The 55,169-nt window shown below is 61.7% G+C and carries 64 protein-coding genes and 1 tRNA gene (2 of these 65 only partly in view); 3 read left to right on the forward strand and 62 right to left on the reverse strand.

Going from position 1 to position 55,169, the window contains the following annotated elements:
- From H7C19_RS25895 to H7C19_RS26175, 57 genes are all read right to left on the reverse strand, one after another.
- On the reverse strand, window positions 1-225 hold the 5' portion of the coding sequence (locus H7C19_RS25895) for an alpha/beta fold hydrolase (protein ID WP_185671983.1). Its footprint begins 744 nt before the window's first position; the window shows 225 of its 969 coding nt (coding positions 1-225); it begins with the start codon at window positions 223-225; its stop codon lies beyond the left edge, outside the window.
- A 124-nt stretch (window positions 226-349) separates the two neighbouring features.
- A complete protein-coding gene (locus H7C19_RS25900; RefSeq protein ID WP_185671984.1) occupies window positions 350-529 on the reverse strand; it encodes an IDEAL domain-containing protein in 180 nt (59 codons plus the stop codon).
- A 36-nt stretch (window positions 530-565) separates the two neighbouring features.
- Window positions 566-1,081 (reverse strand): gamma carbonic anhydrase family protein, encoded by a 516-nt coding sequence (locus H7C19_RS25905; RefSeq protein ID WP_185671985.1) that lies wholly within the window; start codon window positions 1,079-1,081, stop codon window positions 566-568.
- 81 nt (window positions 1,082-1,162) lie between these two features.
- A complete protein-coding gene (locus H7C19_RS25910) occupies window positions 1,163-2,428 on the reverse strand; it encodes a hypothetical protein (RefSeq protein WP_185671986.1) in 1,266 nt (421 codons plus the stop codon).
- Window positions 2,429-2,698: 270 nt separating this feature from the next.
- Window positions 2,699-3,286 (reverse strand): histidine phosphatase family protein, encoded by a 588-nt coding sequence (locus tag H7C19_RS25915; protein WP_246469805.1) that lies wholly within the window; start codon window positions 3,284-3,286, stop codon window positions 2,699-2,701.
- Window positions 3,283-3,885, reverse strand: coding sequence for an anti-sigma factor family protein (locus tag H7C19_RS25920; RefSeq protein WP_185671987.1), 603 nt, complete (start codon window positions 3,883-3,885; stop codon window positions 3,283-3,285). Before H7C19_RS25920 ends, H7C19_RS25915 begins: the two co-directional genes overlap by 4 nt.
- A complete protein-coding gene (locus H7C19_RS25925) occupies window positions 3,882-4,484 on the reverse strand; it encodes an RNA polymerase sigma factor (RefSeq protein WP_185672089.1) in 603 nt (200 codons plus the stop codon). The genes H7C19_RS25920 and H7C19_RS25925 overlap by 4 nt, the downstream gene beginning before the upstream one ends.
- 979 nt (window positions 4,485-5,463) lie before the next feature.
- Window positions 5,464-6,609, reverse strand: a complete 1,146-nt coding sequence (locus H7C19_RS25930; RefSeq protein WP_185671988.1) for a prephenate dehydrogenase — start codon at window positions 6,607-6,609, stop codon at window positions 5,464-5,466.
- A 1-nt stretch (window position 6,610) separates the two neighbouring features.
- Window positions 6,611-7,708: a histidinol-phosphate transaminase gene (gene hisC, locus H7C19_RS25935; RefSeq protein ID WP_185671989.1), complete on the reverse strand. Its 1,098-nt coding sequence runs from the start codon at window positions 7,706-7,708 to the stop codon at window positions 6,611-6,613.
- 224 nt (window positions 7,709-7,932) lie between these two features.
- The gene (gene trpA, locus H7C19_RS25940; RefSeq protein WP_185671990.1) at window positions 7,933-8,772 is read right to left on the reverse strand and encodes a tryptophan synthase subunit alpha; all 840 of its coding nucleotides are present in this window, start codon (window positions 8,770-8,772) and stop codon (window positions 7,933-7,935) included.
- Window positions 8,769-9,974 (reverse strand): tryptophan synthase subunit beta, encoded by a 1,206-nt coding sequence (gene trpB / locus H7C19_RS25945; protein ID WP_185671991.1) that lies wholly within the window; start codon window positions 9,972-9,974, stop codon window positions 8,769-8,771. Before trpB ends, trpA begins: the two co-directional genes overlap by 4 nt.
- A complete protein-coding gene (locus H7C19_RS25950; RefSeq protein ID WP_185671992.1) occupies window positions 9,971-10,663 on the reverse strand; it encodes a phosphoribosylanthranilate isomerase in 693 nt (230 codons plus the stop codon). The genes trpB and H7C19_RS25950 overlap by 4 nt, the downstream gene beginning before the upstream one ends.
- Complete coding sequence (trpC, locus tag H7C19_RS25955) at window positions 10,660-11,472, reverse strand: indole-3-glycerol phosphate synthase TrpC (protein ID WP_185671993.1); 813 nt, start codon at window positions 11,470-11,472, stop codon at window positions 10,660-10,662. The genes H7C19_RS25950 and trpC overlap by 4 nt, the downstream gene beginning before the upstream one ends.
- Complete coding sequence (gene trpD / locus H7C19_RS25960) at window positions 11,462-12,514, reverse strand: anthranilate phosphoribosyltransferase (protein WP_185671994.1); 1,053 nt, start codon at window positions 12,512-12,514, stop codon at window positions 11,462-11,464. The genes trpC and trpD overlap by 11 nt, the downstream gene beginning before the upstream one ends.
- 19 nt (window positions 12,515-12,533) lie before the next feature.
- Window positions 12,534-14,111, reverse strand: a complete 1,578-nt coding sequence (gene trpE / locus H7C19_RS25965; protein ID WP_185671995.1) for an anthranilate synthase component I — start codon at window positions 14,109-14,111, stop codon at window positions 12,534-12,536.
- 357 nt (window positions 14,112-14,468) lie between these two features.
- Window positions 14,469-14,840, reverse strand: a complete 372-nt coding sequence (aroH, locus tag H7C19_RS25970; RefSeq protein ID WP_185671996.1) for a chorismate mutase — start codon at window positions 14,838-14,840, stop codon at window positions 14,469-14,471.
- On the reverse strand, window positions 14,837-15,958 hold the full coding sequence (gene aroB, locus H7C19_RS25975; protein ID WP_185671997.1) for a 3-dehydroquinate synthase: 1,122 nt from the start codon (window positions 15,956-15,958) through the stop codon (window positions 14,837-14,839). The genes aroH and aroB overlap by 4 nt, the downstream gene beginning before the upstream one ends.
- A complete protein-coding gene (gene aroC, locus H7C19_RS25980; protein ID WP_185671998.1) occupies window positions 15,958-17,127 on the reverse strand; it encodes a chorismate synthase in 1,170 nt (389 codons plus the stop codon). Before aroC ends, aroB begins: the two co-directional genes overlap by 1 nt.
- A 251-nt stretch (window positions 17,128-17,378) precedes the next feature.
- Complete coding sequence (locus tag H7C19_RS25985; RefSeq protein ID WP_185672100.1) at window positions 17,379-17,603, reverse strand: hypothetical protein; 225 nt, start codon at window positions 17,601-17,603, stop codon at window positions 17,379-17,381.
- Window positions 17,604-17,654: 51 nt separating this feature from the next.
- A complete protein-coding gene (locus H7C19_RS25990) occupies window positions 17,655-18,467 on the reverse strand; it encodes a CheR family methyltransferase (RefSeq protein ID WP_185671999.1) in 813 nt (270 codons plus the stop codon).
- Window positions 18,468-18,505: 38 nt separating this feature from the next.
- On the reverse strand, window positions 18,506-18,949 hold the full coding sequence (ndk, locus tag H7C19_RS25995) for a nucleoside-diphosphate kinase (protein WP_185672000.1): 444 nt from the start codon (window positions 18,947-18,949) through the stop codon (window positions 18,506-18,508).
- A gap of 71 nt (window positions 18,950-19,020) precedes the next feature.
- Window positions 19,021-19,995, reverse strand: coding sequence for a polyprenyl synthetase family protein (locus tag H7C19_RS26000; protein ID WP_185672001.1), 975 nt, complete (start codon window positions 19,993-19,995; stop codon window positions 19,021-19,023).
- Entirely contained in the window at window positions 19,992-20,900 is a 909-nt protein-coding gene (locus H7C19_RS26005; RefSeq protein ID WP_185672002.1) for a menaquinone biosynthesis protein, read from the reverse strand. Before H7C19_RS26005 ends, H7C19_RS26000 begins: the two co-directional genes overlap by 4 nt.
- Window positions 20,890-21,507, reverse strand: coding sequence for a UbiX family flavin prenyltransferase (locus H7C19_RS26010; RefSeq protein WP_185672091.1), 618 nt, complete (start codon window positions 21,505-21,507; stop codon window positions 20,890-20,892). The genes H7C19_RS26005 and H7C19_RS26010 overlap by 11 nt, the downstream gene beginning before the upstream one ends.
- The gene (locus tag H7C19_RS26015) at window positions 21,504-22,379 is read right to left on the reverse strand and encodes a UbiA-like polyprenyltransferase (RefSeq protein WP_185672003.1); all 876 of its coding nucleotides are present in this window, start codon (window positions 22,377-22,379) and stop codon (window positions 21,504-21,506) included. The genes H7C19_RS26010 and H7C19_RS26015 overlap by 4 nt, the downstream gene beginning before the upstream one ends.
- Window positions 22,376-23,092 carry a demethylmenaquinone methyltransferase gene (locus tag H7C19_RS26020; RefSeq protein WP_185672090.1) on the reverse strand — a complete coding sequence of 239 codons (717 nt, stop codon included), beginning with the start codon at window positions 23,090-23,092 and terminating at the stop codon, window positions 22,376-22,378. The genes H7C19_RS26015 and H7C19_RS26020 overlap by 4 nt, the downstream gene beginning before the upstream one ends.
- A 5-nt stretch (window positions 23,093-23,097) precedes the next feature.
- The gene (locus tag H7C19_RS26025; protein ID WP_185672004.1) at window positions 23,098-23,976 is read right to left on the reverse strand and encodes a heptaprenyl diphosphate synthase component 1; all 879 of its coding nucleotides are present in this window, start codon (window positions 23,974-23,976) and stop codon (window positions 23,098-23,100) included.
- A 191-nt stretch (window positions 23,977-24,167) separates the two neighbouring features.
- The gene (locus H7C19_RS26030) at window positions 24,168-24,707 is read right to left on the reverse strand and encodes a hypothetical protein (protein ID WP_185672005.1); all 540 of its coding nucleotides are present in this window, start codon (window positions 24,705-24,707) and stop codon (window positions 24,168-24,170) included.
- A gap of 130 nt (window positions 24,708-24,837) precedes the next feature.
- Window positions 24,838-25,068: a trp RNA-binding attenuation protein MtrB gene (gene mtrB, locus H7C19_RS26035; protein ID WP_185672006.1), complete on the reverse strand. Its 231-nt coding sequence runs from the start codon at window positions 25,066-25,068 to the stop codon at window positions 24,838-24,840.
- A 114-nt stretch (window positions 25,069-25,182) separates the two neighbouring features.
- A tRNA-Pro gene (locus H7C19_RS26040) sits at window positions 25,183-25,259 on the reverse strand.
- Between the two features lie 181 nt (window positions 25,260-25,440).
- A complete protein-coding gene (gene hbs, locus H7C19_RS26045) occupies window positions 25,441-25,713 on the reverse strand; it encodes a non-specific DNA-binding protein Hbs (protein ID WP_185672007.1) in 273 nt (90 codons plus the stop codon).
- 115 nt (window positions 25,714-25,828) lie between these two features.
- Window positions 25,829-26,815 carry an ABC transporter permease gene (locus tag H7C19_RS26050; protein ID WP_185672008.1) on the reverse strand — a complete coding sequence of 329 codons (987 nt, stop codon included), beginning with the start codon at window positions 26,813-26,815 and terminating at the stop codon, window positions 25,829-25,831.
- Window positions 26,812-28,326, reverse strand: coding sequence for a sugar ABC transporter ATP-binding protein (locus H7C19_RS26055; RefSeq protein WP_246469807.1), 1,515 nt, complete (start codon window positions 28,324-28,326; stop codon window positions 26,812-26,814). Before H7C19_RS26055 ends, H7C19_RS26050 begins: the two co-directional genes overlap by 4 nt.
- 91 nt (window positions 28,327-28,417) lie before the next feature.
- Window positions 28,418-29,551, reverse strand: coding sequence for a sugar ABC transporter substrate-binding protein (locus H7C19_RS26060; RefSeq protein ID WP_185672009.1), 1,134 nt, complete (start codon window positions 29,549-29,551; stop codon window positions 28,418-28,420).
- Window positions 29,552-30,116: 565 nt separating this feature from the next.
- Window positions 30,117-31,595 carry a stage IV sporulation protein A gene (spoIVA, locus tag H7C19_RS26065; protein ID WP_185672010.1) on the reverse strand — a complete coding sequence of 493 codons (1,479 nt, stop codon included), beginning with the start codon at window positions 31,593-31,595 and terminating at the stop codon, window positions 30,117-30,119.
- A gap of 263 nt (window positions 31,596-31,858) precedes the next feature.
- Window positions 31,859-32,623: a YphF family lipoprotein gene (locus H7C19_RS26070; protein WP_185672011.1), complete on the reverse strand. Its 765-nt coding sequence runs from the start codon at window positions 32,621-32,623 to the stop codon at window positions 31,859-31,861.
- A gap of 9 nt (window positions 32,624-32,632) precedes the next feature.
- Entirely contained in the window at window positions 32,633-32,995 is a 363-nt protein-coding gene (locus tag H7C19_RS26075; protein WP_185672012.1) for a 2Fe-2S iron-sulfur cluster-binding protein, read from the reverse strand.
- A complete protein-coding gene (locus tag H7C19_RS26080) occupies window positions 32,992-33,603 on the reverse strand; it encodes a nucleotidyltransferase family protein (protein WP_185672013.1) in 612 nt (203 codons plus the stop codon). The genes H7C19_RS26075 and H7C19_RS26080 overlap by 4 nt, the downstream gene beginning before the upstream one ends.
- Before the next feature lie 19 nt (window positions 33,604-33,622).
- Window positions 33,623-33,916 (reverse strand): 2Fe-2S iron-sulfur cluster-binding protein, encoded by a 294-nt coding sequence (locus H7C19_RS26085; protein WP_185672014.1) that lies wholly within the window; start codon window positions 33,914-33,916, stop codon window positions 33,623-33,625.
- A 23-nt stretch (window positions 33,917-33,939) separates the two neighbouring features.
- Complete coding sequence (locus tag H7C19_RS26090) at window positions 33,940-34,119, reverse strand: DUF2768 family protein (RefSeq protein WP_185672015.1); 180 nt, start codon at window positions 34,117-34,119, stop codon at window positions 33,940-33,942.
- A 167-nt stretch (window positions 34,120-34,286) separates the two neighbouring features.
- A complete protein-coding gene (locus H7C19_RS26095; protein WP_185672016.1) occupies window positions 34,287-34,562 on the reverse strand; it encodes a stage VI sporulation protein F in 276 nt (91 codons plus the stop codon).
- A gap of 111 nt (window positions 34,563-34,673) precedes the next feature.
- Entirely contained in the window at window positions 34,674-35,708 is a 1,035-nt protein-coding gene (locus H7C19_RS26100) for an NAD(P)H-dependent glycerol-3-phosphate dehydrogenase (protein WP_185672017.1), read from the reverse strand.
- A complete protein-coding gene (gene plsY, locus H7C19_RS26105; RefSeq protein WP_185672018.1) occupies window positions 35,698-36,315 on the reverse strand; it encodes a glycerol-3-phosphate 1-O-acyltransferase PlsY in 618 nt (205 codons plus the stop codon). Before plsY ends, H7C19_RS26100 begins: the two co-directional genes overlap by 11 nt.
- A gap of 12 nt (window positions 36,316-36,327) precedes the next feature.
- Entirely contained in the window at window positions 36,328-37,650 is a 1,323-nt protein-coding gene (gene der, locus H7C19_RS26110) for a ribosome biogenesis GTPase Der (RefSeq protein WP_185672019.1), read from the reverse strand.
- Between the two features lie 110 nt (window positions 37,651-37,760).
- Window positions 37,761-37,949, reverse strand: coding sequence for a capping complex subunit for YIEGIA (locus H7C19_RS26115; protein WP_185672020.1), 189 nt, complete (start codon window positions 37,947-37,949; stop codon window positions 37,761-37,763).
- Window positions 37,942-38,853, reverse strand: a complete 912-nt coding sequence (locus tag H7C19_RS26120; RefSeq protein WP_376775443.1) for a YIEGIA family protein — start codon at window positions 38,851-38,853, stop codon at window positions 37,942-37,944. The genes H7C19_RS26115 and H7C19_RS26120 overlap by 8 nt, the downstream gene beginning before the upstream one ends.
- Before the next feature lie 2 nt (window positions 38,854-38,855).
- Window positions 38,856-39,380 carry a hypothetical protein gene (locus H7C19_RS26125; RefSeq protein ID WP_185672022.1) on the reverse strand — a complete coding sequence of 175 codons (525 nt, stop codon included), beginning with the start codon at window positions 39,378-39,380 and terminating at the stop codon, window positions 38,856-38,858.
- Window positions 39,381-39,676: 296 nt separating this feature from the next.
- On the reverse strand, window positions 39,677-40,891 hold the full coding sequence (rpsA, locus tag H7C19_RS26130) for a 30S ribosomal protein S1 (protein ID WP_185672023.1): 1,215 nt from the start codon (window positions 40,889-40,891) through the stop codon (window positions 39,677-39,679).
- A 115-nt stretch (window positions 40,892-41,006) separates the two neighbouring features.
- A complete protein-coding gene (locus H7C19_RS26135) occupies window positions 41,007-41,594 on the reverse strand; it encodes a lysophospholipid acyltransferase family protein (protein WP_185672024.1) in 588 nt (195 codons plus the stop codon).
- A gap of 3 nt (window positions 41,595-41,597) precedes the next feature.
- Window positions 41,598-42,302, reverse strand: a complete 705-nt coding sequence (gene cmk, locus H7C19_RS26140) for a (d)CMP kinase (RefSeq protein ID WP_185672025.1) — start codon at window positions 42,300-42,302, stop codon at window positions 41,598-41,600.
- Between the two features lie 131 nt (window positions 42,303-42,433).
- Window positions 42,434-42,628 carry a hypothetical protein gene (locus tag H7C19_RS26145; protein ID WP_185672026.1) on the reverse strand — a complete coding sequence of 65 codons (195 nt, stop codon included), beginning with the start codon at window positions 42,626-42,628 and terminating at the stop codon, window positions 42,434-42,436.
- A 48-nt stretch (window positions 42,629-42,676) separates the two neighbouring features.
- Window positions 42,677-43,333 (reverse strand): flagellar brake protein, encoded by a 657-nt coding sequence (locus H7C19_RS26150; RefSeq protein ID WP_185672027.1) that lies wholly within the window; start codon window positions 43,331-43,333, stop codon window positions 42,677-42,679.
- 187 nt (window positions 43,334-43,520) lie between these two features.
- The gene (ypeB, locus tag H7C19_RS26155; protein ID WP_185672028.1) at window positions 43,521-44,885 is read right to left on the reverse strand and encodes a germination protein YpeB; all 1,365 of its coding nucleotides are present in this window, start codon (window positions 44,883-44,885) and stop codon (window positions 43,521-43,523) included.
- 118 nt (window positions 44,886-45,003) lie between these two features.
- Window positions 45,004-45,153, reverse strand: a complete 150-nt coding sequence (locus tag H7C19_RS26160) for a hypothetical protein (protein ID WP_185672029.1) — start codon at window positions 45,151-45,153, stop codon at window positions 45,004-45,006.
- Window positions 45,154-45,213: 60 nt separating this feature from the next.
- A complete protein-coding gene (gene prsW / locus H7C19_RS26165) occupies window positions 45,214-45,909 on the reverse strand; it encodes a glutamic-type intramembrane protease PrsW (protein ID WP_185672030.1) in 696 nt (231 codons plus the stop codon).
- A 181-nt stretch (window positions 45,910-46,090) separates the two neighbouring features.
- The gene (locus H7C19_RS26170; RefSeq protein ID WP_185672031.1) at window positions 46,091-46,696 is read right to left on the reverse strand and encodes a genetic competence negative regulator; all 606 of its coding nucleotides are present in this window, start codon (window positions 46,694-46,696) and stop codon (window positions 46,091-46,093) included.
- Window positions 46,697-46,893: 197 nt separating this feature from the next.
- Complete coding sequence (locus H7C19_RS26175) at window positions 46,894-47,244, reverse strand: hypothetical protein (protein ID WP_185672032.1); 351 nt, start codon at window positions 47,242-47,244, stop codon at window positions 46,894-46,896.
- 167 nt (window positions 47,245-47,411) lie between these two features.
- On the opposite strand from H7C19_RS26175, the gene H7C19_RS26180 reads away from it, so the two are divergent.
- Window positions 47,412-48,266, forward strand: a complete 855-nt coding sequence (locus tag H7C19_RS26180) for a polysaccharide deacetylase family protein (RefSeq protein WP_185672033.1) — start codon at window positions 47,412-47,414, stop codon at window positions 48,264-48,266.
- Between the two features lie 85 nt (window positions 48,267-48,351).
- Here the strand turns inward: H7C19_RS26180 and H7C19_RS26185 are convergent, their stop codons facing one another.
- The gene (locus H7C19_RS26185; RefSeq protein WP_185672034.1) at window positions 48,352-48,654 is read right to left on the reverse strand and encodes a hypothetical protein; all 303 of its coding nucleotides are present in this window, start codon (window positions 48,652-48,654) and stop codon (window positions 48,352-48,354) included.
- Window positions 48,651-49,250: a CPBP family intramembrane glutamic endopeptidase gene (locus H7C19_RS26190; RefSeq protein WP_185672035.1), complete on the reverse strand. Its 600-nt coding sequence runs from the start codon at window positions 49,248-49,250 to the stop codon at window positions 48,651-48,653. Before H7C19_RS26190 ends, H7C19_RS26185 begins: the two co-directional genes overlap by 4 nt.
- A gap of 107 nt (window positions 49,251-49,357) precedes the next feature.
- On the opposite strand from H7C19_RS26190, the gene H7C19_RS26195 reads away from it, so the two are divergent.
- A complete protein-coding gene (locus H7C19_RS26195) occupies window positions 49,358-50,278 on the forward strand; it encodes a hypothetical protein (RefSeq protein ID WP_185672036.1) in 921 nt (306 codons plus the stop codon).
- Window positions 50,279-50,452: 174 nt separating this feature from the next.
- The gene (gene serA / locus H7C19_RS26200; protein WP_185672037.1) at window positions 50,453-52,045 is read left to right on the forward strand and encodes a phosphoglycerate dehydrogenase; all 1,593 of its coding nucleotides are present in this window, start codon (window positions 50,453-50,455) and stop codon (window positions 52,043-52,045) included.
- 123 nt (window positions 52,046-52,168) lie between these two features.
- On the opposite strand, the gene H7C19_RS26205 is transcribed toward serA, so the two are convergent.
- The 3 genes from H7C19_RS26205 to H7C19_RS26215 all read right to left on the reverse strand — a co-directional run.
- Window positions 52,169-53,014 (reverse strand): SDR family NAD(P)-dependent oxidoreductase, encoded by an 846-nt coding sequence (locus tag H7C19_RS26205; RefSeq protein ID WP_185672038.1) that lies wholly within the window; start codon window positions 53,012-53,014, stop codon window positions 52,169-52,171.
- Window positions 53,015-53,099: 85 nt separating this feature from the next.
- Entirely contained in the window at window positions 53,100-53,687 is a 588-nt protein-coding gene (locus tag H7C19_RS26210; protein ID WP_185672039.1) for a TetR/AcrR family transcriptional regulator, read from the reverse strand.
- 200 nt (window positions 53,688-53,887) lie between these two features.
- Window positions 53,888-55,169: the 3' portion of a sensor histidine kinase gene (locus H7C19_RS26215; RefSeq protein ID WP_185672040.1), read on the reverse strand. 146 nt of this gene lie beyond the right edge of the window; only the last 1,282 of its 1,428 coding nucleotides appear in the window; the start codon falls outside the window, past its right edge; its stop codon occupies window positions 53,888-53,890.

Below are 55,169 nucleotides of genomic sequence, written 5' to 3' on the forward strand. Positions count from 1 at the left end.
TTTCACGTACTTGGCGTAGACGCGGGCGCCGCGCACGCCCGTGAAGTAGAGATCGTAGCATTCCGCGTAAGGCACTTGGAACGAGGACGGCTCGATCGTAAGCTGCGGATCGACCGCCCTCATCTCGTCCAGCGCGCGCTCCCAGTAGGCGTCGAAGTCCGCCGGCTTGGGGCTGCGCCCCTCGTAAGCTTGAAGCTCCTCCAAAGGCATGTCCACCAATGGCATCTGATATCCCTCGTTTCATTATGTAGGTTGCCAACTCGCAATCTCTATCCTACTCCATCTGAGCCTGCCTGCAAACCGTTCCCGCGCAAAAAAAAAGAGCTGCCGCGATAACGGCAGCCCCTGCTTAGTGTTGCATCGCTTTTAATTCCTCAGTCAGACGATGGAACGCATCGGCGTCCCCCAGTGCCAGCGCATGATCGATCGCCTCGTAAATTTTCTCCGTCCGGTATTTGCGCAGCGCTTCGTCCAGGGCCATTTCCGCCGCCAGCCCCAACATCGTCTCATAGGCGACTTTCATGTCCATCGGTTGCACCTCCAAAGTTCCCGGCGTTCAGGGCGCCTACAACGGGGTCGGGTTCGCGTATTGCTTCCCTTTGCTCACGTAGCTGTCCGCCGTACGTTGCATGCGCTGCAGATCTTGTTCGTTTAACTCCCGGACGACCTTGGCGGGCGTCCCCAAGCATAGCGTATAAGGCGGAATGACCTGCCGCTCGGTTACGAGCGCGCCGGCTCCCACTAAAGCATATTCACCGATCTCGGCCCCGTTCAGGACGATCGCCCCCATGCCGATCAATGTACCCTTGCCTATCTTGCATCCATGCACGATCGCCGCATGCCCGACCGACACGCCGTCTTCCAGAAGCAGCGGCTGATCCGTATTCACGTGCCCGACGACGCCGTCCTGCACGTTGCAGCGCTCGCCGATGACGATCGGCGCCAAATCGCCGCGCAGCACGGCGTTGAACCAGACTGTGCTGTTTTGCCCGATCGTCACGTCGCCGACGATCTTGGCCCCTTCGGCCACGTAGATTCCCGAAGCCAGTCTCGGATAATGCGTCTCGTAACGTATCAACATGCGATGTCCCTCCATCAGCCGGAGATCGGCGCTCCATTCGCTCGCCGAACCCGCCGTTTGGGAAGGATTGTAACAACCCCGCTATCCGCTGTCAACGGACGCGAACGTCCACGGCAGGGCGTCTTCGAACTTCACTTCGTTGCCCGAGACGAGCGCTCTGCCTTGCGGCGTCATCGTGACGACCGCCTCGCCGTCCGCCGTCTCTCCGTAGCGCAGCAGGCCCAGGTGCAGCATCATCGCCAAGAGGCGCCGATCCAGGATGTCCCGCTCCGAATCGTAATAGTACGGCCGGATGAGCGGCAACAGAATCTCGCTCAGCGACGACACCGTCACCCATGCGCCGCCCGACAACCGCATGACCCATTGCACGAGCGCTTGCAGATTCGGGATCGGACTCTTGTACAGCCGCATCCAGAAGCGATACAGCTCCGAGGGGTCGCTGCGGAGCTCGCCGTCGGCCGCCTGCCGCCCCTTCTCGGTCAAGACGAGCCTCTCCGGCAGCTCCTCGATATACTCGGCGAAGTAGCAGTAGTCGTAGAGCAAGGAGAAGCGGTCCGGATACTCCCGGTAGCGCCTCCCGTAGCCGAAGCGGAAAGCGCTCTTGCCGGGAAGCGGCTCGACGACGGACAATAGGTCGAGCAGCTGCTGGAGCTGACGTTTGTAAATGTAGCCGTCGGAAGTGAGCGGGACGTCGTGATCCCGGACGAACCGCGCCAGGATCGCGGCGTCGTCGCTGAGCAGGCTGCGCTCGTCCCGATAGGCGGGCGGCTCGGACCTCGCCTGCAGGCCGTCGCGGAACTTGCGGTCCAGCGCTTCGCAGAGCCGCTTTTTCACGTCTTCCGGTACGTGGTACAAGTACTTGGTCTGCTGCGAGAAACCGTTGAAGAGCCAGCCGAACCGCTTGAATCTCGCGATCGCCCCGCGCGCCGGATCGCTCGGGACAGGCGGCGCCGGCGGCGCGGCCGATTCGCGTTTGCGCGAGGATCGCGGCTTCGCGTTCCCGGCGCGTCCCTTGCGGGGATCCGCCCCCGCCGCCTCCGTTACCGCGGATCCCGCGCCTTCCGCCGTCGACCCATCCCGGGGAGCGGCCGACGAAGCGGCGCGGGCCGTCAAATCTTCCAAGCTGTAGGCGGCGCGTTTCTCGAAGAGAAGAGAGTTTAAGAACCTCAGGTCGTCCAGGCTCATCTCCCCTACTCTCGTCTCCAGCGCCTCTCGTCTGCCCAGGACCGTCAATATCGATTGGATCAGCTCGTGCTTGGAATGGCTGCTGCATTCGCAGTCGTACGTGTCGGCGATATTCGATAGCTGTGCAATATCGGCGTAGCTGAGCATATCCGCCAGGTTCATCGGCAACCCTCGTTTCCGGCGCGTTTACATGCATTATCGGTCGGAACATCCGGCTTTAAACGTGGTCCTGCGCGATTGGCCTGCGAATCGTTCGCTAGAATTCGATAAACGCTGCATTCAGGCATCCTATTCGTATGCGCGCGAGCAGGAACGTCCGGCGCCCCGTCTGCGCTCCGAGCGCTTTTTCCTGCTGCCGGATGCTCGAGCGCCGACCGCCTCCGTACGCGCGCAACGAAAAAAAACGCCTGCCGGACGAACCGGCAAGCGCTCCTATTCTCTTAAATGCGCGGTGCAATTGTGCAGCACCGGCACCCACTCGGTATCTTCGCGCTCCAGGATCGTCAGCGACAGATTCGAGATATGGCGATCGTCTACGCCGGTTCGCAGCGCCTGCAGCATCTGGGCAAGGAAGCTCCCGTGGGTGACGACGAGCCAACGACCGCCCGCATGGCTATCGGAGAACGCTTCGACGAAAGCCATGCCTCTCGCCCGGACGGCCGCATCCGTCTCCTGGTCGGGCACCCGCCGGCGCCAGTCGGCGCCCCATCGGGCCAGACGCTCGGCTTCGGTCGTCCCTTCGGCCGATCCGAAGCTCCTCTCCCGCAGCCGGTCGTCGACGAGCAGCGGGATCCGCAGCCGGTCCGCCAGGATGGAGGCGGTCTTGCTCGCCCGCATCAGGTCGCTGCTGACGACGCCGTCCCAGGTCGCGGGCTCCCGCGAGAGCCGGTCCGCCAACAGTCTAGCCTGACGCTCTCCTTCGACGTTCAGCGGAATGTCCGTCGTGCCTTGAATTTTGCCTGCCTGATTCCATGCCGTAAGGCCGTGTCGAATCCATCCGAGCCGCATCCTTCCGCTCATGCGCGCACCCGGGAGAACCAGTTCAAGATCAGCAGCGTCATGATCACGCCCAGCAAGGAGAGCGCGATCCAATACTCAGGCATGACTGGAGACACGTGGAGCACGATCGGATCGCTGAGGCTGGCTACCGGCACGTCGACGAACAGCTGGCTGCCCGATCGGTCCGTCAACGCGTTCGCGGTCTCCATGACGCCGGTCATCGCGGCTCCTTCGCCGGAGGAACGGTCGTACAGCGTGTAGAGGAATCCGCAGCCGAAAACCGCGAGGAGCGCCGTAAGCATGCTCGCCACGCGAATCCGGAATGCGCCGGTGAAGGCGTACGTGCGTCGGGAAGCGGGCAGCAGCCAGTCCTCCTCCGCATAGATACGGTTCATGACGTTCCGGTTCATCTCGGCGGCCGCGATCGTCTCTTCCTCCGGCTCGTAGGCGTCGGGAATCTCCCGGATAAGCGCGAAGCTCTCCTCCCACAGGCGGAACTGCTCGGCGCAAACGGCGCAATGCGTCAGGTGGTCATCCACCTCTAGACGCTCCGACGCCTCCTCGGGCCAATCCCAATAGTCGGCGAGCCGGTCCTGAACCTCATCGCATTCTGATCTCATCGCGACTTCAACTCCTCGTACTCCTTCATCAGCATCCGTTCGGGCTCTAGGAAATACACCTCAAGCTGACTCTTCACGCTCGCCCGCGCGCGGAACAGCAGCGACTTGACGGCGCTGACCGTCTGTCCGAGGATGTTCGCGATCTCTTGGTAGTCCAAACCGTCGTACTCCCTTAAGATGAGAGCGGATCGCTGCTTCTCCGGCAAGTTGTTGATCGCTTCCCGGACCATCGAGACTTTCTCGTTGCGAAGCAGCATCTGCTCGGGTGCCGCCTCCGCGGGCGCTGCCGGTATGTAGGTCATGTCGTCGAGCGACAGGTGCGCGGTCTTCTGCTTGCGCAGCTCGCTGAGCACGGTGTTGCGGGCGATGGTATACAACCAAGTCGAAAACGACGCATCGACTTCGCGGAACGAATGAAGACTCCGGTAGGCCTTGTAGAACGTCTCCGAGCACAAGTCCTCGGCGAGCAGCTCCAGCTTGGCGCTGCGAAGCATATGATAAATGAAGGATAATATCTTCTTCTGATATCTGCTCATCAACGTGGAATACATCTCCACGTTGCCGTCTTTGATTTCCCGAATCAGTTGAGAATCGGTCATCATGATAACGCGACCTCCACCTTCCAGGGTGAACGTTCGCGGCCGGTCTTTTCCTTATACCGGCCCTAAACGAAAAAGTTGCGCATGCGCGCAGAATATGTAATGGCGTACCCCAAGATTTTACATAAACTATTGATATTGTATCATATCGCCGGTATGTGAAAGGTTAAATCTCGCTTAAAATTTTCTCAAAATGAAACGGTAAAACGATCCAGTTCCAAATGCGCGCGAAATAAAAAACACGTATGACCTTACCAGGTCACAGGCTATAATGAAAATTGCTATAACCTATAAAAGGATAGTTCAGCGGAGAATCCGGCCTTTACGAGCTGCAACGATAATATCTACATGGCCTATCTGATTCTTATTTGGTGGTAAGCGGACATTCCGACATTCTAAGCACCTATTGTTCCGTCATCATAGATTTGTCGGACCTCCAGACCTCCNNGCCATTTTTTGATTGTTTTTTCGATTTTCTACTGAATAAGTTGTACTTTTGCAAGTAAATGCCTCTTCTCCGCCGACGGGAGCCAAATAAGTTGTATGAATGCAACTTATTGGGGAGCAGCCACCACGAGAAAGAACCACGAGAAAGCACCACCAGCGAGCACCGCCGACAAGCACCACCGACAAGCACCACCAGCTAGCATCACCGACAATCACCACCGGACAAGCCCCAGCCCATGAAGTCCGGGCGACCTTTGCCCAATCGAAGACGAATATTCCGTACGATTATCAGGTGTTTAAGCCCCTGAAAGCGATAATGGCCAAGCCCCATTTTCATAAAAAAAAAACCACCCGCGAGGGTGGCAGCACGCAAGGTGCTCAATTGGATAGGAGTGGAGAGAAACCATACTGTACTTTTATTATATGTATCCGTTTACATTTTGTCAATAAGCGTTTTCATTTTTTTTGAAACCGAATTTTTTACGAAAAAAAGGCCGCGCCCACCCTTGGAGCTGCGGCCGATCCATATCGATTAAAAATAGACCGAGTATTGCAAGGACTGCAGCAGCGCGACCGCCCGCTCCAGATCCTCCGCGTGGCGGAACGAGAGCCGCAGCACGCCCGGCACGTCTTCCCTGCTCTCGATGATGTGCAGGTTGCTCAGGTTGATCCTCGCTTGGCCGAGCTCGGTCGCGATACGGCCGACGATGCCGGGCTGATCGGGAACGTCGACGTAGCATTCGTGCAGCGACGTGATCATGCCCTTCCGGCGTTCGGGCAGATGGCTGCGGAATTCGCCGGCTTGCCGGAACCGCGACTCGATGCCTTCGCCGTCCTCCTCGCGCAGGAGCTGCTCGAACCGCTCGATCTCGCCCCTCCAGTCGCCCAACAACTTGAGCAGCACGTTCCGGTTGTTCAGCAGAATATCGCGCCAGATGAACGGATCGCTCGACGCGATGCGGGTGATATCGCGGAAGCCGCCGGCCGCCAAGCTCCGGTACAGTCCGTTCGTCTCGTTGTAGCGGGCGATCTGGTTCACCAGCGCAACGGCGATGACGTGCGGCAGATGGCTGATGGCGCCCACGATGTCGTCATGCAGGATCGCGTCGGTCTTCACGACGTTCGCGCGCGTCCATCGAAGCAGCTCTTCGAGTCGCGTCAACGCCGCGACCGGCGTATCGCCGGTGGGCGTCAGCACGTAATAAGCGTTCTCGAACAGGTCCGGCGTAGCCGCTTCGACGCCGGAGCGCTCCGAACCGGCCATCGGATGGCCGCCGATGAAGGTGGCGCCCCGCAGCTTCAGCCGCTCGGCGTATCGGACGACGGACGCTTTGGTGCTGCCGACGTCGGTGATGATGCAGCCCGGCTTCAGCGGCAGCGCCGCGATCCGGTCCAGGTATTCGTCCAGGTTGCCCACCGGCACGCACAGCACGATGAGGTCTGCGTCCGCCGCGGCCGCCTCGAGGGACGTGGTCGCTTCGTCTACGACGCCGAGGCTCAGGTACTTGTCCACGGACGATTGCCGGATGGAATGCCCGACGACGTGGAGGCCGGGCTTGCCTTTCCAGCAGAGCGCGAGCGAGCCGCCGATCAATCCCACGCCGAAGATGGCGATGCGGATCGGTTCGCTCGGACCCGTGGCGGAACTGCGGTTAAAGTCTATCGACTCTGCGCCCATCCTATACCTGCACCGCGACTTCCTGCAGCGCGGATTCGAGCGCGGCGATGACCTTGGCGTTCTGCTCGGCGCTGCCCACGGTGATGCGAATGGAGGTCGGGTAATGACGATGGCCGGCGCGGACGATGACCCCTCTGCGCAGCAGCGCTTGGAAGACGTCCTGGGACGGCCGTTGAACGTCGACCATGATGAAGTTGCCGTAAGCCGGGAAGGCGAACAGTCCAAGGCGCTCGAAGGCGGCTCTCAGCGTCGCCAGCCCTTCCCGGTTCGCCAGGCGGCAGCTGTCGATGAACGCGTCGTCCCCGATGGCCGCCAGCGCGGCCGCTTGGCCGAAGCGGGACGTGTTGAACGGCTCCCTCACCTGGTTGATCGAGCGGATGACTTCCGGCCGGCCGATGCCGTAGCCGATGCGCAGCGAGGCGAGCCCGTAGATTTTGGAGAACGTGCGCAGCAGCACGACGTTCGGGTATTTCTTCAGCAGCTCGAGCCCGTTCGGGAACGAGGGGTCGTCGATATATTCGCAGTAGGCTTCGTCGAGCACGACCATGACGCGCTGCGGCACCTTGGCGAGGAACCATTCGAGCTCGTCGGCCGTCACGATCGTGCCTGTCGGATTGTTCGGGTTGCAGATCCAGACGATCTTCGTCTTCTCGCCCACCTTCTCCAGCATGCCGTAGAGATCGTGGGTGCCGTCCTTGAGCGGCACTTCGACGCAGACGCCGTTCTCGATCTCGACGTTGTGCCTGTACTGCGGGAACGTCTGGTCGGCCATGATCGTCTCGTCGCCCGGCTGCAGGAACGCTCGCGCGATCATGAGGATGACCTCGTCGGAGCCCGCGCCGAAGATGATCTGGTCCGACTGAACGCCGAAACGCTCGGCCAGCGCGTTCGTCAGGTCGACGGCCGCGCCGTCCGGATAGATGCTGATGTTCGCGAGCTCGCGGTTGATCGCTTCGATCGCGCGCGGGGAGCTGCCGAACGGATTCTCATTGGAAGCGAGCTTGATGACTTCGGTCAATCCCAGCTCGCGCTTGACTTCTTCGATCGGCTTGCCCGGCTGGTAGACCGGCAGATGGACGATATTCGGTTTGGGTTGCATGATCCAACGACCTCCTGGTGAATAGGGGACTCACTACTGCGGCGTCTCCCGGCAGCGGGCCGACGCTTCTCACACGGGCGATCCGGCCGAAGGACGGGCGAATCACGCTCCTCCGCCGGATCAAGAAAAACGGAGCGTCGCCGCTCCGTTCAAGAACCACATATTCCTATTGTGACACATCCGTTAGACGCTGTACAGAGTCAAAGGACGAAAGCGCCCAGGAATTATCCCCCTGCGCGAGGCTTCAGATCCGCGATGAACGCCCGGACCGCGTCGACGCCTTGCCGCTTCCGCGCCTCGTCGCCGCTCGTCAGCGCCGGCAGCACTTCTTCCACCTTGCGGACGATGGCGCTGCCGACGATGACGCCGTCGGTCACCCCGGCGAACCGCTCGGCATGCTCGCGGGTCGAGATGCCGAAGCCGACGCAGATCGGCACGCTCGCCGCCTTGCGGACGGTGGACAGGAACGAATCGATCCCGTCGTGGAACGAGGAGCGAACCCCCGTCACGCCAAGCGACGACACGCAATAGACGAACCCTTTGGCCTTCGATGCGATCCGCTCGACGCGCGCCTCCGAAGTCGGCGCGACCAGCGGAATGAGATGGATGCCGGTCCGCTCCGCGATCTCGCGGACTTCGCCGTCCTCCTCCAGCGGCAGATCGGGGATGATCACGCCGCTGAAGCCGTGCTCCTGCAGCAGCGCGAAGAACCGTTCCAGGCCGAGCTGCAGCGCAGGATTGAAATAGGTGAACAGAATGAACGGCATCCGAACGCCGCGCTTGCGGGCTTCGGAAGCGACGCCCATGCAGTCGATCAAGCGGATGCGGTTCTTCAAAGCGCGTTCGGACGCGCGTTGAATGACGGGCCCGTCCGCGAGCGGGTCCGAATACGGCACGCCCAGCTCGATCATGCTCGCTCCCGCTTCCTCGGCCGCCTGCACGAGGGCGATCGACGTCTCGAGGTCGGGATCGCCGGTCGTCAGGAACGGGATGAGCGCGCTCTCTCCGCGGGCCCGGAGCGCCGCGAAGGTCTCATCGATGGCGTTGACGGTCGTCGTGCTCACAGCTCATTCCTCCCCAGATATCCCATGATCGACTCGACGTCCTTGTCTCCGCGCCCGGACAGGCTGATGACGACGATCGCGTCCTTCGGCAGCGTCGGCGCCAGCTTCAGCGTATGCGCGACGGCGTGCGCCGACTCCAGCGCCGGGATGATCCCTTCCTGCCGCGACAGCAGCTGGAGCGCCTCCAGCGCTTCCGCATCCGTGATCGGCACGTATTCGGCGCGCTTCGCGTCCTTCAGGAAGGCATGCTCCGGGCCGATGCCGGGATAGTCCAGGCCGGCGGAGATCGAGTGCGCCTCCTGCACTTGACCGACTTCGTCCTGCAGCACGTAGCTCATCGAACCTTGGAACACGCCGGGCCGCCCTTTGGTCATGGTCGCGGCGTGCTTGTCGGTCTCCACCCCGCGTCCCGCAGCTTCGACGCCGATCAACCGCACGGCTGTATCGTCTACGAACGGATGGAAGATACCCATGGCGTTGCTGCCGCCTCCGACCGCGGCCACGATCGCGTCGGGCAGACGGCCTTCGGCCTCGAGAATCTGATCCTTCGTCTCGAGCCCGATGACGCGCTGAAAGTCGCGGACCATCATCGGATACGGGTGCGGACCCGTGACGGAGCCGAGAATGTAGTACGTATCGTCGACGTGGGAGACCCAGTAGCGCAGCGTCTCGTTGCAGGCGTCCTTCAGCGTGCGGGTGCCGGACAGCACCGGGATCACTTCGGAGCCGAGCAGCTTCATGCGGAAGACGTTCAGCTGCTGGCGCTTCGTGTCCTCTTCGCCCATGAACACTTTGCATTCGAGCCCGAGCAGCGCCGCGACGGTCGCCGATGCGACGCCGTGCTGGCCTGCGCCCGTCTCGGCGATGATCTTCTTCTTACCCATCCGCTTGGCGAGCACCGCTTGTCCGATCGTGTTGTTGATCTTGTGCGCGCCGGTATGGTTCAGGTCTTCGCGCTTCAGATAGATCTTGGCGCCCCCGAGATGGGCGGTCAGCCGTTCGGCATAGTAGAGCGGGGTCGGACGTCCGGAATACTGCTTCAGCAGGTAGCGGACTTCCGCGAGAAAGTCCGGATCGTCCTTGTAGCGGTTGTAGGCTTCTTCAAGCTCATGAAGCGCGTTCATAAGCGTCTCGGGCACGTACTTGCCCCCGAACGCGCCGAATCGCCCGTTCGCGTCCGGTACTTGCGTTACCTGTGTCATGGCTGTCTCTTCACCCTTTCCGTAAATGCGGCGATCTTGGCGTTGTCCTTCGCGCCATCGGTCTCCACGCCGCTAGAAATATCAACGCCGTGAGGCGCATAGTCGTCGATCAGTTCCCGCACGTTGCCGGGATGCAGTCCTCCGGCGACGAACAGCTTCAGGCCGAGCGCTTCGGCCGCCTTCCGGTAGACCGGAATCCGATCCCAGCGGAACGCGCGGCCCGTGCCGCCGCCCGCCGTATCGAGCAGGACGGCGGACGCCGCGCCGCGGTAATCCGCCAGACGCGCCGGTCCGCCGGCGTCGCCGGATGCGGACGCTTCGTCCGGTTCTTGAACGGGCAGCGCCCGCCATACCTCCGCGCCGAACCGTTCCCCGACCTCCCGGGCGAACGCCGGCGTCTCTTCCCCGTGCAGCTGGATCACGTCGAGCGGCACCCGGGACAGCGTGTCGGCCAGCGTCTCCAAGGTCGGATTCACGAATACGCCGACCGTACGCGGCGGCATGCCGCCCGCCATGTTCGTCCGCCGGGCGAAAGCGAGCAGCTGCGCGGCCCGCTCCGGCGACACTTGGCGGCGGCTCTTCGCGAAAACGAACCCGATATAGTCGACCGGGAGGCCGTTCATGCCCTGCAGCGTCGCTTCCTCTTGAATCCCGCAGATCTTGACGAGCGGGGCGCCGGCGTCCGTCATCGGCTCGCGCCTTCCTTCTCCGCCGGACCGAGCAAGGCCCGGATCGCCTCGCCCACGTCGGGCTGCCGCATGAAGTGCTCGCCGATGAGCACCGCCTGGGCGCCGGCCCGGCGCACGAAGTCGATGTCCGCCGGCGTGCCGAGCGCGCTCTCGCTGACCGCCGTCACGCCGGCGGGCAGGAGCGAGATGAGCTGCTCCGTCACGTTCAGATCGGTGACGAACGTGTGCAGGTTGCGGTTGTTGACGCCGATCAGCGTCGCCGTGCCGATCTCGAGCACCGTCTCCAGCTCGGGACGGTTGTGCACTTCGACGAGCACGTCCAAGCCGATGTCGCGCGCCAGCCGGTGATACGCGTCCAGTTGTCCCTTGCTCAAGATCGCGGCGATCAGCAGGATCGCATCGGCGCCGATCAGGCGCGCTTCGTAGATCTGGCGCTCGTCGATCGTGAAGTCCTTGCGCAGCAGCGGCACCTTCACGCCCGCCTTCACCCGGGTTAGGAAGTCGTTGCTGCCTTGAAAGTAGTCTGCGTCGGTCAGCACCGAGATGCAATCGGTCCCCGCCGCTTCATAGGCCTGCGCCAATTGAACGGGATGGAAATCCGGCCGGATCAGCCCTTTGGACGGACTCGCCTTCTTCACCTCGGCGATGAGACCGACCGGACGGTTCCGATGTCCGGCGGTCAATGCCCGCTCGAAGCCGCGGCAAAGCGCCAGGGCGGCGATCTCCTTCTCCGCTTGATCGAGGTTCAGCGTTTGCTTCAGTCGTTCCACTTCTTCGCGCTTGGTAGCGACGATGCGATCAAGAAACATGGCCCACTTCTCCTGTCGTTGCGATCCATTGCTGAAGTTTGTCTTGCGCCGCGCCGGAATCGATCGTCTCCGCCGCCCGCTTCACGCCGTCGGCCAGCGTCTCCGCGCGGCCGGCTACGTAGATGCAGGCGCCGGCGTTCGCTAGCACCACATCGCGGTAGGCGCTCTTCTCGCCGCTCAGCACGCGCCGGATAATCGCCGCGTTCTCCGCCGCGTCCCCGCCCTGCACTTCGCCGAGCGCTACGGTCGCCAGACCCAGCGCTTCCGGCGTAACGTCGTACGTCGTCACGACGCCGTCCCTCAACTCCGAGATCTGCGTCGGCGCGGAGATGCTGATCTCGTCCAGGCCGTCGTGGCTGCCCACGACCATCGCGCGGCGCAAGCCTAGCCGGCTCAGCACCTGGGCGACGGTCGCGGTGCGCGTCCGGTCGTACAGGCCCATGAGCTGCCGGTCGGCGTTGGCCGGATTCGCGAGCGGCCCGAGCATATTGAAGATCGTCCGCACGCCGAGCTCCTTGCGCGGGGCGGCGGCGTGCTTCAGCGCCGGATGGTACAGCTGCGCGAACATGAAGCAGATGCCGGTGCGGTCGAGGCATTCGGACGCCTGATCCGCGGTCAGCTGAATATTGACGCCGAGCGCTTCGAGCACATCCGCGCTGCCGGCCTTGCCGGACATGGCCCGGTTGCCGTGCTTGGCCACGCGGACGCCCGCCGCGGCGGCGATAATCGCCGAGGAGGTGGAGATGTTGAATTTGTGGATGCCCGATCCGCCCGTACCGCACGTATCGAGCAGGTCCTCGTTCGCGGTCCGCACCTGGCTGCTGGAAAAGGAGCGCATCGCTTCCGCGAAGCCGGTGATCTCGTCGACGGTCTCGCCCTTGAGCCGCAGCGCGACGACGATGCCGCCGATCTGCGCCGGCGTCGCTTCCCCTTTCATGATCAGACTCATGACGGCAAAGGCTTCTTCCCGCAGCAGGTCGTGTCCGCCCATCAGCTTCGACAATGCTTGCGGCATCGTCATGCTTGCTTCCATTACGCTCATCGCCGATCCTCCCTTTCCCTTAGTCGTAATCCAGGTTCGTCCGGCGGTCTCCCGCCACGACCAGCCGGTCCGCTTGACGTCCGCCCGGCGAGCCGAACACCGCCTCGGCCGCGCGAATCGCCTTCAGGCACCCTTTGGCCTTGTTGACGGTCTCCTCGTACTCGCTCTCGGGTACCGAATCCCAGACGATGCCGGCGCCCGCTTGCACGTAGGCTTTGCCGTTCTTGAAGACGATCGTCCGGATCGTGATGCACGTGTCCATGTTCCCCGAGAAGCCGAAGTAGCCGATCGCGCCCGCATAGGCGCCGCGCGCTTCGTTCTCCAGTTCGGCGATGATCTCCATCGCCCGCAGCTTCGGCGCGCCGGAGACGGTGCCGGCCGGCAGGCAAGACAGGAAGGCGTCGAAGAACGTCTTGTCCTTGGCCAGCGTCCCCGTCACGTTCGAGACGATATGCATAACGTGCGAGTAGCGCTCGATCTCCATGTAGGAATCGCACTTCACCGTCCCGTACTCGGAGACGCGCCCCAAGTCGTTGCGGCCGAGATCGACGAGCATGACGTGCTCGGCGCGCTCCTTCTCGTCGGCCAGCAGCTCGCGCTCGTACGCCAAGTCTTCTTCGGGCGTCCGTCCGCGAGGCCGCGTGCCGGCGATCGGCCGCGTCTCCACGCGGTCTCCGTCGACCTTGACGAGCAGCTCCGGCGAAGCGCCGACGATGACTTCGTCTTCGAACTTCAGCACGTACATGTACGGCGAAGGATTCATCGTGCGCAGCATCCGGTAGACTTGAAGCGGATCCACCTCGGTCTCGATGTGGAACCGCTGCGAGAGCACCACCTGGAAGATGTCGCCCGCGCGAATGTATTCCTTGGCTTGGTGCACGTTACCGATGAACTGCTCGCGCGTCAGATTGGAATGCACTTCGCCGAGGTCGGGATCGGACGGCGGCGCGCCGTTCGCGACCGGCGGGAGCGGCAGCGGCTGGCGCATCCGGCGGATCGTGTCTTCGATGCCTTCGCAGGCGCGATCGTATGCCGAGGCGATGTCCTCGTCCGTCGCGCCTTCGGGAACGTGCGCGTTGCCGATGACGAGTACCTGCTGCTTGAAGTGGTCGAACACGACGACGCGGTCGCAGAACATGAACTGCATATCGTCCATGGCCAAGTCGTCTTGGGCATGGGCGGGGAGCTTCCGCTCATAGTACTGCAGCAGATCGTATCCGAAGAATCCGATGGCTCCGCCGGTGAAGGGCGGCAGTTCCGGCAGCGCGGGGGAGCGGTATTGCCGCAGCCGCTCCCGCAGGAGCTTCAGGGGATCGTTCGTGACGAACGATTCCTCCTCTCCGCCCTCCTCAACCGTCACTTTATTTTTCTTCAGCTTCAACAGGAGGAACGGGTCGGTTCCGATGAACGAATACCGAGCCCACTTGATGCCGCCCTCCACGCTCTCCAGCAAGAAGGCGCGCCCCTCGCGGCTGAGCTGTTGGAAGACGCGGATCGGCGTCTCGGTATCGGCCAGCAGTCTCCGTACGACGGGAATGACGTTATATTGTCCGGCCAAGCGGATGACTTCCTGAAGCTCCTTCTCGCGCTGTTCCATTTTTCGTAATCTCCCCTCTCCAAGCCGCACCGGGATACGGTCTTGCCGATGCCGGCCGCGGCACGCCGCGGCGGACTGTCGATGTCATTCGAGCTTGGCGCAAATAAAAAAGCATCTCTGCTCCGCAGAGATGCCCGATGGATAAGGGAATGGCCAAGCCCAGCCTTTGCGACTGCAACGTCGCCGGCCCGCTTGCCGAATGCCGTCTCCGCCTTCCGCGCATCCCTGCGCTTCCGCGTACGGCTCCTCCGCTCATCTACGCTCTGCTCGACTCACTCGCGCGTAAGTCGTCGTCCCTCCGGCCGACGGTTCCGCGCCAAGTAATAACTCTACTATAGCACCGTCCCGCGGACACCGTCAACGGGAAGCCGACAGGTCCGGCCGTAGTTTGCGGGCGTCGCCCAGATAGACGTGCCGGATCTCGGCTTGCGCGGCCTCCGTGTTCACGAGCACCATCAGCCGGATGCACTTCTCCAGGCCGCCCTTAACCGGGATCTCGACGGAGCACATGAGCGGCACGAGCTCCCAGCCCGGCATTTGGCGGATCGCCCGCGCCGGGAAGGTCGCGTCCAGGTCCTGCGTGACCGTGATGAACAAGCTGCAGATCTCTTCGGGATCGACTTGGTTCTCTTCGACGATCGCGCGCAATACTTCCAGCGTCGCGTCCAGAATCGATTGTTCTTCATTGGCGCTCACCGTGATGGCGCCTCGGATTCCCCTTACCTTCACCGTACCCCGGCCTCCTCTTTGAGCCCTTCGACGATCTCCCGCACCCATGCGGCGGGGACGTCGCTGCGAATCTCGACCGTCCCGATCGCCGTCGGCACGACGAATACCATCTGGCCTTCCATGAACTTCTTGTCGTGCAGCATGGCCTTCATGATCGCTTCCGTATCGTAGCCGGCCGGAATGCGGACCGGCAGCCCGATCTTGCGGAACAGCCGCTCCGTCGTCTCGGCGATCTCCCCGGCATAACCGAAGCGCGCGGCGAGCCGCGCGGAGCCGACCATCCCGATCGCAATCGCTTCGCCGTGCAGCAACTCGCCGTAGCGGCCGACCGCTTCGAGGGCGTGGCCGATCGTATGGCCCAGATTCAGAATGGCGCGCAGATCGTTCTCCCGTTCGTCCCGCGATACGACGGCGGCTTTGACCTTGCAGCCTTCGTAGAGGGCGTACCCGAGCGCATCCGGATCGAGCGCCAGCAGGCGCTGCGCGTTCGAATCGCACCACTCGACGAACGCCGCGTCCCAGATCAGGCCGTGCTTCACCACTTCGGCGAGACCGGACTTCACCTCGCGGGCCGGCAAGCTCGTCAACGTGTTCAGATCGTACAACACGAACTCGGGCTGATGGAACGCGCCGATAATATTTTTGGCCAGGCGGTGGTTCACCGCCACCTTGCCGCCGACGCTGCTGTCGTGCGCGAGGATCGTCGTCGGAATCTGCACGAAGCGCACGCCCCGCATATAGGTGGCCGCCACGAAGCCCGCCAGGTCGCCCACGACGCCGCCGCCCAGGGCGATAACGGTCGATCGGCGGTCCAGCCCCGCTTCCAGCGCGGCCGTAATCAGATCGTCGAAGCGTCCGAGCGACTTGGACGATTCGCCGGACGGCACGACGGCCCGGGACACGGCGTAGCCGGCAGCGCGGAGCGAAGACTCGACGATGCCCGCGTAGCGGTCCGCCACCGACGCGTCGGTGACGAGCAGCAGCGGGGACTTCACGGGCAAGCCGCGCTGCGCGAAGAGCGCGCCCGCCCGTTCAAGCAAGCCCGCGCCGATATAGATCGGGTACGAGCGTTCACCAAGATCGACGGTCAGCTCCCGAATCTCCCGCTCCCCCGCCATCAGTATTCCGCTACCTGCTTCAGGTAGTTGGCGTAATTCGCCTTGATCTCTTCCATCGAGTCGCCGCCGAATTTCTCCAGGAACGCCTTGGCGACCTCCCAGACGACGACGCTCTCCATCACGACGCTGGCCGCGGGCACGGCGCAGGCGTCCGAACGTTCCACCTGCGCGGTGAACGCTTCCTTCGTGTCGATGTCGACGCTCTGCAGCGGCTTGTACAGCGTCGGGATCGGCTTCATCACGCCGCGCACGACGATCGGCTCGCCGTTGGTCATGCCGCCTTCGAAGCCGCCTAGGCGGTTCGAAGCCCGGTGGTAGCCGCGTTCTTCCGTGTAGAGGATCTCGTCGTGCACCTTGGAGCCCGGCAGATTCGCCGCTTCGAAGCCGATGCCGATCTCGACGCCCTTGAACGCGTTGATCGAGACGACCGCTTGGGCGATGCGTCCGTCCAGCTTGCGGTCCCACTGCACATGGCTGCCTAGGCCGATCGGAAGTCCGGCGACGATGCATTCGACGACGCCGCCGATCGAATCGCCGTCCGCCTTGGTCTGATCGATGAGCGCGATCATCTTCTGCTCCGTCGCGGCATCGGCGACGCGCACCGGCGAAGCCTCCGTCCGCTCGATCAGCTCGTCGATCGGCAGATTCGGCGCCGGCGCCGTAATCCCGCCGATCGAGACGACGTGTCCGCCGACCTTGATGCCGAAGTTCGCGAGGAACTGACGCGCCACGGCGCCAACTGCAACGCGCGCCGCGGTCTCCCGCGCGCTGGAACGCTCCAGGACGTTGCGCAGATCCTTCAAATCGTACTTGATGCCGCCGTTCAAGTCCGCATGTCCCGGACGAGGACGATGAACGCGGCGCTTCGCTTCATCGCCGCCTTCGATCGGTTCGACGTTCATGACGGACGTCCAGTGCTTCCAGTCGTTATTGGCGACGACGAGCGCGACGGGTGCCCCGGTCGTCCGTCCGTGGCGCACGCCGCCCACGATTTGCGCCGTATCTTGTTCGATCTGCATCCGGCGGCCGCGGCCGTGGCCTTTCTGCCGGCGGAGCAGTTGGAAGTTCAATGCTTCAAAATCGAGCTCCAGATTGCTAGGCAATCCCTCAATGATAGCGGTAAGCTGCGGGCCATGCGTTTCTCCCGCGGTCAAATAACGTAAACTCAAAGTAGTTCCTCCCTCTCGATCGACACCCGTTCACATCTTTGCTCATTATAGTACAGCGTTAAAGCGTTTGACAAGAAAAGAGCCCGTCGCGAGCGGACGGGCTCTTGCTTCACGTATCAGAAAGTATAAGTTTCACCTATACGTTGCTGGTATAAGTTTCACCCCTACGTTGCTGATACGTCTCCGATAAAAACGTGTCACCGCCCCGGGAAAGACGGCAAAGCCGTTTTTACTTGGAAGACGCAGGACGTTCAGGATTCGGAGAGGATCAGCTTCCGCCGTTCCTGCTCCGGATCGTCTCCGCCGAACGCCGCTTCGCGCCATTCCGAAGGCGGCGCGGCCGCATGGGCCGCCGTCATGCCTCCGGGGAGGCAGCACCCGAGCAGCATCGGATTGTCCAGCCCGAGAATTTGCGCGCATTCCTGCGCGGAGATCAATCCTAACCGATAGGCGGCGATCGCTTTGCGCTTGTCCATGGCACCCTCCGCGGGATAGGTTAGCCCTAGTATCGCGCCAAAGGGGAAGGCTCATACCGTGCGGCGGTAGAAAAACGTATCGGCCGCTTCGAACCCGTACTGCGCCGGGGAAAAGATCTGTTCGGTGCTGCCGACGAAGAGCAGCCCGCCGGGCTTCAAGGCGCGGCTGAATTTGTGGTATAAGTGCTGCTTCGCCTCTTCGGTGAAGTAGATCATCACGTTGCGGCAGACGATCAGGTCGTACCGCTCGCCGAACGTGTCGAGCAGCAGATTCTGCTTCTGAAAGCGGATCGCCCGCCGCAGCCGCTCGTCTACCTCGTAGGCGCCGTTCTCCGCCCGGAAGTACTTGTCGGCGAACGGCTTGGGCACGTCGCGCAGCGATCGCTCCGGATAAAGGCCGAGCTTCGCCTTGGCCAAGACGCCTTCGTCGAGGTCGGTGGCCAGGATGGACGCGTTGGAGAGCGCGCCCATCGAATCCAGAATCATCGCCAGCGTATAGGGCTCTTCGCCCGTCGAGCAGGCGGCGCTCCAAACCGCGAGTCTCGGCGAGGCTTGGATCATGGACGGCAGGAATTGCTCCATGAGCACCCGCCACCGGTTCGGATTGCGCCAGAATTCGGAGACGTTGATCGTCATCCGGTCGAGAAATTCGTTGCGCAGCCGCGGATTGTCCATGATCGCGGCGAAGTAGGCGCCGAAGTCGGCGTAGCCGTGCTTCAGGCGCAGCGTCGTCAGCCGCCGCCGCATCTGCGTCTCTTTGTAATGCGACAGGTCGATCGAAGTGGCACGGCGCACGTTCGCGACGAAGCGCGCGAAGTCCTCGTCTTCCGATGAAGCCTTCTGCTCGGTTCCCCAATCTTTCATGCCTTCACTAGCTCCTCTTGGCCTTCCTCGCGGGCGGATTAGATCCAGACTTGGATCGCTTTGTCGTAGGACACGAGCTCGTGTTCGGAGAAGAAGATGCCGATCTCGCGCTCCGCGTTGTCATGGGAATCCGAACCGTGAATGAGGTTGTAATTCGTATGTAGGGCAAAGTCGCCGCGGATCGTGCCCGGCGCCGCTTCGAGGCCGTTCGTCTTGCCGATCAGCTGGCGCGCCGCGCCGACGGCTTGGTCGCCTTCCCAGACCATGGCGAATACGGGGCCAGATGTGATGAACGCGATGAGGCGTACGTAGAAATCCTTGCCGTGGTGCTCTGCATAATGACGGGCCGCCTGCTCCGGCGTCACCTTCATCAGCTTCGCGCCGACCAGCTTCAACCCCTTGCGCTCCAGTCTGCCGACCATCTCGCCGATCAGTCCCCGTTCGACGCCGTCGGGCTTTACCATCAGGTATGTACGTTCCATGGGTAGATCCCCCTTTATCGTCTATGCCAAACAGACAGGCTATTCTTCCCATTTTACCACAAAATGCGCGCTCAATAACTCCGTTGCGCCACAAATCTCGCGATATCGGCGAGATTCTTCCGCGCGGGGATCGCCGGCAGCTCCTCCAGCACGCGCAGCGCCTTGGCGACGTATCGCTCCGCCAACTGTTCGGCTCTGCGGATGCCGGAGCTGCTCCGCACGACGCGCACCGCCGCGGCCGAGTCGGCCTCGCCGTCGGCTTCGCGGATGCGAGCGATCTCCGCGAGCAGCGGCGCGCGATCCCGCTCGTCCTGAAGGGCGTACAGCACCGGCAGCGTAATATTGCCTTGCCGGAGATCGCTGCCCGGCGGCTTGCCGATCGCCTTCTCCGTCCCGCACAGATCGAGCAGGTCGTCGGTAATCTGGAACAGCATCCCGACGTTATAGCCGTATCTGTAGAGAATGTTCGCCTGTCGTTCCGGCACGCCCGCCGCAAGCGCGCCTAGCTGACAGCTGATCGCGATCAGCAGCGCGGTCTTGCGCCGGATCCGCAGCAAGTAGTTGCGGACGCTCTGTTCGACGTTGAAGAAATCGCGGATCTGCTCCATCTCGCCGATGCACATCTGCACGATCGCGCCGGAGAGGATCTGATGGATGCGCGGGTGCGCGAGCTCGGTAGCGACCATGAGCGATTTGCCGTGGAGATAGTCGCCCGTGAACATGGCGATGCGGTTGTCCCACTTCGCCTTGACCGTCGGCTGCCCGCGGCGGGTATCGGCGTCGTCGATCACGTCGTCGTGCACGAGGGACGCCATATGGATGAGCTCCAGCGGGACGGCGACCCGCTTCAGCTGTTCGAGCGAATAAGTGCCGAACTTGCCCGCGAGCAGGACGAAGACGGGGCGCAGCCGTTTGCCGCCCGCCTTCAGCAGGTGGAGCGCCGAGTCGTTCAAGAGGGGCAGATCCGAAGCGACGCTCTGCGCCAGCGCGTCCTCGATCGCCTGGAGATCGGACTTCAAGGCGGCGTACAATTGGATTAACTTCATAGATTCACCTTCGGTACAGAGTGTGCTCCGATCGCGTCCGCAGCCGCGCGCTCGCGGCTGCCGGAAGCGCGCCATTCCGAGATCCCGACGGGCGAGGCCAGGAACCCGAGCTCATGCGCATAGCGGAAGTAAAGCGAGAGTCCTTCCCGCTCCGCCGCGCCGAAATCGTAAGTCAATCCGCGGAAGTACGCGTCCCAGTAAGCGGCCGTGCCGCCGATCTGCCGCTCCGCGTGCGCCACGACCGGCCGGAGATCGTCCAGCGCCCGGCGCTTGGAGGCGGTGAGCGCTTCGAAGATCTCCCGGACCGCTTCCGGACGGGCGGCGGCCGTCTCGCGGCGGACGGCCCAGACGGCGAACGTCATCCCGAGTCCCGTATAGCGGTGCCACAGTTCGCCCAGGTCCAACACCTGACAGCCGTGTTCGCGCCATGAAGCGCGAATCGCATGGTCGCCGATGAGCATCGCCGCGTCGGCTTGTTCCAGCATCGTGTCCAAGCAGGGCTCGACGGTATCGTATGTCGGATGCGCGCCGTAGAATTTCTCGGCGATAATCTTCAACAAGTTCACCGAAGTCGCGGACGTCGTCGTCAAGGCGATTCGCCCGTTCAGCGCTTGCTCGAGCGGCGTCTTGACGAACAGCAAGATCGACTGTACGCGCTCCTTCGCGCTGACGGACAGATTCGGCAGCAGCAGGTAGTCGTCGCAGGATTGCCCGTAAGCGAACGAAGAGATCGCCGCCATGTCGATCTCGCCCTCGCGAAGCTTGCGGTTCAGCGCGGCCGGCACGTCTTGGACGATCTCCGCTTCGACGTCCAGCCGCGTCGGATCGAAATGATGGAACACGGGCCAGACATTCGTATATTCGATTCTGCCGATTCGGATCGGTCCCGTCCCGTCAGTCCTCATAGCTCTCTCCCCATCTGGTGTACAAATTGTGCGCGATGCCCATGTTGTCCATGACTTTGCCGACCATGAAGCGGACGGCGTCCTCCAGCGTTTGCGGGCCTTGGTAGAAGGCGGGCATCGCCGGGATGATCCGGACGCCGATGCGGGCCAGCTTCAGCATGTTCTCCAGATGAATCGCGTTCAGCGGCGTCTCCCGCGGCACGAGCAGCAGCGGCCGTCCTTCCTTCATCGTCACGTCGGCCGCTCTGGCGATCAGATTGTCCGAGGTGCCGTGCGCGATCGCGGCCAGCGTCCCCATCGAGCAAGGGACGACCGCCATGCCTTCGCAGCGGAACGACCCGCTCGCGATGCTGGCTCCGATGTCGCTCTGCGGATGATAGACGAGCCGTCCCGACTCCGCTTCCAGCTCGCGCCGGATCGTGTCGGATCGCTTTGCCGCGTCCCAGCCGAGCTCTTCCTTCAATACCCGCCAGCCGGCTTCCGAAACGACCAGGTGAACCTCGCAACCCGCCGCCAGCAGTTCCCGGCACAGCGTGACGCCGTAGACGGCGCCGCTCGCGCCCGTCAATCCGACGACCCAGCGGCGCGGCGCGGCGGCGCGGCTCACCACGATCTCACCACCACGAGGTCGATGAACGTGAACGCGAACACGACGGCGCTAAGCACGCCGTTCATCGTGAAGAACGCGGCGTTCAGCTTGCTGAGGTCGTTCGGACTGACGAGGCGGTGCTCGTAGAAGAGCAGCGCGCCGGCGGCGATCGTCCCGAAGAGGTACCACCAGCTGAGGTCGGTCAACGCCAGCAGCAGAATGAAGCCGATGAGCGTGACGACGTGCATCGTCCGGGCGATGCCGAGCGCGCGGGCGATCCCGAAGCGCGCCGGAATGGAATGCAGCCCTTCCTTGCGGTCGAACTCAACGTCCTGGCAAGCGTAGATGATATCGAAGCCGGCCGACCAGAGGGCGACCGTCACGAACAGCACGAAGGCCGCCGGAGAGACGGAGCCCGTCACGGCGACCCATCCGCCTAGCGGCGCGAGGCCGAGCGTCAGGCCCAGCACGAGATGGCATGCCCAAGTGAAGCGCTTGGTGTACGAATAGATTACGGTCATGAAGACGGCGATCGGCATCAGCTCCAGCGCCAGCCGGTTGAGCTGCGAGGCGGCCCAGAACAGCAGTCCGAACGAGATGACGATGAAAAGAATGACTTCCGCGGATTGCAGCAGACCGGCCGGGATGGCGCGGTTCGCGGTGCGCGGATTTTTGGCGTCGATGGCTTTATCGATGAGCCGATTGAGGCTCATCGCGGCGGTGCGGGCGCCGATCATGGCGAGCAGGATCCAGCCGCATTGCGCCCAGGTCGGCAGCGCACGGTTCTCCGTCACCGCGCCTAGGATCGTGCCGACATAGGCGAACGGCAAAGCGAATAACGTATGTTCGAATTTGATCATTTCAAGGAAAATCTTGATTTTGCGAATCATGCTCCGTCGTTCCCCTTTGTTCCGATGTGCAGCGCCGCGATCCCTCCGGTCAGAGGATAAGCGCGAACGTTGCGCAGTCCGACCCCGCGGAACATCTCGGCGAGCGCGGCCAGATCCGGGAATACGGCCAGCGATTCCGGAAGCCAGCGGTATTGCTCGTACTTGCGTACGAGCCACTTGCCGAGGAGCGGCAGCAGCTTCTCAAAATAAAAATAGTACAATCCTTTGAACGGCTGCCAAGAAGGCTTGGACAGCTCCAGGCAGACGACCTTGCCGCCCGGCTTCACGACCCGCTTCATCTCCCGCAGCACCTGCGCGATGTCCGGCACGTTGCGGAGGCCGAAGCCGATCGTGACATAATCGAACGTATTGTCGGGGAAAGGCAAATCCATCGCGTCGCCCTGAACCAGCTCGATCTGGGACGAGAGCCCGAGCCGATCGACCTTGACTTGTCCCATGTTCAGCATGTTCGCGCTGAAGTCCAGGCCGACCGTGCGGCCCCCGCTCGCTTTGGCGAGCGCGATCGTCCAGTCGCAGGTGCCGCAGCACAGATCAAGCGAAACTTGACCGGGCTTGACGTCCATCTTCTTCATCGTGAAGCTCCGCCAAGCCTTGTGGCGCCGGAAGCTTAGTATGTCGTTCATCATGTCGTACTTCGGCGCGATGCTCTCGAAGACGTCGTGAACGTGGCTGTGTTTGGACTCCGCTCCCATGTTCGTCACCCCAACTCCTTGATTGCCGCAGCGGGCACCATCGCGGTTCCCTTCATGAACGGCTCGATGAGCGCCTGCAGCTCTTTGGCCAGCTTATCCGACGGAACGCGCGGAAGCATCGCCTGCAGCTGGACGGCCGATTGCCGCAGCATGCCGCCGAGTTTGTCGGCGACCGCGTACTTCTCTATCAGTTGGCGGACGAAGCCCGCATCCTCCGGATGGTCGGTCAGCGCCCGGCGGTCTTCCTCGGAGCCCTCTTGCAGGATGTGCCAGATGCCCCAGCTGCCGTTCAACTGCTCCGGCCGCTCGAGCCGCAGCAGCTCGTGGAGGAGAACCTCGCAGCGGCTGAACCGCTCCAGCAGCTCCGGCCACAGGCGCGAATAGAGCCCGTTCATGAGATGGCCGAACGACAAGAACAAGCCGGATCTGAGCTCCGCCCCGTGGGTCAAGTATTCCTCTGCGTTCAGCCGCATTTGCTTCATCTTGCCGTAGAGCGCGATCTTGATTCGGTTCACGTCGCACACCGCTTCGCTGAGCTTCCGGATCATCTCGATCTGGCCCGCCTGGGCGAGAAGATTGTAGAACCGGCTGCTGAAGTAGTCGCCGGCGAGCACCTTCAGCTGCCGCGCGCGCATCTGGATCGTCCCCGACTTCTCGTCCTGCGCCTCGTTCTTCACGAGATCGTGGGTATCGAGACCCATCTGCACGAGCGCGGTCACCAAAGAGAACAGCTCACGCTGCGGCGCCGCGGCGGGCTGATGCGCCAATACCGCGTTCAGCAGGCGAATGCGGCCGTCCGGGAACGCCGGCAGGTCGGTGTGCCGGGCGATCATGTCGTGCTCCATATATTTCTGGGCCATTTGTGCAATACGGTTACGTGTCATCGTTCAGCCTCCGAAGTTACCAAGCAGAGCCCTGCGTGTCCGATCAACAATTCCTTTTGGGGACATAGCGTTCCGAACCTTGCCGTCGGCGGCCCCCGCGCCGGTCGGGCGGCGGGCAGCGCCTCTCGCGCTTGGATTATTTTATTATAACATAACCGCAAGTCTCCCGCATAAGACGGCCGCCGAATTCATCAATTTGCAAAATTTCCGAGCCAGCGCTCCCCCGCGGGCGTCCAATCCAGGCGAAGGTTGACGGCCCAGTCCGGCCGACGGCCGTCGGGGTCTCCCTTCACCGCGGCGGCCAAGCCGTCCGGCCAGTCCGCGGCGCGGGAATCCGCCGAGGCCAGCAGCGTCCGCGCCTCGTTCGTCTCCAGATAGAAACGGAGCAGCAGTTGCCGGACGTTCGAGACGTTCGCGAACGACATCCGCACCAGCTCGGCCGTATCCTTCCATAGGTCTTTGGGCGCGGCGCCGCTCGAGGACAGCGCCAGATCGACGGTGAGTATGCCGCGATCCCAGCCGACTCTCGTCAACCGCTCGGCGAGCGGCATCGCCACCATCGCGTCGACGAGCGTCTCGTTCGACAGCCGCTCGACGCGCAGCGGAGCGAACACGGCCGCGGACGACCGGTTCGGCTGCGCGTGCCGCTCCAGGGCGGGCAGTCGCTCCAACAGGACGATCGTCAGCGCGCTGACCGCGAGCAGGACGAGCGGCCTTAGCCAATGCGTCATGTGGCATTCTCCTCTTCCGGGCATGTCTTTCTCTTATTCTACAAAAGAAAAAGGCAGGCTATGCCTGCTCCCGGTCGATTCGCGCCACGACGGCTTGCCTGCCGGCGCGCCTTGCTTGCCCGCTTGCTTGCTAGACGTCGGTATCGACGACGCCGTACTTGGTCATGACCGTCGCCTTGCCGCGAATCTTGATGGCGGACGTATGATCGGTGAACTGGGCGATCAGCACTTCCCCGCGGTCGAGCTTCTCCGTATGGTGGAACCGCGTATCCGTTCCGCGGGTCAAGCCGATGACGTTGACGCCGCTCTCTTTGGCCTTGATGACGATGTATTCCGCTTGGCCCGAGATCGAGTGTTCCATATATGCCGCCTCCTCTATTGGCTCCATCATGAACGATATGAAGAGCGCCTGTCAAACAAAAACTGCTTCTCCGGGACATCGTCTCGAAAAAGCAGTCTCGTCATGCGTATGTAATGGTCGGAACGGCGGGATTCGAACCCACGACCTCACCCACCCCAAGGGTGCGCGCTACCAGACTGTGCTACGTCCCGAAAGAGTACGAGAGTGATTATAGCACAGGCCGAAATGGGTTCGCAACCCATCGACCACCACAAAATCAAGCAAATTTTCGTTTTATTTAAGGATTCAGAAAGGCGAAGATTTGGCCTGTCCTTCGCTGAATCTCTCCGATAAAAACGCGCCAGCCCTCATCAAGAGACGGCGAGGCCGTTTTTACTTGATGCCTTCCTTCAGCGCCTTCCCCGGTTTGAACGCGGGAATCTTGCCGGCCGGAATCTCGATCTCGACGCCGGTTTGCGGGTTGCGGCCTTTGCGGGCGGAACGTTCGCGAACCTCGAAGTTGCCGAAGCCGACGAGTTGTACCTTGTCCCCGCCTTGCAGCGCTTCGGAGATGACGTCGAAGACGGCGTCCACCGCTTGCGTCGCGTCCTTCTTGGACAGATCGGTCAATTCGGACACTTTGGCGATCAGTTCAGTCTTGTTCAATGCATTCACCTCCCATAACGGAAACTAGCTTGTTATCTGTTTATCCGTTTCAACAGAAATTATACACAGATCGAGGGCGGAGTTTCAAGCGGGACGCGAGGTTTCCCGCTTGGCCTCACGCTTTGCGCCGGCTGAGATGGATAAAGGTGACCGCCAGGGCGAGGACGAGAACGGCGCCTTTGATGATGTCGGTCGTGTAATATTGGACGTGCAGCATCGTCAAGCCGTTGATCAAAATGCCGGTCAGCACGGCGCCGACGAACGTCCCGATCACGTTGGGGCGTCCCGCGCCGAACACGGAGTAGCCGACGAACACGGCGGCGACGGCGTCCATCAGCATCGGCGCGCCCGCGTCGATCTGGCCGGAGCCTACGCGAGCGGTGTAGAGGATGCCGCCGATGGCGGCGAAGACGCCCGAAGCGACGTACGCCCACGTCCGGATCCGCTTGACGCGGACGCCCGAGAGACGCGCCGCTTCCTCGTTGCCGCCCGTCATCGTCGTCTGGCGGCCGACGCGGGTGTATTTGAAGAAGACGTGCGCGCCGATGACGGCGATGACCATCAGAAGAACGGGGAACGGCACGCCGAGCAGCTTGCCCTGTCCGATCCACAGGAAGTCCGGATTCATGACGCCCGGCGCCTTCGTCCCGTCCTGGAACTGCATGTTGTTGTAGATCGAATAGCCCTTCGTGTACGTCTTGTGGATGCCGCTCACGATGTACATGACGGCCAGCGTCGCGAGCAGGTCCGGGATGCGCACCTTGACGATCAGGAACGCGTTCAGGAGGCCGATCGCCGCGCCGACGACGAGCGGAACGACGATGACGACGACGAGCGGCATCTCGTACCAGATCATCATCGTGGCCGTTGCGACGGTGGTGAGCGAGACCGTCGAACCGACCGACAGATCGAATCCGTCGACGGTGAGCGAGATCGTCACCCCGATGGCCACGAACGTCAGGATCGAGATCGAGCGCAGGATGTCCATCAGATTGCCGTAAGTGAAGAAATATTCGTTGTACAGCGAGAAAAAGAGCAGCACGAGACCGATGAAGATCAACGCGCCGTACCTGAACGAGAATTGCAGCACTTTGTTGTTCACGCCAATTCCTCCCGGCCCGCGCTCGCGTACAGGAGCAGATCCTCCTGCGTCGCTTCGCCGCGGGCGAATTGTTTGACGAACCGGCCGTCGCACATGACCAGGATCCGATCCGCGAGCCCGAGCGCTTCCGCGAACTCGCACGTCAGATAGACGATGCCCTTGCCCTGGCCCGCCAGTTCGCCGATGATGCGGAAGATGTCCCGCTTGGCGCCGACGTCTACGCCCTTGGTCGGCTCGTCGAACAGGAACACGTCGGCGTCGGTGCGCATCCACTTGCCGATCGCGACCTTCTGTTGGTTGCCCCCGCTCAGGAACCCGGTCAACTGCCCCGGCGAAGGCGTCTTGATGCCGAGCCGCCCGATCATGTCCTCGGCGTGCCGGCGTTCTCCATGCCCGGAGATGAACCCGAAGCGGCTGAGCGACCGCAGGATCGGCAGGCTGAGGTTATGCAGCACGGACGAGCCGACGAGGATGCCTTCCTTCCGACGCTCCTCCGGCACGAGCACGATGCCCGCGCGGATGGCGTCCGCCGGCGCGCCCGCCTTCGCGCGTTTGCCGTTCAGGACGATCTCGCCCCGCTCGGCCGCATCCGCGCCGAACAGCAAGCGCGACAGCTCCGTCTTGCCCGCGCCGACCAGGCCGACGACGGCGACGACTTCCCCGGCGCGCACCGCCAGGTCGACGCCGCGGACCCGGTGGCCCGCCGCCAGCCCCTTCACTTCGAGCAGCGTGTCCCCGATGGGCACTTCGGCCTTCGGGTATTCCTCCTCGAAGCTGCGCCCGAGCATCGCGCGGACAATGCCGCCCGCCTGCACCTGCTCCGCAGGCTCGCTCAGGACGATCCGGCCGTCGCGCATGACCGTGATCCGGTCGCTGACGCGCGCCACTTCGGGCAGGCGGTGCGAGATGAAGATGATGCCGATGCCTTCCTTCTTCAGCCCTTCCATGATCTCGAAGAGACGTTCGGCCTCTTCGAGGCTGAGCGGCGCGGTCGGCTCGTCCAGGATGACGAACTTCGCGTCCTCGACGAGCAGCCGCGCGAGCAGCACGATCTGCTTCTCCGCGAGCGTCAGGTCGCCGGCGCGCTTCCGCACGGGAATACGGGAGCCGATGCGGGCTAGCACCGCTTCGGCTTCCTGATAGAGGCTGCCCCAGCGCAGCCACGCTTTCCCTTTTGGGGAAGCCAACCGGTCGAGCATAATGTTCTCGGCGACCGACAGCTGCGCCACGAGAGACGTATCGACCTCTTGGTAGACGCATTGAATGCCGGCCCGCTTGGCGTCGGCGGGCGACCGCATCGGAACGGCTTCGCCGTTGATCCGGATCTCGCCTTCGTCCGTCTCGTATGCGCCGGACAGAATCTTCATCAAGGTGCTCTTGCCGGCCCCGTTCGCGCCCAGCAACGCGTGCACCTGCCCGCCGGCTACCGCGAAGTCGACGCCGTGCAGGGCGCGCACGCCCGCGAACGACTTCGCGATGCCCGTCATCTCCAGCTTATTGCCGGTCTTCATACGCTTTATCCCTCCGAGCTTCGATTCTCCGTAGACAGCAGCAAACGGCGCGGTCATATTCACCGCGCCGTGCTCGTCTATCGGACCTTGATTATTGTCCTGCGACGGCTTGCTCAAGCTCTGTCAGATAATCCGTGACGCCTTGGTCGCTCGCGCCCCAGCCCTTGACGTACTCGGACAGGTCGGCCGTCGTGACCTTCTTGTCGGTCGGCAGCGCGTCGCGGCTGACGTAGACGGAGTCGAGTTGGACCGTTGCCGGCGTGTCGTCGCCATGGATCTTCTGGTACAGGTAACGCACTTGCACTTGGCCGATCGAAGCCGGATCGACCGCCGCGGATGCGATCCACGGGCTGGACGGATCTTGGATCATCGCGAGGTCTTCGTCGCTCAGGTCGATGCCGTATACTTTGATCTCGTCGCGGCCGGCTTGCTTGATCGCATTAGCGGCGCCCTTCGCGAACTCGTCCCAGGCTGCCCAGATCGCGGTGATGCTGCCCTTCTCCGGATACTGCTTCAGAATGGCTTCGGTCCGCGTCTGCGCGTCGAGCTGCGCGCCGTCGGCCGTACCGAAGGCCGCAAGCTGCTTAATGTCTTTGTACTTGTCTTGGAACGCTTTGTAGGCGATCTGGCGGGATTCCATCGGCGGGAAGCCGGCGACCCAGATCTTCACGATGCTGCCTTTGCCGCCGGCGTCGGCCGCCAGCGCTTCGAGCGTCTGTTCCGCCATCTTCTGGTCGTTCTGCGCGATGCTGGTCACGCCTTCCGCCGTAATGCCGGAATCAAAAGCGACGACCGGAATCTTGGCCGCGAGCGCCTTCTGCACGCCGGCCGTCAACGCGCCGGCGTCGCCGTGGTCCAGCAGGATGCCGTCATATTTCTGGTTGACGGCGGCGTCAAGGTTGGAAGCCATCACGTCCAGCTTGTTGTCCGACGGAATGACCGTCAGCTTGCCGCCGAACTTCTCGACTTGCTTCTTCACGCCGTCCACGTATTGCGCGGAGAACGTGCCGGTGTTCAGACGCATGATGAGTGCGATGTTCTTGCCCTTCAACGGGTTGTCCGCGCCGGCCGCGGGAGCCGATGCGGATGCCGAAGGCGAAGCGGAAGAAGATTCGGACGGGCTGGCGCCCGCGTTGCCGCTAGGCTTGTTGCCGCAAGCGCTCAGCGCCAGCACCAGCGCGATCGCCAGCGCGAGCCAAGTGCCGATACGAGAATGTTTTTTCATGTTTGAGTGACCTCCCCAGTCATAGCTTGTCTATAAAATGCCAAGTAAAAACGGTTTTGCTGTCTTCCCAAGCGGCAACGCGCTTTTATCGGCGGTCATACAGAAATGGATAGGCTTGAAACTTATACATGCTGTATGACTAAAATTAATATAAAGCGTATTCCCCACTATGTCAATTGGTTTTAAAGCATTTCATTTCCTTCAAGACGCTAGAGATCATTTTAGGCGAATTTTGTCGAATGTTCAAGAACAATCGTACAAATTCATTCAATCGACAAACGCGCAAACGCATTCCTGCGTTAAACCAAGTAAAAACGGCTTCGCCGTCTTCTCAGAAGAGGGCGATACGTTTTTATCGGAGACGGATCAGAAGAAGGATAGGTGAAACTTATACTTTCTGATCCGTCAAGTAAAAACGGCTTCGCCGTCCTCTTTGGAGGGCGATACGTTTTTATCGGAGGTCAAACAGAAAGGGAAGGACGCAAAAGCTATACATGCGGTATGACGGCCAAAAAGCCCGCTCCGCGCAGGTGCGCTGCGCGGGCGGACTTAAAGGATTCGAGATTTAGAGAATGATGGCGATCAAGCCGCCGGAGCCTTCGTTGATGATGCGGCCGAGCGTCTCTTGGAGCTTGTAGCGGGCGTTGTCCGGCATCATCGCGATCTTGCCTTGGATGCCTTCGCGCACGATCGAATGGAGCGACCGCCCGAAGATGTCGGAATCCCAGATCTTGATCGGATCCTTCTCGAAGTCCTGCATGAGGTAGCGGACGAGCTCCTCGCTTTGCTTCTCCGTCCCGATGATCGGAGCGAACTCCGACTCCACGTCGACTCGGATCATATGAATCGATGGCGCGGTCGCTTTCAGGCGGACGCCGAAGCGCGAGCCTTGGCGGATGAGCTCCGGCTCGTCGAGCTGCATCTCCGCGAGCGAAGGCGCGGCGATGCCGTAGCCGGTCGTCTTGACCATCTCGAGCGCTTCCGCGAACCGGTCGTATTCCCGCTTCGCGTGAGAGAACTCCTGCATGAGCTGCAGCAGATGGTCCTTGCCGCGAATCTCGGTGCCGACGACCTCCTGCAAGATCTTGTCGTACAATTCGTCCGGCGCGTACAGGTCGATCTCGGCCACGCCTTGCCCCATATTCAGGCCGCTGAGGCCCGCGCGGGCAACGAAGTTGTATTCGAGGAATTGCGAGACGACGCGATCGACGTCGCGCAGCCGGCGGATATCCTTGACGGTGTCGCGAACCGAATTCTCGTAGCTCGAACGCAGCCAGTGCTGCTCTTGGAGCACCATGACCCAGCTCGGGAGGTTGACGTTCACTTCGTGAACCGGGAATTCGTACAGCACTTCGCGCAGCACGCTGAGCACTTCATCCTCGCCCATCGTCGCGACGCTCAGGGTGATCGCGGGAATATCGTACTTGGCGGCCAGCTCGCTGCGCAGCGCCAGCGCTTCGTCGCTCTTCGGGCGCGCCGAGTTGATGACGAGCACGAACGGCTTGCCGACTTCCTTCAGCTCCTGAATGACCCGTTCTTCGGCGTCGACGTACGCGCTGCGCGGAATCTCCGCGATCGAGCCGTCCGTCGTCACGACGACGCCGAGCGTGGAGTGCTCCTGGATGACTTTGCGAGTGCCGATCTCGGCCGCTTCCTGGAACGGAATCGCTTCCTCGAACCAAGGCGTCGTGATCATGCGGGGGCCGTTCTCGTCCTCGTACCCTTTGGCCCCTTCTACCGCGTAACCTACGCAATCGACGAGCCGGACGTTGACCTCCAGCCCCTCGGCGACTTTAATTTGAACCGCGTTGTTCGGGACGAACTTCGGTTCCGTCGTCATGATCGTGCGGCCCGCCGCGCTCTGCGGCAGCTCGTCGATCGCCCGGACGCGATCCGCTTCATGCGCGATGTTCGGAAGCACGACCGTCTCCACGAACCGCTTGATGAAGGTCGATTTGCCTGTCCGGACGGCGCCGACGACCCCGAGGTAGATATCACCGCCTGTGCGCTCGGCAATATCTTTGAAAATGTCCACTTTTTCCACTGAGATTCCCTCCCCTTCGTAATCGCGAAGCCTGCGTGATCCGCCAGCGCGACGGAACTCGTACACGAACTTGGACTGGTAACATTGTATGTGTGAAAGCCCGGATTATGACGCCGATTCCCGTTTTTTATTGGAATCAAGTCCCGGCGTTTCTCTCATCCAAATGATCATATGAACGCCGAACCTTTCGTATGTCGGTATTTTTCATAGCAAAAAAGCCGCTCTCCTGCGAGAACGGCTCCTGCTTGCGCGCGATATGGAGATCAGGATTCGGCCACGGCGCGAACCGATCCGTCCACCCATCGGTAGACGGGCGACTTGACCGGCACGTAGTACGATTCGTCCGCAAGCCGCTCGCGCAGATCCTCGTCCGCGCCGGGCGTCGCGCCGGACTTCTCGATCGCCTGGGTCAGATCGATCCCGTAGTCGGCGTAGACGCGGCCCTTGTCGTCGACGATGAGGCTCAGGGCCCGACCGGAATACATGCTGCGCAGCTTCGGCTCGCGCATGGCCAGCTTCTTGAAGTCGACGTATTTGAACCCGGGATAGACCTCTTCGTCGGCCGGGAGCGCCCCGCCGTTCTTCTGCGCGTAGGCCGTCACTTTGGCCTGAACCTCGCCTACGCCCTGATAGATGGGGATATCGAGCAGCTTCACGGTCGGCTTCGTCTCTTCGTCGACGATGAGGAACTGGTTGCTCCCGCCGTTCTCGAAGGCCAGTTTCGGCAGCGTCGACACATACCCCATTCGCTTCATCTTCGCGAAGTCGAGCTTGAACTTCTCGTAGCGCGGCGTAGATTCGTCCGCGTTCATCATCGGCAGCACGCCGGTCGCTTGCTGGTAGCGGTCGACGGCGTCCTGCACCGTCTGCACCGCTTCGCGCGCGGAAGCCCGGTTGCCCGGCGTCTGATCGTCCGGATAGAGACACCCGGACAGCGGCACGAGCGCGAGCGCGCACAGCGCAAGCGCGGCCGTGCGGATCAGGCGGCCCGTTTTCGTCGTTCGTAAGGTCCACAACAACTTCTTCATCCTCCCGCGTTACCACAATTCGTCATCGGCCCGCTCCGCCATTTTCTTGCGGATCGCCGCCTTCAGCGGGTCTTCCGGTATCGTCGCCGTCACGTCGGCCTTCACGCGCGCCTGGCAGGACAACCGCGTGCCTTCGGCCAGAAGCGGACCGAGCTTGTGCCGTTCGGCCGGCGTTGGCTCGGTCAAGGCGCCGACGCTCTGCGCGCCGTCGACCTTCACCTTGCACATCAGGCAGCCGGCCACGCCGCCGCAGCGCGTACGGACGGGCGCCTTCGCCCGCTTGGCGGCATCCAGCAAGGACGTGCCGAGCCGAACGTCGGCCGTTCGCCCGTCCGGCAGGAAGGTGACGCGGCACAGCCTGCGCTCCGTCATGCGCGTTCCTCCCCCATCCATGCCGAGGCGGACTTGCCGGCCGCGAGCGCGAGCGCTTCGTCCTTCACCGCCGCGGCGATCTCGTACCGATCCAACAACGCTAGCAGCGCGGGCAGATGCCGCTCGGGCGCGCGCCGGATGAGCTCGGCCGCGGTATGCGCCCTGTCGCTCCGCTCGCGGAGCAGGTTGAAGATCAGCTCGTGCCCGAGCGGCACGAGCCTCACTTCGCGGCTGCCGATCTCGCAGCGGTCGCCGCGGTCGTACAGCTCGCCGTCGACTTCCGTACGATAAACGGAGTCGCGCGCGCGCACGACGAAGTCGCCGACCAGCTCGACCTTAACGTCCGCGAGGCGATAGTGCGAGAGCAGCGACCGGTATCGGTCGGTCTCGCTCCACGCGGGAGCGTCCTCGGCGAAGGCTGTGAGCCGCTCGTGCAGCGCGCGCAGGCCGGCGGCATCGGCATAGATGTCCAGATCCCGGGGCGGACGGTCAAGCGGGGCGCCGCGAAGCCGCAATCCCGCGCTGCCGCCGACGATCCACCGTACGCCGCTGCCTTCCGCGAGCTCGGCGAATCGGAGCAATGCCAATTCCGGCGAAGACTCGATCATGACCTCACCCGCCCGTTCTTTAGAAATAAGTCCGGTTGACGGCCGAGATCCGGCCGGGCGCGGCGATCTTCGCTTGGCAGCCGAGCCGGAAGCCTTCGTCCAGCTCGTCGGGGCCCAGACGGTCCCATTCCGCGTCGGTCGCCTCTTCGAGCAGCTCCGCGCCCTCCCGGATCTGGCACCGGCATCTGGCGCAGGTGCCCCTGGCGCAATTGAACAGCCAATCGACGCCCGTTTCCTGCGCGAGCTGAAGCAGGGTCGCTCCGACCTTCGGTTCCGTTTCGCGGGTGAGGGTCTTGCCCGTTAACGTAATCATGCTGATCCCCCCCATGACGGCACTCATATAATGGAAATAAGTCCGCAGCCCATCCCAATGACCAATATAAAGAAGGCGACGAGCGACAAGACGAAGCGCAGCCAGCCCTTCGTCTTCGACCGCGTAATCATAATCAGCACCGCAGATAGGACCATTAGGCCGATCCCTACGAACGACACCCACATTTTCATCATCGGATCCATCCGGACACCTACGCCCTTTCCCAAAACGTGCCTACAAAACGGAACATATTATACCATTGATTCGACACGAATACAAAAAACCTCCCCTGCGCAGGGGAGGTTTTGGCCCGCCAAAAAACGGTTTTCGCCGCCCGATTTCGAGAGCGCCGCATTTTGTCGGTCGATGCTTACTTTTTCATCATCATCTTCATCAGGCCTTCGAGACTGTTCATGTTCAATCCGCTCTTTTTGACCGCGCCGACGATCTCCTTCACCGTATCCTCCGACACCGGGATGCCCGCGGTCGTCGAAACTTGCTTGATCAGCTGCCGGATTTGCGTTTCGCTCTGCAGCGTTTCGGGCGTCACTTTGGACGCGATCCTTTTCAGCGAAGATTCCGATACCGACTTGCCGGTTTTTTTGTTGACGGAGTTCAAGATATCCTTGGAGAGCTTCTTGTCCATACTTTCCCTCCTCCCGCGTAGTTGCCTTGTATCCTATGTGGAAACCAAGCAATCGGTGCGGGCGGCCCGGCGGACGCATCCGGGATGGGCGAAGGGCAAAACGATAGGCTATTACTCCTGCGGAAAAGCGACCGCTTCCTCGAGCTCATGGGTGCGAACGCGCCCCATCAGCGCTTCGACGGCTTGCGCCGGCGGCTTCCCTTCGAACAGCACGGCGTGCAGCTCCGCCGTGATCGGCATGTCTACGCCGTACGAGACCGCGAGCTGCGAGGCGGCCTGCGTCGTGCGCACGCCTTCGACGACCATGCCGACCTTCTCCAGCGTCTCTTCGAGGCTGAAGCCCTGCCCGAGCAGCGAACCCGCCCGCCAATTGCGGCTGTGGCGGCTCGTGCACGTCCCGATGAGATCGCCGACGCCCGCCAGACCCGCGAAGGTAAGCGCGCTCGCGCCCATGGCGGAGCCGAGACGTCCGATCTCCGCCAGGCCGCGCGTGATGAGCGCGGCTTTGGCGTTGTCCCCGAAGCCGAGTCCGTCGGAGAGGCCCGCGCCGAGTCCGATGATGTTCTTGATCGCGCCGGCCGTCTCGACGCCGATAATATCGGGATTCGTATAGACGCGGAAATACGTGTCGTTCATGAACAGATCCTGCGCGGCTTCCGCGTAGCGGATATCGCGCGACGCCACGACGACGGTCGTCGGATGGCGGATGATGACCTCTTCGGCATGGCTCGGCCCGGAGAGGACGACGATCTCCTCGCTCGGCCGCTGCAGTTCCTCGGAGAGGATGGTAGACATCCGCTTCAGCGTCCCGGTTTCGAAGCCTTTGGTGGCGTGGATAACGAGCACGTCCGGACGCAGGTGCGGGGCGGCGGCTTGCGCCACCTCCCTCATAGCCGAAGACGGCGCGACGAAAAGCGCGGCGTCCGCGCCTTTCAGCGCCTCGGCGAGGTCCGTAGTCGCTTGGAGCGATTCCGGGAGCATCGCCTCCGGCAAATACTTGCGGTTGCGGTGATCGCGGTTGATCTCCTCGGCCTGCGCGGCATTGCGCGTCCATAGCTTGACGCGTTGTCCGTTGTTGGCCAATACGCTGGCCAGCGCGGTACCCCAACTGCCCGCCACGAGCACGGCGACATGTTTAGATGCCATGAGGCTCCCCCTTTTTGCCGCCAAGCTTGTTCTCCGTCCCGTTCATCAGCTTGACGATATTCTTGCGGTGGCGCAGCACCGCGAGAACCGCGACGACGATCGCGCCCCATAGGACGGCGGCGTCGCATCCGGCGATCAAGAGAATGACGGGGACGAGCACGGCGAAGATCATCGAACCCAGCGAGACGTAACGCGTCAAAGCGATCGACGCGATCGCGATAACGCCGGCGATGACGACGGGCAGCGGCGCGAGGCAGATCATCGCGCCGATCGTCGTCGCGATGCCTTTGCCCCCTCTGAAACGGAAGAAGACCGGCCAATTGTGACCTGCGATGGACGCGAGTCCGCAGGCCACGGGCACCCAAGACGCGTCGGCGTCCGAGAGCAAGTGTCCGATCCAGACGGCGACGGCGCCTTTGGCGATGTCCAGCGCGAACACGGACAGCGCCGGGCCCTTGCCGAGCACGCGGAGCGTGTTCGTCGCGCCGGCGTTCCCGCTGCCGTGCTGGCGAATGTCGATCTTGCGGAGCCATCTGGCGAATAGAATGCTGAACGAGACGGAACCTATCAAATAACTGATCACGATGGCGATAACGGGAGCGAGCACTTCGGTTCTCTCCTATTCCTGATCGGACTTGCGGCGGGTGAACAGCCGCAGCGGCGTCCCCTCGAAGTCGAACGCGGCCCGAATTTTGTTTTCCAAGTAGCGCTCGTACGAGAAATGCATCAGCTCCGGCTCGTTCACGAACACGAGAATGGTCGGCGGCTTCACGGACACCTGGGTCGCGTAATTCACGCGGAGCCGGCGCCCCTTGTCCGTCGGCGGAGGCGTGATCGCGACCGCGTCGGCGATGACATCGTTCAAGAGATGGGTGGAGATGCGCATCGCATGCTGCTCCGCGACCCGGTCGATGACCGGGAACAGGCGGTGCAGGCGCGACTTCGTCAATGCGGACAGGAAGACGATCGGCGCGTACGACATGAACAGGAAGTGATCCCGGATCGTGTTCGTGAAGTGCTGCATCGTCTTGTCGTCCTTCTCGACGACGTCCCACTTGTTGACGACGAACACGGACGCCTTGCCGAGCTCGTGCGCATAGCCGGCGACGTGCTTGTCCTGCTCGATGATGCCTTCCTCGCCGTTGATGACGACGAGCACGACGTCCGCCCGCTCGATCGCCTTCATGGAGCGCATCACGCTGTACTTCTCCGTCGTCTCGTACACCTTGCCGCGCTTGCGCATGCCCGCGGTATCGATCAGGACGTACTTCTGCCCGTCCTTCTCGAACGGCGTATCGATGGCGTCGCGGGTCGTTCCCGCAATCTCGCTCACGATGACGCGTTCCTCGCCGAGGATCGCGTTCACGAGCGAAGACTTGCCGACGTTCGGACGTCCGATGAGCGCGACCTTGATGACGTCGTCGTCATAATCCTGCTCGTCCCCGGCCGGAAGCTTCTCGACGCAGGCTTCCAGCAGGTCGCCGATCCCGATGCCGTGCGAGCCGGACAGCGCGATCGGGTCCCCGAATCCCAAGCTGTAGAATTCGTAAATATCGTCCATTCGTTGAAGGTTGTCCACTTTGTTGACGGCAACGACGACGGGTTTGCCGGAACGGAACAGCATCTGGGCCACTTCTTCGTCGGCGGTCGTGATGCCGGCCTTGGCGTCGACCATGAAGACGATGACATCCGCTTCCTCGATGGCCAGCTCCGCCTGCATGCGCACCAAGCGCAGCAGCCGATCCTCTCCGTCGATCTCGATGCCGCCGGTGTCGATGACGCTGAACGTCCGCCCGCTCCATTCGCCGGTGCCGTATATCCGGTCCCGCGTTATGCCGGGCTTGTCCTCCACGATGGCTAGACGGTCGCCGATAATGCGATTGAAAATCGTAGACTTCCCAACGTTAGGACGACCTACGATGGCGATGACAGGTCTTGCCATACTTTCACTCCTTAGTTAGATACCCTTGAATATTCACAAGCTTCATCATAACAAAAATACACCCGCTTGGCTAACCATTCTTAAGATGGATAACAATCCCGGCTTGGGAACTACTCCGATGCGCGGTGATCGACAATAATATACAACCCCTCGGTCAACTGATGCGCGTTGCAGTCCAGGATCTTCTCGGCGAGATTCGCCAATCTTTGCAGCTCGGCCGGATCGTCCGCGATGAAGATGGGCGCGCCCCCCGCCACCTCCTGCCTCTCCGACGTGAACACGGCGACGATCTTAGCCATGCTGTACGCCTCCCTTCGTTCGATTGGCTTGCGTCGGCATGCGCACGGCCGATTCCAGCAACGGTACGCCGCACATCGCTTTCATCGCTTTGTCCGGATCGTGCTCCCGCGGGATAATCAGAACGCCGAGCCTGCCCGTCGCCAGCTCCAGCTTGGCCATCGGGGTCAGCGCCGGCTCTCCGTCGTCCCGGTAGACGCCCAGCCGTGTCGATACGTCGTGCAGAATCGCTTGACGCTGTCCCAGATTGGCGAGCGTCACCCGCGAGTCCCCGTTCTTCGGCGTCAGCACGAACCCGATCGCTTCTTCCGCGATGATCCTGCGGTCTTCCTCCAAGCCGGCGTTCATGATATAGATGCCGTCCACGTAGACATCGGGACCTTCGACACGCACCGGAGCCAGCGCTACCGTCGCGATCTCCCGGATCGTCTTGCCCTTCATGAATCGAATGACGACGAAGATGCAGACGAGCCCCATCCCTACGCCCCAATAGGCGTTCGTGAGGGTGACGACCAAGCTGGTCAGGAACGCGGCGAGGATCGCCAGGTAGTTGCGTCCTTCGAATACGACCGCGATGCCTTCGATATACGTCGCGCCGCGCGGCACCAGTTCCTGATGATCGATGGCGTTCAGCGTGGTGCGCTCCATGTTCCGCACTTCCCGGAACTGCTGCGCCGCGAGCGACAGGAAGGTGATCGCCGTATAGTCTTTGTTGAAGAGCGCCGGGACCGCAACAGAGCCTAGCGCCCCCGCGATCATGCCCAGCGCGAGATGAATGATACGGCCATGCGGATAAGCCGGATATTGACGATAGTCGCTTCTCAGCATCAGCATTCGCGCCAGCACTCCGAATGCCGTGCCGATCACTACCCCGACCAGATCCGGATGTTCGACGAACCATTGTATTCTCAATGCCTCTGTCCTCCCCGGCGCCAATGCCATTCGCGAATCTCGCTCCAGCGTGCCGCCAAATACGTCTCCAACCGGACAACGGCGAATCCGAGCCACCATAAATCCGCCCATGACATACCGCCGATTCGCCGCACTTCGATCAGCCGGCTGTTCAACCAGCCCTCCGCCGCGGCGGACACCAGCAGGCCGACGGTCAGCGCCGTCAATTGCTCACCCGCGCTGCGCATGAATACGGCGGTCGCCGTGCCGACGACCAAGGCGCCGATCCAGACGGCTTCGGCCGCGGAGAGGTTCGGGATGACGGCGCTCAACTTGACGATAAACAAAGCGATGGCGCCGACGAGAACGCCGGCCGCAACCGCCGTCCAGATCCGGCTCCCCGCAAGCCCGATTAAAGCGGCCGCCAACAGCAGCGTCGACCAGAGGATGCTGCCGTCGACCTTCCATCCGCGGACGTTCGCCGCCGTCCAAGCGAACAAAGGCCACCCCGCCAGGAACCCGACGACCGCCCGTTTCGGCAAACGTCCGGCCAGCTCGGTCCGCCAGCCGCAAAGCCATAAAATGACGATCGCGAGCCAAGTGCAACCCGCGATATAGCCCGGTGCGATCGCGCTCTCCCCCTTTTCCGTGCCAAGTCGCCCCTTTAGTATGCGCCGGAAGCGGCGGGAAGCATCCCCGCCGGCCCCACGGGTTCCCTGCTGCGCTTGCGCATCGAATCGCCGGGAAAGGCTCTGCGGAAACGCGATAGACGGACTCCGGCAAAAACGAAAGCCCCCCGAGAATTCGGGGGGCTAAGGGATTTCGTTAGAAGCGGGGCTTACTTGAACTTGCTCAGCTTGTCGCCGAACTTCTCGCCCAGCGTGAAGCTCATGCTCTCCGGAGCCGGCAGGTTCGTCTCTTCGCGAGGCGCTCTAGGCGAACGCGGCGCGCGTTCCGCTTGAGGCGGCGCTTCTTCGGTCTCCTTGATGGAAAGGGAGACCCGCTTCTCGGAAGGATTGAAGTCGAGCACTTTGGCTTTGACTTCTTGGCCTTCCTTCAGCACTTCATGCGGAGTAGCGACGTGGCGATGCGCGATCTGGGAGATGTGAACCAGACCCTCTACGCCCGGCGCGATCTCGACGAATGCGCCGAAGCTGACGAGACGCTTCACGACGCCGGTCACGATGTCGCCGGCATTGAATTGGCCGGAAGCCGATTCCCATGGGCCCGGTTGCGCGGCCTTGATGCTGAGGCTGATCTTGCCGATCGAAGGATCGACCTTCAGGACCTTGACCTTCACGCTCTGGCCTTCGGAGACGACGTCGGCCGGATGCGCGACGTGGGACCAAGCGATCTCGGAGACGTGAACCAGTCCGTCGACGCCGCCGATGTCCACGAACGCGCCGAACGGCGTCAAGCGCTGAACGGTGCCTTCGATGACTTGGCCCGGCTGCAGGGAAGCCATGATCGATTGCTTCTGCGCTTCGTACTCGGCTTCGAGCACTTCCTTGGCGGACAGGATGACCTTGTTGTTCTCGCGGTCGATCTCCTTGACCTTCACGCGCAGCGTGCGGCCCTTGTAGCCGGAGAAGTCTTCGACGAAGTGACGTTCGACCATCGACGCCGGGATGAACCCGCGGACGCCTACGTCTACGACGAGACCGCCCTTGACGACGTCGGCGACGGTGACTTCGAACGCTTCGCCGTTATCGAACTTGGCTTGGAGATCGTCCCAAGCGCGGGTGCTGTCCACTTGGCGTTTGGAGAGGACGAGGCTCGCTTTTTCGTCGTTGATGCTGACCACTTTGGCTTCGACTTCTTGGCCGACTTGGACCGCGTCGGCCGCGTTCTCCAAGTTGACGGAGGACAGTTCGCGCAAAGGAATGACGCCGTCGTATTTATATCCAAGGCTTACGAAAGCTTGGTTATCCTCGATTTTGACGATGGTCCCTTTGACAGAGTCGCCCTTTTTCAAGGAAACTACGTTTTCCAGCGCATCTTGGCTTACCGAGTCGGCAGCAGCCGATTCCTGGACTTTGATTTCTTCAGACATGAAAATAACCTCCTCAATTCTACCCCAACTTTATTTAAACCCGCGCAGCGGGATTTAAATCATCTTCAGGACGACGTACCATATAATGCCTCTAGTATGCCACTTATGATGCCCGTTAATGAGCCGGCCTGCCGGTGCTCAGCATCTCGCGTATGCGCGACATGACAAGCTCGGTAGCGGCCTCCATATCCTCCGACGTTCCGCTCTCCGCGTATGTACGCAAGTCCAGCGGCGCGCCGTATACGGCAATCATCTTCCGGAACGGCCGATAATCTCCGATGAGCGCGACGGGCACGATGGTCGCTCCGCCCCGGAACGCCATGCTTACCGCACCCCGTTTGCCGACGCCGACCGATTGGTTGCGCGTGCCTTCGGGGAAGATGCCCATGACATTGCCTTCTTGAAGCAGGCTGATCGCCGTCCGGATCGCTTCCTTGCTGACGCCGCCGCGCTTCACGGGGAAGGCGCCGACCTTGCGGATCACCGACCCTAACACCGGAACGTCGAACAACTCGGCCTTAGCCATATAGTGAACCTTGCGCTTCACCGCAATGCCCAGCGTGATCGGATCCAGCACGCTCTTGTGGTTGCTGCAGAGAACGACGGGCCCTTCGCTCGGGATGGCGTCGACGCCCCTGGCCTCGAACCGGAAGATCAGCTTGCAGAGAATGAACAGCAGCCTTCTAGCGAACCGATAGAGCATCGTCTACGTCTCCCCCGCCGATATCGTTCTGGCCGCCGCAAGGCCGCCGTCGACGATCTCGTCGACAATATCTTCGATCGAACGTCCGGTGGAATCGATCAATCGCGCGTCCGGGGCCTGAATCAGAGGCGCGATGTCGCGCTCCCGGTCCATGCGGTCACGCTCGGCGATATCCCGCTCCAGCTGATCGAGCGTGGCGCCCGCCCCGTCGCCCAGTTCGCGGTAGCGCCGAAGCGCCCGCTCTCTCGGCGAGGCGGTCAAGAAGATCTTCAGTTCCGCGTCGGGCAGAACGTGCGTCCCGATGTCCCGGCCGTCCATGACGACGCCCTTGGCTTGCGCCATCCGCCGCTGAAGGTCGGCCATCCGGGTCCGCACCGCACCGATCGCGGAGACGCGGGAGACGTTGCGGTTCACTTCGTGACTGCGGATTCGCGCGGCGACGTCGATCCCGTCGACGAGCACCTTTTGTCCATCTTCGCCCGGCAGGAGCACGAGATCGAGCGTCTGCGCCAGCTGGCCGACGCCCGCTTCGTCGTCGGGCGACATTCCGCGATCTAGGGCGATGCAAGTCACCGCACGGTACATCGCTCCGGTATCTACATAAATATAATGGAGCCGACTGGCGACGTGCCTGGCGACGGTGCTCTTGCCCGCGCCCGCCGGTCCGTCGATCGCGATGTTGATCGGGTGGGTCGATTGCTGATTCATCTGGTGAAAAAGAGCCTCCTAATCAACTACCGTTAAGAAAAAAGCAGGCAGGCTCAGCCTGCGCGCGAATGAGAAAATTATACCACAGCATGCCCGGAGATGCAAAAAACAAAGACAGGATAAGCGAATGCTCACCCTGTCCGGTAAGGGATTCCTTCCCATGAATCGACAACCGTCAGCAAATGCCGCAGCGCGGGGACGTGAAGCGCTCCCTGGGCCAGGACCAGCGCGATCGCCAGCGCCGCCGCGGCCTGCAGCAGCCTGCGTCCGATCTTGTCCGCCAGATGCAGGTACTCCGGCCTATCCGGCTTGTGATGCTTTAGCATCGATTTTCCGTTCGCCTCCGTTGTCCGTTCCGCCTCGTTCTCCGCCGGCTAATCTTTGCGCATGTCGAGCTGGCGCTCGAAGCAAAAGCGGATGATCTTCTGCTGGTCCGCGTCCTGAATGTCTTCGAAGCGCATCATTACGAGATGGTGATTCGGCTCCACCGGCACGACGCGGACGACCTCGCCCTCGAATTGGGCGTGGGAGACGCTGCCGGACCGATAAGACAAGAGTAGCCAACAATGGATCTTCGTATTCGGGGTGATCGGCCATTTGCGCTCGCATCGGAAGGACAAGCCTCCGCCGCCTACGTCGTCCGTCAAGGCGGTGAACCGGAGCTTCTCCCCGAAGCGCACCGCCACCTCGAGCTGCGCCTCGACGCGCAGGAAGCTTCGGCGCTGCTCGCGGGAGATGTCCTCCGGCGCGGGCTTCCGGACGGCGACGAGGTTCACGGCTTCCTGGCGGAAGCCGACGACCGAGGTGACGAATTGATGCTTCACCCCGTCGGAGGTGAAGTAGGTCAGCCTGAGTTCCTCTCCGGTCTGCAGCCGTTGCAGGCGGCCGGATTTCTCGTCGATCGGAATCTCGAAGTATAGGGACGGCTCGTCCGCGTCCGCCAATCGGGAACGCAGCGTCGTCGCGGCGCTCGCATCGGCGTCGGGCGTTAAGATTTGAATGTACAGAGTCTGATTGATATTGGGAAGCACGCGGCATCCTCCAGATGATGGCGATGTGTCGGATCATAACGGTCCGCAACTCCATCATATACCAGATGCGCCCCGCTTGAGAACGACTTTATTCGCGAAAATGCGCGCGGACCGTCCGCTTTTTTCGCAAAAAGAACCGCCGTTCGCCAAATCGCGCGAAGACGGTTCTTTTGTCCTGCAGACCGCTTTACTTGAGGATCGCCTTGGCCGATTCCGGGATTTGCTCGATCGTCTCCTCGATGCCGGTGTCCGCGTTCACGAAGATGCGGTACTGGCTGCCGTTGATCTTGCCCGTGAATTCGTGGCAGAGCACTTCCTTCTTCTCTTCGTTCTCGATGATCGAGACGTTGTAGGACTGTACCTTGAATTCGGGGTTCAGCACCTTTTGCGCTTCCGCGCGCGCGATCTTCGGCTTGCCGACGGAGAGCGACTTGGGCCGGTAGACGTGATCGGCGGCCTGCAAACCGACCGCTTCACCGTTGTCCAGCGCGATGCGCACGGTGACTTTGTCGGGGTAGATGCGGACGTTGTCCTTGGTGCCGACGAACGTGAAGACCGAGACGTGGTCGTATTCGTCGTAGGTGACGGGCGTCATGTCCTTGTAGCCGTGGCTGTCGAGGAACTGGGATGCCCGTTCGCGCGCGGCGCCGACGTCCAGCTTCCGGGAGGTCACGTCGCGCGGATTCATGAACGAGAGCAGCTGACCGCCCTTGACGGTGTAGTCCATCTGGATATTCTCGCCCTTCGGTCCGCGGAACGTGGCCGTATAGCTCGGATTGTCGGTCTTGCGGCCGTTTTCCACGACCTTGACGTCCGTGCCCGCCCCGTTATGGATCGTCGTATGGGCGAACTCGAGCGCCTTGCGCTTGATCTCTTCCGGCGTCGCGTCCTGTCCGGACAGCATTTTGACTGACCGTTTGCGGCTCGTCGACATCGAAGAGGGTCCCCAATCGTGCTCGGGATAGGCGCTGACCTTCTTGTCCACCGCTTTGAACCCGTCGATGATCGAATTGTCGTGCGTGGAGTCGGTGCTAGCCATCGCGACCTCGACGTCCATCCAGCGCAGGTGGTCGGACAAGACGGCATCCTGTACTTTGCCGAGCTCCTGGTTAATGTCGGACGACTTCGCGTAGAGCGACTTCATCATCTTCATCTCGTCGTTCGTCAGCGGCTGCTTCGTCAAGTCGCGCACGGACGTCCGGTACGCGAAGTCGGAGATGCGGGACAGGAAGTCCTCGGCTTTGTTGAACGGAAGCAGCGCCAGCGGGAGCTGATTGATCTCGTTCTGCGCTTCGCTCGTCAGGCGCCAGACGTTCACGAGCCCTTTGCGCTGCATCCCTTGGGAGGCCGAGTTCACCGCGAGCGTCCGTCCCAGTTGATCCTGCAAGCCGCTCATATGGGTCGTCAAATCGTGGAAAGCGCGCTGATACTGGTTTTCGGCTTTGATGAGAATCGCGTTCTTTTCCTGATGCTCTTGGTACCCCCAGACGATCGCTCCGACGAACAGGATGGCTGCGATCGGAAACATCACTGCGCTTAATCGTTTATACATGGAAAGCCGGCCCCTTTCATTCCCAGACTACGGTTTGCCGTTAGTTTGGGTAGGCGGGGCCGGCTTTATGCGCGGATGATCTCATAAAATGTCTCTCGCTGTCTTCAAGCCAGGGCGTTCACCCTTGCTCTTCTTCGATCTCGAAGTCGTCCTTATTGCTGCACAGGCATTGCTTGAATCCGGTGTCGATGCGTCCGCGTTCCCTGCGGCCGCGCAGAACGAACTTCTCCCCGCACCGGTTGCACCGGATCGTAACCTTCACACGCATGATCGCCATCATCCCATCCATTCCAAATCCGCTCGTTAGTAAGCAGTATGGACCGAAACGTCAGGATTTAACCTCTTCCTCCCGTTTGAGCAGCCGGAACGGGGAGACCGAGTTGGCCCGGTTCACGTACCGGATCCCGCGGTACCAGAGGAGGAACATGAACGGCACGATCAGCCAGATCCAAGAGCGCGGAACCGACTGCATGATGAAGTCGTAGAGTCCGTGCCAGAAGAACGGGAACAGGAACGAGATCCATAGGAAGAAGCGCATCTTGCGGCCTTCCTGGAACTTGGCGCGGCCCATGAAGTAGCCCATGAAGACGCCGAACAGCGCATGGCCGGAGACGGGGAGCAGCGCCCGGACGAGCAGCGTGCCGAAGGTGGCCGGCTCGCCGAAGGCGTACATGACGTTCTCCAGCGTAGCGAAGCCTAGCGATACCGCCGTGGCGTAGACGATGCCGTCGTAGGGCTCGTCGAACTCCGTATGGTTGTATATGATGTGGTACAGCACGAACCACTTGAAGAACTCCTCGACGCCCGCGGAGACGATGAAGGAGAACGCGAACGGAGATTCGCCTAGCCAGATCATCAGGCCCCGCTGGACGATCATGATCGGAAGCACGATCAGCACGCCCGTCAAGAACATCTTGACGACCATCGACAGCGGCTCGGTATCGTAGCGGTCTTTCCAGTAGAAATAAGCGAGCAGCGCGACGCCCGGCGCGATGGCAGCCGCCAATACCGAGAATATCAGCATTCGCCGTCCTCCTCCTTTCTCCTCCCATTATACAACGTCGAGCGGAGTCAGGCACCCTCTAGGGAACAACTTCCTCGTCTCGCGAGCACGAGGACACAAAAAAGACATTCCGCCCTCGAAAACGGTCGAACGGTTCTTCGATCGACGTTCTCTGCGAAATGTCCATTTGGCAAGCGTTCGATCAGGCGAAGTGGTCCGAAAGCACCTTCACGGCGTTCGCGGGAATGATAAGCTGGCCGTATTCCTCCAGCACGGCCGGCGTCACCGACGTCGCTTCGCCGTATTCGGCCAGGACGGCGATCAGCGCGTTGTCGTTCGACGTCTCCGAACCGGCCGAGGGATCGAAGCACAAAATCCAATGATTCTGGTAACGGTACATCCTGCCTTCGTCGGTCAGGCGACCGTTCAGCATCTTGGCCGCGCCGATCGCGTCCTCGATGTCCCGGAATCGATATATGATGGCCTCGCTCTGCTCAAGCGTGACTTCCATTTCGTATACGTCTTCGTCCAGTTCTTCCTCTGACGAGGCCTCCGCGTCTCGTTCCATCTTGCCGCGCGTGACGATGACGACCATCCCCTGTGCAGGCATAGCGAATACTTCGACGGCTAGAGGACCTGAAGCATCAAAACCAAGTTCGCTGTAAGCTTGATCCATCATCTCGCTGAACAGCTCGTGAACCTTCGGAATTTCCCGCCACATGTCTTCTTTCTGAATTCCACGTTCCGACAAATCGTCGAAGGTCAGGAAAATCCTAATCTTGTCTTGGCTAAGCCGCTCCATCCTCATGACAGGATCCTCCTTCTGCACACGATGGGTGATAACAGCGTATGACGTGGCATATAATGTGTGATTGAATTGTGCTTTATAACATGTTATCACTTCTCCCTTTGAAATGCACTAGGGAAAAGCCACAAACCCAAAAAAACGGCACCGCTCCCTCCCGTCGCCGGGAGAGGGGTGCCGCTTGCTGCGCGAGCGCCAAATCAGATATGGTCGTGGCCGCTTTGATTCAGAATATCGTTCACTTCGCGCTTCACCTTCGCGTCCTGGGACGCGAGATGCGCGACTTGCTCCAGCCCGCCGCTCTCCGAGGAGGAGCGGTTGGACGCATGGCGGTCGCTGCCGCGGTGGCTGTCGCTTCCGCCGTGGCGGTCGCTGCCGCTCCAGCTCATGTTCAACATCTTGCCGAACGCGTCTTCCTTCATGCCGCTCATCCGATGCTTCATACGCTGTCCGACCTGGCCGGCCATCGCCGCCATCCGGCCGTTGCGCTGCATCAGCAAGACGACTGCCGCGCCGGCGAGACCGCCCATTACGAACGTGCCGATCTTCACGGGAATACCTCCTCTGTCTGAATGAATGTTCTTGGGGATAACGTCTTTAGTGTGGCCGCCTCGCCCCCGGACATGCTCCATCAAAAAAAGGAAGAAGGTTTGTCCGCGCGCGCTTCGGGTATGTTACAATCGGATGGAATCTTGAAGCACCCGGAGGGGAATCTACGATGAAGACACGCGCAACCATCGCCTTCGCATCGGCCGCGCTGCTCCTCGCGCTGTCGGCCTGCGGCGGCGGCGCTACCGACGCCTCGCCCGCTAACGGCGCGGCATCGGCATCCGCGACGCCCGCGGCGAGCTCCGCGGCCGAATCGCCTGCGCCGACGCCGACCGCGGAGCCGGCCCAGAGCTCTTCCCCGTCGCCGTCAACCGCGGCGGAGAAGACCTACCGCATGACGAAGGCGTACGATATCGCGCCGATCGACAAGACCAAAACGGAGAGCAAGGTCGTCCTCCTCACCTTCGACGACGGGCCGAAGGCGGAGAAGACGCTGAAGCCGCTGCTCGACACGTTGGACAAGCACAAAGCCAAGGCGATCTTCTTCGTCAACGGCTATCGGGTGAAGGCGCGCCCGGAGCTCCTCAAGGAGATCGACGACCGCGGCCAGATCATCGGCAATCATTCCTGGGACCACATTCAATTGGGCAAGGAAAAGGCGGACAAAATCCAAGATCAGCTCGAACGGGTGCAAGCCATCGTGAAGGAAGTAACCGGCAAGACGCCGGTATTCTTCCGTCCGCCGAACGCGTCGGGCAACGACGACGTACACGCGGCGGCGAAAAAGAACGGTATGCTCTACATGACCTGGTCGAACGGTTCGCTCGATTGGGCGCTCGGCAGCAAGACGAAGGACAAGCCGCAAGCCGTCATCGACAACGTCCTCAAGCAGCTTCATCCGGGCAGCAATATTCTCATGCACGAGTTGCCTTGGACCGGCGAAGCGTTGGACCGTCTTCTCGACGCGCTGGAGGAGAAGGGTTACGGATTCGTCGATCCCGAGACGATTCAGATCGACGTCTAGCGTCGGACGAATCCGATGCCCCATGCGGCGCGAACGCCCGGACAGCCGTCGGATCATCATCCGCGCCGGTCCGGGCGTTCTATCGTCAATTCCCCTGGTATAGCCGCTGCCCCCACCGGAACAGCAGCACGATCAACGCGATGAACAGCACGACGAGCAGCCGGTAGAACCATCTGCTCCACGTATTCCTGCTTGTCGGATGCACGCTTGCGCGAGGCGGCATGCCCGTCTCCGGCACCCCGGACGCGGCGGCCGCTTCGGCGATCGCCCGCTCCAGCTCCTCGATCGTCATCGGCTCCGCCTTCCCGTCCGGCGGCTCCTCTTCGAACGCGTGCTTCTTCGCTTCGACGTATCGCTCCCATACCGAAGAATGGTCGCTTTCTTTCATGACTGCTCTTCCCTTCGAAACCTGATAATGAGACCCATAATGAGATCGACCAAGAAATGCGTCAGAATCGGAGCCCAGATCGTCCCCGACCAATCCATCAGCCAGCCCAAGCCGTAGCTGATCCCGAAGACCATGCCGGTCGGAACCCAATGCCGCAGATAGCGGACGTGTATCGCCGCGAACAGGATGCTCGTCCAGTAAGGGCCGAACGCATGCTGCACCGCGCCCCGGAAGAGCAATTCCTCGCAGATGCTGACGACCGCCGCGATCACGGCGATGTGCCAGACCGGCCGCGCCCGGAAGAGGCGGTCGTTCACCCCGCCGTCCTCCATCGCATCCTCGGGCACCCAGCGGGAGACGGACACGTCGATCAGGACGACGGCGGCCGCCAACCCCAACCCTCCGTACAGGAATTCGAGCCCGTGCGGGATCGCGAACAAATTTATCGCGTTGCGCCCCTGTAAAATCACCCATAACAAACCGATAATGAATGTAATGGCCTGAGTAGCATACAAATTGACAAGCAGCATCTTATCGTTCAATTGATCGACCGAGACTTGGCGGACCTTTAGCTTGCGAATGTCGAATTTTCTCATGTTCCCTCGGTTATTGTATAATTTTGTATGTACGTTTGGTCATTATTTTTCTATACTAGGACTACCTAATCGACAACCCAAAATCGCCCAGTAAAGAGGAGTAACCGATGGAAAAGCGTCTGTCTCGAACGGATCTCATGTTTGCGCTAGGTTTTTTATTCCTGCTAGTCGTAGCGGTAGGAGCGTTTTTTTACGGCGTGAAAGTAGGTTCGGATCAGGCCAACGCCCGGCACGAGGCGTCGATCAAACCCGCGGGCGCCTCGAACGTCAAGCAGAGCGCGTATTCGCAGCAGGACCTCGTGTCCTTCTATCATACCGTATTTTTGCCGTATCGTGAATTTATGTCCGAATGGTCCGCGGCCCGGCAGCAATGGCTCTCCGACAGCACCGTGGACCGCTCCGCCGCGCTGACTTCGCTGTCCAAGCGGGCCGCGGCCAAGTACGAGTCCGCCAAGGTCGCCTACGTGTCCGACGCCTCGCCGCTGCTCGCCAGCGCGCAGGACAACTATCTCAAGAGCCTGAAGCTGTTCTCGAGCAGCTTCTCGAAGCTGGCCGGCGCGGCCAACGACGGCACCGCCGCCACCATGTTCGACAAGCTGAACGCGGATGCCTTCTACAAAGAAGGCGTAAGCCAGCAGCTCGCCGCCCAGAAGCAATATTACGCGGCTATGCTCAAGTGGGGATCGTCGGTCGACGCGGACGTCCCGGATACCTATGCGATCCCGACCGTGATCGCCAATTCGACATGGAAGAGCCTGCCCCTCCTCGTCAAGAATATCGTCTCGGCGGAATATATGGAAGCCGGCCGCCAGAGCTACGACTTCCTGCCGCAGGATCTGACGGCGCGCATCGACCAATTCATCCAGTCCGGCCAAGCCGAGAAGATGAAGCAGCGCTCCATGGGCTCCATCGCGGACATGCTGACGGGCACCGATGCGGTGCGCGGCGGCGATTTCCTGTCGTTGAAGACCCGCCTGTACAACAACCAGACGCTTCCGCAGCTTCCCTTTTTCTCGCCGGATAACTGATTTTACGCCAAAGGCCGCCAAATGTCTCACTTTCACCATTGCAATTGCCCGTCCGGGTGCTATAAAATAGGAAAAGTTAGTTTTGCGAAGTCACCCTCAATGCACTGTTGGTCCGCTCCGGACCGCGGGGGATGAGGGTGTTTTCTATATTCCGGTTCAAGTAGGGGGATAACCATGTTTAAAGTATTGGTATCGGATCCGATCAGCGATTTGGGCATTTCGCTGCTGGTCGAAGCTTCGGACATCGCCATCGACAAGAAGACCGGCCTCTCCGAGGACGAGCTCGTCGCGATCATCGGCGAATACGACGCCCTTCTCGTCCGCAGCCAGACCCGCGTCACCGAGCGGATCATGAACGCGGGCAAGCAGCTGAAGGTCATCGGCCGCGCCGGCGTCGGCGTGGACAACATCGATCTCGATGCGGCGACCAAACGCGGGATCATCGTCATCAACGCGCCGGACGGCAACACCATCACCACCTGCGAGCATACGTTCGCCATGATGATGGCGCTCGCCCGTCATATCCCCCAAGCTTACGCCAAGACGGTCGGCGGCGTCTGGGACCGCAAGTCGTTCGTCGGCGTCGAACTGCGCAACAAAGTGCTGGGCGTGCTCGGCATGGGCCGGATCGGGAGCGAAGTCGCGGCCCGCGCCAAGGCGTTCGGCATGACCGTTCTCGGCTATGATCCGTTCCTGACGGAAGAGCGCGCAGAGAAGCTCGGCGTGAAGCTGGCGACCGTGGAAGACGTCGTTCGCGAAGCCGACTTCATCACCGTGCATACGCCGCTGACGCCGGAGACCCGCCACATGATCGGCAAGGACCAGTTCTCGCGCATCAAGCCGGGCGTCCGCATCGTGAACTGCGCGCGCGGCGGCATCATCGACGAGCTGGCGCTCGTCGAAGCGATCGACGCCGGCGTCGTGGCCGGCGCCGCATTCGACGTCTTCGAGGAGGAGCCGCCGGCGCCGGATCATCCGTTCCTGAAGCACCCGAAGATCATCGTGACGCCACACTTGGGCGCCTCCACCATCGAAGCGCAGGAGAACGTCGCGATCGACGTGTCCGAGCAGCTGCTTCATATTTTGCGCAACGAACCCTACAAAAATGCCGTCAACATGCCGCCCGTTCCGGCTGACGTGCTGTCCAAGCTGGAGCCGTACTTCGCCCTCGGCCGCAAGCTCGGAAGCTTCGCAGCGCAGATCACCGAAGGACCGGTCAAGGAGATCGTCGTCAGCTACGCCGGCGAATTAGCCGACGTCGACACGAACCCGCTTACCCGCTATGTCGTTCAAGGCGTGCTCGCCCATCATCTCGGCTCCGATCAAGTCAACGCGGTGAACGCGATGCATCTGGCCAAGACGCGCGAAGTGAACATCGTGGTCAACAAATCGCAAGCCTCCAAGGGCTTCACCAACCTGGTCTCCGTGACGCTCCGCACGGGCCGCGAGGAGCGCATGGTCGCAGGCGCCCTGCTGAACGGCTTCGGTCCGCGCGTAACGCAAATCGACAAGTTCCCGGTGGACGTCGAGCCGCAAGGCCATGTCCTGCTCATCTCCCATCATGACAAACCGGGGATCATCGGACGCGTCGGCACGCTGCTCGGCGGCAACGACGTGAACATCGCCACGATGCAGGTCGGGCGGAAGATCGTCGGCGGCGCCGCGATCATGGTGCTTGGCGTCGACAAGGCCGTTCCGAAGGAAGTGCTCCAGAAGGTCGCCGATCTGCCGGATCTGACGACCGCCAAAGAGATTCAGCTGCTGTAAGGCAAAGCCGTACTGCTATTAACTTAACGATACCGTTCAACCAAGAACCTCCGGTCGCGCGCCGCGCGATGCCGGAGGTTCTTTTCGTTTCCTTCATGGGGGGAGCGCGCTCTGCGCTTCGCTCTATTGCTTGACCGATGTCGTCTGAGGCGCGTCCAGACTCGCTTGGCGGGCTACCCTGCACACGAGCCGCATCAGCTTCCGGTGGACCGACGGGAACAAGGCGAAGAACACGTCCATCGTGCGGCGGAGCGGCATCGGACAGATAATCGGCTCGTTGCGCTCCAACCCGGCGATGGCGATGCGCGCGAACCGGGCCGGGCTCATCGGCTTCTGCTTGCGTATCTGCTCCATGACCTTCGCCCGGTCCACGCCGATCGCCTCTCCGGTGGCATGAATCGGCGTATCGACGAACGCCGGGCAGAAGGCGCTTACCTTGATCCCGTACGCCTCCGCCTCGTAATGCAGCGAAGTCGTGAGACCGACGATCGCATGCTTGGTCGTGGCGTAAGCGGCGGCCGTCGGCGAGGGACCGAGTCCCGTTGCCGAAGCCGTATTCGCGATATGGCCGAAGCCCTGCGCCTTCATGAGGCGGTAAGCCGCCTGCGTACCGTGGATGACGCCCCATAGATTCACGTTCACGATCCGCTCCCAATGCGCGTTCGACATCGCGTAGAGTTCGCCGTACATGCCGATGCCCGCGTTGTTGAACATATAGTCCAATCGGCCGAATTCCTTGAAGGTTTCGGCGATCAGCCCCTCGACTTGCGCCCGGTCCGTCACGTCCAGCCGGGCGAAGCGCGCCAAACCTCCGTCCGCGACGATATCCGAGGCCGCCCGCTCCCCTGCTTCCGCATCTAAGTCGGCGATGACGACGAAGACGCGTTTCTGCGCCAGTTCCTGTCCCAGCGCCTTGCCGATCCCCGAAGCGCCCCCGGTTACGATCGCGACGGTCTGTGAAAATGTCATATTCGAATCCCCTCCTGAAACATCACGTCATCAACATTCGAATAATTAGTACGATCGTTCTAATTAGAGCGGCGAAATCCCCGTCTTACTTGGAGATTCCGCGTAGGAAAATCGCCACGCTCTGTCTGAACAGGTGCGCCAGCGCCTCCTCCTCCATCGTGAACACGTGCTGGCATAACGCGCCGAGCAGCGTGCCGAACAGATAGGTCGCGGCCTGCAAGTCTTCGATCTCGAACTCGCCGCTGTCGATCCCCTGCCGGAAAAGATCCCCGTACGCCTGCATGGGCGTCGCTGCGAGGCCGTAAAGCGCCTGGAGCGTCCCGGGATCCGTCGACGGATTCGCGGCCAGTTCCTGACCGGCCTTAAGCAGCGGCGTCTTGTAGTTGTGCTGAACGAAGCGGGCGATCGCATAGAGCTTGTCTGCGGCCGACGCGTCGTATGCGGCCGATACGGAAGCCCACTTCTCGCCCCATGCCCGCATCCCTTCCTCGGCCAGGTGGACGAACAGCTTTTCCTTGTTCTCGAAGTGATAATAGACATGTCCCTTGCTGAACCCCGATGCCCGCGAGATGTCGGAGATCGACGTCCCCGCGAACCCTTGCTGCGAAAAAAGTTGCGCCGCTTTTTCCGCGATGGTCTTGCGCGTCGCATCGCTATCGTAATGACGTTTCAATCGGCTAGCCACCTTCGGATCAATCGAACGATCGTTCTAATACAGCATACAAAATCTCCCACGCGCGCACAAGCGCAAGCGAACCTTGTTCACAAAGAAGTCACCGGCTTCGACGCCGGGCGCCTTGCGCCGGCGCAAAAACGAAAAAGCACGCCGCGCGGGCGTGCTACTCCGTTCTCGGTCCGTTCCGGACACTCGGCCTAACGGGCCCCCGTTGGCAAGCGCAGCGTGAACGTTGTGCCTTCGCCCAGCGTGCTGGCGGCCGAGATCGTGCCGCCGTGCGCCTCCACCAGATTCCTTACGATGGCCAGTCCCAAGCCGGTACCCACGTTGGAGTTCCGCTTGCGCGCTTTATCCGCTTTGTAGAACCGTTCGAAGATGTAAGGCAAATCGTCGGCAGGAATCCCCTGCCCTTCGTCGGCGATCGCGATCTCCAGCACCTCGCCCTTGGGACCCGGCAGCCGGTTCGCCCCGATCCGGATCGCTGCCCCGGCCGGCGTATGCCGGAACGCGTTGTCGAGCAAGTTCGTGAGCACCTGCTCCAACCGGTCGACGTCGGCCGATGCCAGCGTCAGGCGGGTCTCGTCCCCCGTCAGCGTCAGCGCGATCTCGCGGTCCTTGGCCATGGCCGAGAACTTCCGGTAGACCCGGCTCAGCAGCGCATTCACGTCCACTTCCTGCAGCGACATCTCCATGTACCCGGCTTCCATCCGGGCCAGATCGAGGAGGTCCTTGACGAGCCGTCCCATGCGGAGCGATTCGTCATGGATGACCTGAACGAGCGCCTTCCGCTCTTCGGGCGAGGCGGCGATGTCGTCCAGCAGCGCCTCGCTGTAGCCTTGTACCATCGACAGCGGCGTGCGGATCTCGTGCGAGACGTTCGCGACGAAGTCCTTGCGCATTTTGTCGACGCGGAACTCTTCGGTCACGTCCCGAAGGACGGCGACGGCGCCCCGGACGCCCTCATCTTCATTCGAAGCGAGCGGCGACATGACGACGGACCAGACGCCGTTCTGGACGTGAAGCTTGCCGTTGTACTCCTGCCCTTTCTCGATCACGTTGACGTACGTCTCCCTAAGCGGACCCGGCACCTGGTCGTGACCTCCCTCCTCTTCGTCCTGCCAATCCAACGCGAACCAAGCGTCCAAGAGATGCTGTCCCTGCGGATTGGTCAGCTTGACCTTGCCCTCCGCGTCGAAGAGCAGGACGGCATCGGTCATGCTGCGCAAGACGCTGTTCAGCTGATCACGCTCGTGCTGGATGTCCCGGATGAGCGCATCCAACTCCGAAGCCATCTGGTTGAACGTATTGGCCAGCTCGCCGATCTCGTCGGAGGATCTTATCGCCAGGCGCGTCGAGTATTCGCCTTGGGCGACGCGGTCGGCCGCATCCTTCATCTCCCGCAGCGGCTGCGTGATCTTCGTCAGCAGGAAGAAGGCGAAGAACGTCGTCAGCAGGAATCCGACGGCGCCGGCATAGATG

Source organism: Cohnella nanjingensis (assembly GCF_014212125.1).
In the GTDB taxonomy this organism is placed as follows: Bacteria; Bacillota; Bacilli; order Paenibacillales; family Paenibacillaceae; genus Cohnella; species Cohnella nanjingensis.

What these genes read in the sequence shown, in the direction of transcription:
- H7C19_RS26095 (WP_185672016.1), bottom strand. Translation starts at nt 34,562, where the DNA reads ATGGACAAGAAGCTCTCCAAGGATATCTTGAACTCCGTCAACAAAAAA.
- H7C19_RS25990 (WP_185671999.1), bottom strand. Translation starts at nt 18,467, where the DNA reads ATGAAAGATTGGGGAACCGAGCAGAAGGCTTCATCGGAAGACGAGGAC.
- H7C19_RS25915 (WP_246469805.1), bottom strand. Translation starts at nt 3,286, where the DNA reads ATGAGCGGAAGGATGCGGCTCGGATGGATTCGACACGGCCTTACGGCA.
- H7C19_RS26060 (WP_185672009.1), bottom strand. Translation starts at nt 29,551, where the DNA reads ATGAAAAAACATTCTCGTATCGGCACTTGGCTCGCGCTGGCGATCGCG.
- H7C19_RS26195 (WP_185672036.1), top strand. Translation starts at nt 49,358, where the DNA reads ATGGAAAAGCGTCTGTCTCGAACGGATCTCATGTTTGCGCTAGGTTTT.
- H7C19_RS26005 (WP_185672002.1), bottom strand. Translation starts at nt 20,900, where the DNA reads ATGAGGACTGACGGGACGGGACCGATCCGAATCGGCAGAATCGAATAT.
- H7C19_RS25910 (WP_185671986.1), bottom strand. Translation starts at nt 2,428, where the DNA reads ATGAACCTGGCGGATATGCTCAGCTACGCCGATATTGCACAGCTATCG.
- H7C19_RS26160 (WP_185672029.1), bottom strand. Translation starts at nt 45,153, where the DNA reads ATGCGTGTGAAGGTTACGATCCGGTGCAACCGGTGCGGGGAGAAGTTC.
- H7C19_RS26180 (WP_185672033.1), top strand. Translation starts at nt 47,412, where the DNA reads ATGAAGACACGCGCAACCATCGCCTTCGCATCGGCCGCGCTGCTCCTC.
- H7C19_RS26025 (WP_185672004.1), bottom strand. Translation starts at nt 23,976, where the DNA reads ATGACACGTAACCGTATTGCACAAATGGCCCAGAAATATATGGAGCAC.
- H7C19_RS25905 (WP_185671985.1), bottom strand. Translation starts at nt 1,081, where the DNA reads ATGTTGATACGTTACGAGACGCATTATCCGAGACTGGCTTCGGGAATC.
- trpC (WP_185671993.1), bottom strand. Translation starts at nt 11,472, where the DNA reads ATGTTTCTTGATCGCATCGTCGCTACCAAGCGCGAAGAAGTGGAACGA.
- H7C19_RS26145 (WP_185672026.1), bottom strand. Translation starts at nt 42,628, where the DNA reads ATGCTAAAGCATCACAAGCCGGATAGGCCGGAGTACCTGCATCTGGCG.
- prsW (WP_185672030.1), bottom strand. Translation starts at nt 45,909, where the DNA reads ATGCTGATATTCTCGGTATTGGCGGCTGCCATCGCGCCGGGCGTCGCG.
- der (WP_185672019.1), bottom strand. Translation starts at nt 37,650, where the DNA reads ATGGCAAGACCTGTCATCGCCATCGTAGGTCGTCCTAACGTTGGGAAG.
- H7C19_RS26090 (WP_185672015.1), bottom strand. Translation starts at nt 34,119, where the DNA reads ATGGATCCGATGATGAAAATGTGGGTGTCGTTCGTAGGGATCGGCCTA.
- serA (WP_185672037.1), top strand. Translation starts at nt 50,453, where the DNA reads ATGTTTAAAGTATTGGTATCGGATCCGATCAGCGATTTGGGCATTTCG.
- H7C19_RS26100 (WP_185672017.1), bottom strand. Translation starts at nt 35,708, where the DNA reads ATGGCATCTAAACATGTCGCCGTGCTCGTGGCGGGCAGTTGGGGTACC.
- H7C19_RS26185 (WP_185672034.1), bottom strand. Translation starts at nt 48,654, where the DNA reads ATGAAAGAAAGCGACCATTCTTCGGTATGGGAGCGATACGTCGAAGCG.
- H7C19_RS25925 (WP_185672089.1), bottom strand. Translation starts at nt 4,484, where the DNA reads ATGACCGATTCTCAACTGATTCGGGAAATCAAAGACGGCAACGTGGAG.
- ndk (WP_185672000.1), bottom strand. Translation starts at nt 18,949, where the DNA reads ATGGAACGTACATACCTGATGGTAAAGCCCGACGGCGTCGAACGGGGA.
- H7C19_RS25985 (WP_185672100.1), bottom strand. Translation starts at nt 17,603, where the DNA reads ATGGACAAGCGCAAAGCGATCGCCGCCTATCGGTTAGGATTGATCTCC.
- H7C19_RS26190 (WP_185672035.1), bottom strand. Translation starts at nt 49,250, where the DNA reads ATGAGAAAATTCGACATTCGCAAGCTAAAGGTCCGCCAAGTCTCGGTC.
- H7C19_RS26085 (WP_185672014.1), bottom strand. Translation starts at nt 33,916, where the DNA reads ATGATTACGTTAACGGGCAAGACCCTCACCCGCGAAACGGAACCGAAG.
- trpB (WP_185671991.1), bottom strand. Translation starts at nt 9,974, where the DNA reads ATGACACAGGTAACGCAAGTACCGGACGCGAACGGGCGATTCGGCGCG.
- H7C19_RS25950 (WP_185671992.1), bottom strand. Translation starts at nt 10,663, where the DNA reads ATGACGGACGCCGGCGCCCCGCTCGTCAAGATCTGCGGGATTCAAGAG.
- H7C19_RS26070 (WP_185672011.1), bottom strand. Translation starts at nt 32,623, where the DNA reads ATGAAGAAGTTGTTGTGGACCTTACGAACGACGAAAACGGGCCGCCTG.
- H7C19_RS25920 (WP_185671987.1), bottom strand. Translation starts at nt 3,885, where the DNA reads ATGAGATCAGAATGCGATGAGGTTCAGGACCGGCTCGCCGACTATTGG.
- H7C19_RS26075 (WP_185672012.1), bottom strand. Translation starts at nt 32,995, where the DNA reads ATGACGGAGCGCAGGCTGTGCCGCGTCACCTTCCTGCCGGACGGGCGA.
- H7C19_RS25900 (WP_185671984.1), bottom strand. Translation starts at nt 529, where the DNA reads ATGGACATGAAAGTCGCCTATGAGACGATGTTGGGGCTGGCGGCGGAA.
- H7C19_RS26055 (WP_246469807.1), bottom strand. Translation starts at nt 28,326, where the DNA reads ATGAAGACCGGCAATAAGCTGGAGATGACGGGCATCGCGAAGTCGTTC.
- H7C19_RS26030 (WP_185672005.1), bottom strand. Translation starts at nt 24,707, where the DNA reads ATGACGCATTGGCTAAGGCCGCTCGTCCTGCTCGCGGTCAGCGCGCTG.
- trpE (WP_185671995.1), bottom strand. Translation starts at nt 14,111, where the DNA reads ATGGAACAGCGCGAGAAGGAGCTTCAGGAAGTCATCCGCTTGGCCGGA.
- H7C19_RS26135 (WP_185672024.1), bottom strand. Translation starts at nt 41,594, where the DNA reads ATGCTCTATCGGTTCGCTAGAAGGCTGCTGTTCATTCTCTGCAAGCTG.
- H7C19_RS25930 (WP_185671988.1), bottom strand. Translation starts at nt 6,609, where the DNA reads ATGGGCGCAGAGTCGATAGACTTTAACCGCAGTTCCGCCACGGGTCCG.
- H7C19_RS26205 (WP_185672038.1), bottom strand. Translation starts at nt 53,014, where the DNA reads ATGACATTTTCACAGACCGTCGCGATCGTAACCGGGGGCGCTTCGGGG.
- cmk (WP_185672025.1), bottom strand. Translation starts at nt 42,302, where the DNA reads ATGAATCAGCAATCGACCCACCCGATCAACATCGCGATCGACGGACCG.
- mtrB (WP_185672006.1), bottom strand. Translation starts at nt 25,068, where the DNA reads ATGGAACACTCGATCTCGGGCCAAGCGGAATACATCGTCATCAAGGCC.
- aroB (WP_185671997.1), bottom strand. Translation starts at nt 15,958, where the DNA reads ATGGCGGGGGAGCGGGAGATTCGGGAGCTGACCGTCGATCTTGGTGAA.
- H7C19_RS26000 (WP_185672001.1), bottom strand. Translation starts at nt 19,995, where the DNA reads ATGAAGTTAATCCAATTGTACGCCGCCTTGAAGTCCGATCTCCAGGCG.
- H7C19_RS26020 (WP_185672090.1), bottom strand. Translation starts at nt 23,092, where the DNA reads ATGGGAGCGGAGTCCAAACACAGCCACGTTCACGACGTCTTCGAGAGC.
- H7C19_RS26015 (WP_185672003.1), bottom strand. Translation starts at nt 22,379, where the DNA reads ATGATTCGCAAAATCAAGATTTTCCTTGAAATGATCAAATTCGAACAT.
- ypeB (WP_185672028.1), bottom strand. Translation starts at nt 44,885, where the DNA reads ATGTATAAACGATTAAGCGCAGTGATGTTTCCGATCGCAGCCATCCTG.
- H7C19_RS26080 (WP_185672013.1), bottom strand. Translation starts at nt 33,603, where the DNA reads ATGATCGAGTCTTCGCCGGAATTGGCATTGCTCCGATTCGCCGAGCTC.
- hisC (WP_185671989.1), bottom strand. Translation starts at nt 7,708, where the DNA reads ATGCAACCCAAACCGAATATCGTCCATCTGCCGGTCTACCAGCCGGGC.
- trpD (WP_185671994.1), bottom strand. Translation starts at nt 12,514, where the DNA reads ATGAGCGTAATGGAAGCAAGCATGACGATGCCGCAAGCATTGTCGAAG.
- rpsA (WP_185672023.1), bottom strand. Translation starts at nt 40,891, where the DNA reads ATGTCTGAAGAAATCAAAGTCCAGGAATCGGCTGCTGCCGACTCGGTA.
- H7C19_RS26170 (WP_185672031.1), bottom strand. Translation starts at nt 46,696, where the DNA reads ATGAGGATGGAGCGGCTTAGCCAAGACAAGATTAGGATTTTCCTGACC.
- H7C19_RS26115 (WP_185672020.1), bottom strand. Translation starts at nt 37,949, where the DNA reads ATGGCTAAGATCGTCGCCGTGTTCACGTCGGAGAGGCAGGAGGTGGCG.